Source organism: Dyella monticola, from assembly GCF_003363155.1.
Lineage (GTDB): Bacteria > Pseudomonadota > Gammaproteobacteria > Xanthomonadales > Rhodanobacteraceae > Dyella_B > Dyella_B monticola.
The window spans coordinates 57,672-115,342 of the sequence record NZ_QRBE01000012.1 but is presented as its reverse complement, the minus strand read 5'-3'; the positions used below and the strand labels follow the sequence as shown (position 1 = coordinate 115,342).

The window sequence follows — 57,671 nt, the reverse complement described above, 5'->3', positions numbered from 1 at the left end:
TTCCGAAGGCATGAAGACCGTGGCGCTGCTCGAGCTCGGCGAGGACTATATGCGCGCCGGTCTGCTCGACCGTGCCGAAGCCTTGTTCTCCGATCTGGTGGCGATGAATGCGCATGCTCCGTCCGCCTTGCGCCATCTCATTGCGATCTATCAGCACGAGCGCGACTGGCATAAAGCGATCGAACATGCCCGGCGCCTGGAAACGATGACGGGCGAAGAAGAAGCCACCACCATTGCTCAGTTCTATTGCGAGCTCGCTGAGCAGTCACGCCAACATGGTGCACGCGCCGACGCACGCGAGTACTTGCAACAGGCATTTACGTCCCAGCCTGATTGCGTGCGCGCTTTCATGCTCATCGGACGGTTGCATGCCGAAGAGGGGCAACATGCCGAAGCCGTCGATGCGTACGAGCGCGCGGTAGAAGCGGATATTGCGTTTGTGCCGGAAATTCTTCCACCCTTGCTCGACAGTTATGCGCGTTCCGGACAGATGGAGCGTGCTGAGCGCTTCCTGCGCGATATTCTCGCCCGCTATCACGGCGTTTCACCCGTGCTCGCGTTGACGCATCTGTACCAACAGCGCGACGGTGAAAAACCTGCCATCGACTTCCTCACTTCGCAATTGCGCCAGCGTCCCTCGGTACGTGGGCTGATGGCCTTGATCGATGCCACCATGGACAAGATCGAAGGTGAGGCGAGGGAAAATTTTCTGATTCTGCGCGATCTCACCCGCAAATTGCTGGAGGGCCAGGCGATGTATCGCTGCAGCCACTGCGGCTTCGGCACCAAGGCCCATCACTGGCAATGCCCGAGCTGTAAGGGTTGGAGCACGATCAGGCCGATTCATGGGGTGGCCAATGAGTGAGGTGGTCGTGGCTCATCTCGCCTTGATCACCTGTACCGTGCTCTGTGCTTTTGTGATTGCGCTGGGAGTTGTGCGCGCGGCCATCGCCTATGCACATCGCCGTGGCATGCTCGATCAACCAGGTCAGCGGCGCTCGCACACGATTGCGACCCCACGCGGTGGCGGAATCGGCATCGTTGTGGCCGTGTTGCTGACCATGCCCATATGTCTGCTTAAGGCACCGTCGATATGGCCGCTTCACACCGTGATCACGCTGCTTATCGCGGTGGCGATGATTGCTTTGATCGGCTGGTGGGACGATCACAATTCCTTGCCGGTGCTTCCACGCTTGGGAGTGCAAATACTGGCAGTCGCCTTATTTGCTCTGGCGTTGTTCTACGGCGGTATGAGTTGGCTTTGGCTGCCGCTGTGGATAGTGGGCGGAGCGTGGAGCGTCAACTTGCACAATTTCATGGATGGCATCGACGGCTTGCTCGCGCAGCAGGGTCTTTTCGTCGCCTGCGGCGTTGCCGTGCTTGGATGGGCAGCCGGCCAGCCGGCCTTCGCCGCTGCGTCCGCGTGCGTGGCGGCCGCATGCCTGGGCTTTTGGTGCTACAACCGCTCGCCGGCCCGCATTTTCATGGGCGATGTGGGCAGTGGCAGCATCGGTCTACTGCTTTTTGCGCTTACCGCGATGCTGTGGCGCCTGGACTGGCCGCTGGTATGGCCGGCCCTGATCCTCAGTTCAGCTTTCGTGACGGATGCCAGCCTTACCCTGCTGGTCCGTATCCTGGGAGGGCGGCGCTGGTACACTGCGCATCGCGAACATCTGTATCAATGGATCGTGCGCAGGGGCCATACGCATGCGGTGAGTGCAGCGTGTTATCTGGGGTGGAATCTGCTGATTGCGGCGCCACTGGCTGCGTGGGCATTCGAAAAACCAGGGATGGGGCTCCTGGCCTGCATCGTCACTTATGCCGTTGCGGCGGCCGTCTGGCTTGGGGCCAAGCGCCGCTTGATTGAGCGAGATCGATACAAGGTTCGCTATGACCATACGTAAATGGGTCGGCACAGTACATCCACGGGCGGCAGTGGTCGCACACGATCTGTTGATCACGGCGCTCGCCTGGTGGGTGGCCAAAGAATTGCGTTATGCCTTGGATCCGAAGCTGGTCATCAGCTTCGAGTCCTATGAGTTTCCGATTGTGCTGCTGGTACAAGGCCTGGTCTACGCATGGACCGGTTTGTACAAGGGCGTATGGCGTTTCGCCAGCTTGCCTGATCTGTGGAATATCCTGCGCGCCGCCATTGTCGGCACGGTGGCGATTGGCGTGGCTCTGTTCCTGTACGGGCGCCTCGATGGTGTACCGCGTTCGATCCTGCTGCTCTATCCCTTTGTGCTCGCCTTATTCCTGGGCGCGCCGCGGCTTGCTTACCGGTTCTGGAAGGACAGCCGCATCGATCTTTTCATGAACGCCAAGACGCAGCGCGTGCTGGTCGTAGGCGCCGATAGCGCGGGCGAGGCACTGGCGCGCGATCTGCATCGCGATAGTCGCTTCATGGTCGTTGGCTTTGTCGACGATCGACGCTCACTGCGTGGTGCGCGCATCAATGGCAAACCGGTGCTCGGTACGCTGGAGCAACTTCCGGATGTCGCCAAGGAAGCGGCCGTGCAGATGCTGCTGATCGCGCTGCCAGGAGCCACCGCACGGCAGATGCGGCAGGTCGTGGAATTATGCGATCGAACCGGACTGCCGTATCGCACTGTGCCCAAGCTTGAAGACGTGGTCGCAGGGCGCGCGCAGTTCAATCAGATCAAGGAAGTATCCATTGAGGATCTTCTCGGTCGCGATGCGATCGAACTGGACTGGACTAAGATCCGCGAAACACTCACTGGGCGCCGTGTACTGGTTACCGGCGGCGGCGGTTCGATCGGCTCTGAATTGTGCAGACAGGTAGCGCGACTGGGCGTGCATGCGCTCACGATCGTCGAGTCGTGCGAATACAATCTGTACCAAATCTCGCAGGAATTGCGCGCGACGTATCCGGAGCTGTTGCTCAACAGCGTGCTTGCCGACTGCGGTGATCGCGTCGCTATGCGCCGCGTGTTCACTGAAGTCAGGCCGCAAGTCGTATTCCACGCGGCGGCCTATAAGCACGTGCCCTTGTTGCAAGGACAGTTGCGCACCGCGGTGCGCAACAACGTGTTGGCTACGCGCACCGTGGCGGATATTTCCAACGAAGTCGGTGTGGAATGCTTCGTACTCATTTCCACTGACAAGGCCGTCAACCCCACCAGCGTGATGGGTGCATGCAAGCGCATTGCGGAAATCTGGTGCCAGAATCTCAACGCGCATTCGAGCACGCACTTCATCACGGTGCGATTTGGCAACGTGCTGGATTCGGCCGGTTCCGTGGTGCCGTTGTTCCGTCAGCAGATTCAGGCGGGAGGTCCGCTGACCGTGACGCATCCTGAAATCTCGCGTTACTTCATGACCATTCCAGAGGCCACCCAGCTCATCTTGCAGGCGGCCGCGCTTGGCCACGGTGGGGAAATTTTCGCCCTGGACATGGGTGAGCCCGTAAAAATTCGCGATCTGGCCGAACAAATGATCCGGCTTGCCGGCAAGAAGCCCGGCACCGAGATACCCATCGTGTATACCGGCCTGCGCTCAGGCGAGAAGTTGTTCGAGGAATTGTTCCATCCACTGGAAAACTACAGCGCCACGACACACAACAAGATATTTCTTGCACAGCATCGACCGATGCCGTGGGAATTGCTGCAGGCGCAGATGGCCAAGGTCGCCGAAGCGGCGGGCAATTTCGACGAGGATGGGCTGCGTCAATGTGTATCCAGTCTGCTCCCGTCCTTCAGCTGGAGCGACGTGACCCAGCCCAGCAACGTGATTCCGCTCCGCCGTAACGACATTGGAGAGAAGTGAGTGAGTAAGCCATTGCGCAAGGTAGTGTTCCCCGTAGCTGGTCTTGGTACCCGTTTTCTGCCGGCCACCAAGGTAGTTGCCAAGGAAATGCTGCCGGTTCTGGACAAGCCCTTGATTCAATATGCGGTCGACGAGGCCGTGGACGCAGGGGCCGATACGCTCGTATTCGTCACTAACCGCTACAAACACGCCATTGCCGATTACTTCGACAAGGCCTATGAGCTGGAAGCCAAGCTGGAGGAGAAAGGCAAGGACGATCTGCTCGCCCTGGTCCAAGGCACGCTGCCGCGCCATGTGCGGGCCATCTTCGTGACTCAGCCTGAGGCATTGGGCCTTGGCCATGCCGTCCTTTGCGCCAAGCCAGTGGTGGGCGATGAGCCTTTTGGCGTGGTGCTGCCCGATGACCTGATCTGGAATAACGGCAAAGGCGCCTTGCGCCAGATGGCCGAATTGGCCGAGGCCGAGCATGCTGGCGTGATCGCGGTGGAGGAAGTGCCGCACGATCAAACCGACAAATATGGCATCGTCGACGCTGAACCCGTCGATGAGCGGAGTGCGCGCATCCGCTTCATGGTGGAAAAACCCAAGCCGGCGGACGCTCCCTCCAATCTGGCTGTCGTCGGGCGCTATGTGCTGCCAGCGCGCGTCTTCGAACTGCTCGAACAAACCACGCCGGGTGCGGGGGGGGAAATTCAGCTTACCGACGCCATCGAGGCGTTGCTGATGGAGCAGGGCAAGGTGCTTGCCTATCGCTTTGAGGGCACCCGCTTCGATTGCGGCAATAAGGCCGGCCTGGTTCGCGCCACCATGCATATGGCAATGCAAGATCCCGCGCTGGCCAAAGTGGTTCGCGACGTCGCCAGCAAGCTATAGGCGTCTCTTGCCCGCACCCCTGAGTCGGGGTGCGGTCTGCTACATCCAAGCGTTCGTGCGTGGTACGCGCTATCCTCGGCCGTCCAACCGCCCTGGATCGTCCACGTATTAGGCATGAAGCAACCGCCGGTTCCTTCCTATTACCGCGCTACGGCCATACCCTATGAGCCGTGTATGCCGCTTGAGGGGCGTCACGACGCGCGCGTGGCGATCATCGGCGGGGGATTTGCCGGCCTCAATACGGCGTTAGGGCTTGCCGAGCGCGGCGTGCGCGATGTCGTGGTGTTGGAGCGCGAGCAGATCGGCTTCGGTGCCTCCGGCCGCAACGGTGGCTTTGTGTTCGGTGGGTACTCGCTCGGTGAGGAGGCGCTGCATCACCAGTTAGGCGCTGCACCTGCCAGGCACATCTTCGACCTCACCACTGCAGCCGTTCAGCGCATACGTGAGCGCGTGTCGCACTACGACATTGCTTGCGACATGGTCGACGAAGGCGTGATATGGGCCAACTGGTTCCGCGATCCCAACGTATTGCGCAAACGCCAGCAACTGCTCGCCAAGCATTATGGTGTGCAATGGGATTGGCTGACGCAGGCGCAATTGCGTGAGCGGGTTCGTAGCGAGCGGTACCATGATGGCCTTTACGAACGCAACGCGCTGCACTTGCATCCATTGAATTACGCCATTGGGCTTGCGGCAGCCGCGCAAGCGCAGGGCGTGCGCATCCATGAAGGCAGCGATGTGTGGCGTCTTCGTCGAGAAGGGCAGCAATGGTGCATCCACACGCCCCAGGGCGAGCTGCGTGCCGAACATGTGGTGCTTGCCTGCGGTGGTTATCTGGCTGGCTTGCGCAGGCAAATTGATCGCGCGGTCATGCCGATTGCCACGTATGTGATGGTAACGGAGCCGCTTGGCGAGCGACTTGATCAATGCCTCCAAACACGCGCCGCTATTTACGATACGCGTTTTGCGTTCGATTACTACCGGCCATTGCCCGACAATCGGCTGTTGTGGGGTGGACGTATATCCGTTCGAAATCGTTCCGCCTCGGCTGTTCGGCGCGTTTTGATGCGCGATTTGCTGCGTGTTTTTCCTTCTCTGCGCGAGATCCGCATCGATTACGCCTGGTCTGGATTGATGAGTTACGCACGCCATCAGATGCCGCAGATCGGAACCAGCAGCGATGGGCTTTGGTGGGCGCAGGCATTCGGCGGTCATGGCATGGCACCTACGTGTGTCGCCGGCGAGCTGTTGGCCGCGGCCATCGCCGAAGGCGACGATGGCTGGAAGCAATTTGCTGGCTACGGCCTTGCCGGTGCTTACAAACCCGTGGGCTTGCTCGCAGCGCAAGCCAGCTATTGGTGGCAAGAATTCAACGACTGGTTCAAGACGAGTCTGGAAGGATGAACACACAACCAGCAACGATTGAAACAATTACCTGGGCGGATTTCGAGAAAGTATTGCTCGTCGCAGGTACGATCACGCGTGTGGAAGCGTTTCCAGAAGCACGCAAGCCGGCATGGAAGGTGTGGGCAGACTTCGGCCCTTATGGCGAGCGCAAAACAAGCGCGCAAATTGCAGCGCTATACAGTCCAAAGTCGCTAGTCGGCAAGCAGATCGTGGGCGTCATTAATTTTCCTGAAAAGCAGATCGGGCCGTTCCGATCACAATTCCTGCTCACCGGATTTCATACCGACGAAGGTGTCGTGATCACCACCATAGAGCGTCCCGTACCTAACGGCGCGAGGCTTGCGTGAGATGGCAGGCGCAGTGACTGTGCGCGTGGCGCGCCTCGATGACGCTGCCGAGATCGCGCGGCTCGCAGGGCAGTTGGGTTATGCCACGAACACTGAGGAAATGCACCGACGATTGGGCGTGCTGATCTCTCATTCGGACCATCGCATCAGCGTGGCTGAAGACGCCGCGGCATTGCTAGGCTGGGTTGCCGTAGAACGTCGCCGTACCCTTGAATCGGGCGAGCGAATCGAAATCGTAGGCCTCGTCGTCGATGAACGCGCTCGCGGTACCGGCGTGGGACGCATGCTGGTGGTAGATGCTGAACAGTGGGCTCGGGAGTGCGGTTTCGATACGTTATGTGTGCGGTCCAATATTGCTCGCGAGGATTCCCATCCGTTCTACCAGCACTTGGGTTACGTGCGCCGGAAAACGCAGCACTACTACATCAAACGGCTCTAGCGGTTGTCACGATCGAGCCAAACGCCAAGGCCCTGCGCGTTGAGCTCGATATCCATGCTGAGCCAGTGCCATAGCGCATCACGGTCGCCTTGCCATCCATGTTCCGCCAGATGCCTGGCATAGAGCTCGGTCAATGCACGTACGAGTTGTTCGTGCCGATCGGCCACATCGCTCAGGCTGCGGGCAAGGGCGACCATGGCATCGATCAATGTGTGAAGCATGCCGGCGAGCCGTTGAGGTCGATCAATGCGGCCGAAGTGGGTGAGGTACATCGCCTCGGGCTTGAGTTCAAGCAGCCGCTCGATCGACGCATGCAGCGCTATGGGATCGAATTGCACCGGGGTGGTAGTCGGCAGAATGAAAGGGCCTTGCTCGGTATCGAATGAGCGATAGGACAGGCCGAAGGTATCGCCCGTGAAGCACACATTGGCCTGCTCATCGTAGATGGCGATGTGGTGCTTGGCGTGACCCGGCGTGTCCAGGCAGCGCAGGCGACGGCCACGGAGGTCGACGGTATGACCGTCCGGTGCCTCCACGATCCGCTCGGCTGGCACGGGCCGAAGGCGACCATACGCTTTTTCCATGACGTCTTCGCCATACACCGCCAACGCGCCGGCCCACAGTTGCGAGGGGTCGGCCATGTGCCGCGCGCCACGTGGGTGTACGACCAGCCGCGCATTAGGCAAGTGCGCCAGGAGCTCGCCCGCACCACCTGCATGGTCGAGATGAACATGGGTCAGGATCAGCCAGTCCACCTGGGAGGTGGCCATCCTGGCGTTCGCCAGGGCTTCCAGCAGGCGTGGCACCGAGTGGTTGGTGCCGCAGTCGATAAAAGCGCCGTGCCCTTCATGGGTCAGCAAATAGGCGGCGTCGAATTGGGGTCGCACAAAGCCAGTGTCGATGGTGTGGATGCCATGAGAAGTCATTGATTTACCTGTAATCAGCATTAATGCTCGGCCACAGATGCAGTTGCCGGCGGCAGCTCGTGTTCCTATCAATCGGCATTTTTAAGATAAGTCCGATATTCGTCAGGTGAGTTAGTCCCTACGATTCTCACGCCCATGTGATCCCCCTTTCGCGGTTTACTCAACCTGCATCCACCGGGGGCTTTTCTGACACTAAAAAGGGGATTCCCTACAGCCAATCCCCGTGCTCTTCGCCTTGTGTCATGAAAGGGAGTCATGTGCTTAGAATGTACCGGAGTCGATTTTTCCGCCTCCTTCATCGGATTTTTCTGTCGCGCGTCAAGCTTGTCGGCTCTCCAAATTTACCGGATGAGATGACGATGCCGGAGCCTGTACATCACGACGCTCTTACAGGCCAGCAAGACATTGCCTCGTTAGAGCGGCATCAGCAGCGGCTGCTTTATGGCGGCGGCGTCGTGCTGTCGTTGATCATTCTGCTGATTCTTGGCGTGGCCATCATTCTGAATGTCAACAATTACCGGTCAGACCAGGTCGACGATTTCCGCAACGCCAAGCTGGCACTGGATGCTGTCTTCATTCAAAGGGATGCCGGCTACATCCGTACCTTGAACATGATCGAATACGCATGGCGCAACAAGCCCGAGGAGCTCGTTGCGCAAGGCGCCGATGCGTTTGCCGAATTTACGGCGCATGATGATCAGGCCATCATTCAGGCCAGCGCGCAGGCTACGCCATTCCTGGTCCTCGGCAGCGGTGTCCAGGCGTGGCCCAAGGACAAGGTCGAACGGTACCTCGGGCTCGCGCGTGAGTTATCCATCATCACGGGCACCACCCTTTCCGGACGCGGCAAGCAAGTCGGGACGATGGGGTATTTCTACGAGCCAAGCGAGACGCTGTTTGCATTCGGTAGCCGGCTTGGGAGCAATGATCTGAAGCTCGCCGAAGAAACGCCAGACCGAGCGGCGCTGTTTTCCAAGTTGACCGCTCCCAACATCCGTTTTGACGACATCGAAGCTTTGCGCGAGTTGCATAAGGGCAACAAGACGCTTCCCTTCTACGGCTCGGCGTTGCCGAAGGTACTGTCCTCGATCGGGAAAGATCCTTCCACGGGTGCGCCGGCGGTTATCGGAGCCTTCGTGCCGATGGATGGCGACACACCTATCGGCGCCTTCGTCATCTATGAGCCGGTGTCGCGCTTCGTCAATCAATTGCGCAATGTCACTCCCAATGAGCTGACGGTCCTGACCGAACAGGGACAGGTGGTCTTCGGAACGGCTACCGACGTAGACAGTAACCGGGTCGCCCAGGCATTCCGGCCTTTGATGGCTCTTCAAACCGATCGAGGCTTGGCGCGCTACAAAAAGGGTAGGCATTTTTTTGTGGCCGAACGCATAGCCGGCACGAATTGGACGTTGGTGCGTGCCTATACGTGGTTAGACATACTGCGGCATCAAAGCTTGCCGATGCTCATAGAAATGCTGCTTACCGCCGTACTGCTGGCGGTCCTCTGGGCGTTGCTCATCCGTCAGGACAAGGTCGTTTTCTCTCCGATGCTGGCACGCGCAAAGCGCGTTTATCATAGCGAAGTGCTCAATCGCACCATGATTGAAACCTCGCCGGTCGGGCTTTGCGTCATCGAACGAAGCAATGCGATGCCGTTGCTGCAGAACGATTTGGTGCGCCGCTACGCGGACAGTGACTCGGATGTGGGCGCGTTCTATCGTCGGTTGTTGGAGAGCTACACCCAAGCAGGCTCCACCATGCAGGGCTTGCCGGATGCGCGAGAGTTTGCAATCACCGCAGCCGATGCGAATGAAGGTGCGGTAACGCATCTGCTGGTAGCAGCAAAGCCGATCATTTACCTGGACCGCGATGCGCTTTTCTGCGTGCTGCGCGATCTGACCGCACGCGTAGAAATCGAGGAAAACCTGCGTCGCGCCCGTTACGATTCAGAACAAGCCAAGCTTGCTGCTGAATCAGCCAGCCGGGCCAAATCCACGTTCGTGGCGACCATGAGCCACGAAATTCGCACGCCGCTCAATGGCATCCTGGGCCATCTGGAATTGCTGGGTCATTCGAAACTGGAACCTTCGCAACGGGAACGCCTGGACCGCATCCGACTGTCTGCCGATACGTTGTTGGCGATCATTAGCGATGTGCTCGACTTTTCGCGAATCGAATCCGGTCAACTCGATATCGACCCGATCAGTTTCGATTTAAGGTCCCTCATCGAGCAGACGGTGCTGCTTTATGCACCTACAGCGCAACGCAAGGGATTGAAGCTGTATTTCAGTATCGAGCAAGCTTTGGCACGCGAGTACGTGGCCGATGCACACCGTATTCGACAGGTGCTCAACAATCTGGTCAGCAATGCGGTGAAGTTCACCGAATCGGGCCGCATCGTGTTGCGCGTAAGTAGCGCACCCGCATCGGAAGCCGAGGCGGCGTGGCTTCGCTTCGAAGTGATCGATTCGGGTATAGGGATGTCGGAATCGCAATTGCGGCAAGTGTTTCAGCCGTTTTCACAGGCCGATGCAAGCATCGCCCGACGCTTTGGTGGCAGTGGTCTAGGCTTGACGCTCTGTCATCAACTCGCTGAGTTGATGGGAGGGAGGATGGAAGCGCGCAGCACACCCGGCGTAGGCAGTGTCTTCGCCTTCGACCTGCCGGTGGCGCTGAGTACGAAGACGCCAGGGAATGAGCCGCTGCCATTCGTCGCACAGAAGTTCGTGCTCCTTTCGGCCGTGGCCGAATGGCGCATGGAGATCGCGGCGCTGCTCTGCGCGTGGGGCGCGGACGTAACCGTCGCATCGCAACCATCCGAGCTGGACATCGATACCATCGAACGGGCTGACGCGTTGGTGATATTTGGGGCAGAGCGCGCGTGGGAAAGTGCTGCCGAGTCGACGTTGCGCGCGGATGCGGGATATGTCATACGCGCAACGACCGATGGTCCACTGCTGCCCGAGCAGCGCGATGGCACAACGGCCATTTCGTGTTATTCCAGCGCTGCCTTGCAATCGGCACTTCGTCACCGTTTCCGAGGCGAGGGCGCTCGTGCGGAGGGTGTCGGGCAGACACTTCCAGATCCTGGCCATAAAGACTCCCGTGGCAGGGTTTTGCTTGTAGACGACAACCCCGTCAACCGCGAGCTGATTCAACAGCAACTCGAGATATTGGGCTATGGCGCTGATACCGCCGAGGACGGAGAGGCGGCGTTGCGCCTGTGGCAAGAGGAGCAATACATCGCCGTGCTTACTGATATCAATATGCCCACCATGAGTGGCTACGAGTTGGCGGAGGCATTACGCGCGCGTGGTGTAACGAAACCCATCCTCGCTGTAACCGCCTCGGCACTCGCCAGCGAGAAGGTGCGCTGCAAGCAGGCGGGCATTACTGATCTATTACTCAAGCCACTGTCGCTGGAGAAACTCAAAGCAGCGCTCTTACAGCACCTTGGGCCGATAGAGCGAACGCGTGCGGCCGGACCCGCCTGGGTCAATAAATATCCCGAAAAGGTGCGGCGTGTATTCGTCGAATCCGGCACGCGAGATCTGGATGTGGTTCTGCAGGCGCGGCGCGCTATGGATACGGAAGGTTTGCTTTCCCGCCTGCATTCCATGAAAGGGGCGCTGATGATGATGGGCGAAAAGGTGTTGGCCGAACTTTGCTCCGCTCTGGAAAAGCAGGTCGAGGAGGATGGTATCGAGGCTGCGTCGGATCGTCTGGATCAGCTCGAATCATCCATGCGCGCATTGCTGGAGCGTTTCTCATCCAGTTGCTGAGACAAAGCGCCGCCGCCTACCGAATGCAGTTTGCGTTGTTGCCGGCTACCCCGATTTCAACTCATGTGAACATTGGCCTGCGCATAATGTTGATGCAATCGTTATGAGGAGGCGGCCATGCGCGAAAGCTTGGTGGGTCGTTTTTTATGCGTGCTGGGCACGTTAAGCCTTGGGGCCACGTTTGTGGCTTTGGCGCAGGATCAGACGCCTCCTGGGTCCCTTCCGAGTGCAGGTCAGGCGGCAGACGTGCACATGCCTCATGCACCACGAACGCAGGCAATGGTCAACATGCATGGCATGCATGCACTGCCCGCAACGGTAACCGATGCCGACCCCAGGACGGGCGTCGTGGATGTCGTTGCCCAAGGCATGGCGTTGCGGGTGCATTTTCCTCCGGCCTCGATGCTCAACTTGAAGCCGGGCGACAAAATCGGCTTGTATATGGGCTATAGCCAGGCCAACGTCGTGCAGTAGCGGTCTCTGCATGCCGCTCAATGTGCTTCGTGGTTGCGCCGCCGTTTTCTGCGCCGCCAAAAGCACCAGATCGCTGCGACGATCGCGGCCAATACCAATACAACAATGCCAAGCTCGGCACCCAGCACGCGAAATTGATTGAACATCACGAACATACCGTCTTGCGTGTAAAAGCCATTGAACTTGGCCACGCGCGCCGGGAACGCCAGCAAATCGTCCTTACTCAACGGCAATACGTGCTCGTTGGGGTGATACGTTGAGCCGAAATCGAAAGTGTTACCCTGTGCGTCCAGTTCGATGTGACCGCCCAGCACAGCGCTAACCGGGCGATTCTTTACAAAATCTGCGACGCGTTGTGCGCTGGCCAGATCAGCGGCTGTATTGTCGATGATGAGTCGCCCCGGCATCAGGAAATCGCCGGAAAAGAACAAGCCCGTGTTGCGATCGTAGAAGGAAATATGCGACGGATAGTGGCCCGGGGTGGGGAGTACATCCACGGTTCTGTCGCCAAGTTCGATATGCGCGATTCCGTTGGGCCAGTCGGCGAAACCGAAGAATGCTTTGACGTGCGCGAGATCCGTCGGTACCACCTGCACGTTGGGCAATGACTTAAATTGCCCGTCGCCGCGGCGGTGATCCAGATGGCCGTGGGTATGCAGCACCAGCAGCGGCAAGGTCGAGCTGCCGTTGGTCGGCAAAAGATGTATCACGGTTTGCGCAAGCGGCACTTTTTTCGGGTCCGCGACATCGCCCGTGTCGATCAGCAACGCGCGCTTGGACCCTATCAGCAGGTACATGAAGGGCGCTTCGAATGTTGCGCAGGGATTTTCGCGCAAGATATAGGTGCGCGCGTCGTAGCGGTGTACCTCCAGCGGCGGTTGCGTCGATGTTGCGCAATCGGCTGCCCCTTCATTCCAGGACATATCCGCCCATCCCATCGCCGGAACGGCGTTTGCCTGCATGCAGGCCAGCATGGTGATCAGCAGAAAAAAGCGCGTGGACAGCGATTTCATCGGTTCCGCCTCAGCGTTATGGTCCGAGATAGGATGCGATGCCAGGGATTAGGGTTTAATGGGCGCGATCCGAAGGCTTTGCGAGGTGCTCGTTTGTTTTCCTTGCACGATGTAGTGACTGTGCTGTGCGGTTCACTCGTTGGATTTTCGCTTGCGCTGACTGGCGGTGGCGGTTCGATTCTTGCCGTGCCCTTGCTGCTGTATGTCGTTGGTCTGCACGATCCGCACCAAGCCATTGGCACCAGTGCCCTGGCGGTGGCAGTCAATGCCGTCGCCAATCTGATCCCCCATGCCAGGGCAGGGCATGTGCGTTGGTCGGTCGCTGTTACCTTTGCTGCGGCTGGCGTGGTCGGTGCGTACCTTGGGTCGAGTTTGGGCAAGATGATCGATGGCCGCCACTTGCTGGTGCTGTTTGCATTGCTGATGCTGCTGATCGCTGCATGGATGGTGCGCGGAAGGCATCGCCATGACGGTACGGGTTACCCGCGCAAGGGCACCTTTCCTCGCCTGAGCGTGGTAGGGCTGGGTGCGGGCGGCCTTGCGGGATTCTTCGGTATTGGGGGCGGTTTTTTGATCGTGCCCGGCCTGGTCTTTGCGAGCGGCATGGCCATCGTCGAGGCGGTTGGCACATCTTTGTTCTGCGTGGGGGCCTTCGGTTTTACCGCGGCTCTCAACTATGCCGTGTCGGGATGGGTGGTGTGGCCGATCGCGTGGGAGTTCGTTGCAGGTGGGATCGCAGGAGGCTGGCTGGGAGCATGGGGTGCTCGCAAGCTATCTGGCGTGCGTGGTGCGCTCAGTGTGCTGTTTGCCACCGTGATCGCGCTGACAGCCCTTTTCATGTTGGCAAAAAGCTTGCTTCCATAGCCCTTTTTAGGTTGAAGGCAGGCCTGAATGCAACTTTACGGGCTTTTTTTGCGTTTGCTAGTTGGCGAACGCGCAAATTTCCCCTACATTTCGCTCGCCGAAAGGCGTATTTCAACAATCCATAGAACGATGGGGTAGTCCATGGCAAAGACGAAGGCAGCAAAAGGCAAGACGGCTTCCAAAGCCGCCGCAGCTCCGAAGCCGATCAAGGAAGCACTGAGCAAGTCCGGTCTGGTTGCGCACCTGGCGGAAACCACGGGTCTTGCATCCAAGGATGTGCGTGGTGTTTTGTCCGCACTGGAAGGCGTGGTGCATGCCTCGGTACATAAGAAGGGCGCCGGCACGTTCACCCTGCCTGGTCTGCTGAAGATCACCGCTGTCAATGTGCCGGCCAAGCCGAAGCGCAAGGGCATCAACCCCTTCACGAAGGAAGAGCAGTGGTTCGCTGCTAAGCCCGCCACCGTGAAGGTCAAGATCCGTCCGCTGAAGAAGCTCAAGGACGCGGCGGTTTGATCCTCGCCTAAGGCCGATACGTACGTATCGGCCTTGCAAACCATACGGGATGCGTCACCGCGAGGCGGCGCATCCCGTTTTTATGTCTGCCTGTACTGACGCGTTCCATTTGGCAACGCAAGCCGAGCCATGGCTCGTGCGTGTATCGATGACACTCAGGCCATCGATCCGCTGACAGCTTTCGATAAGGCCCCTGGCTAATCTGCCGCGCAAGGCGCTGGTTACGGCTTTCTCATGCTGCACCGCTTTTCCGTTCCCTCCCTGCGTTGCTTGGCCGGTGGTAAAGCGCACGGATAAAAGCCGCACCGCAGTACTGCGAGCAAACACTTTCTTCAGGGCAAAAGGCGTGGTATTACCCGCTTAGCCATGGCTCGCAGGCACGTGCTCCATGGCGCAAGGGGACGTAAGGCGTCGCAAGAAAGAAAGACGTAGCGGTTTCGCTAATCATTTCATTGATTGGAGACGATTATGTTCAAACGACTTTGTGCAGAATTTTTCGGAACGTTCTGGCTGGTACTCGGTGGATGCGGCAGTGCCGTGTTGGCGGCGGCGTTTCCGGGACTTGGCATCGGCTTTGTAGGCGTGGCGCTGGCATTCGGGCTTACCGTTGTCACCATGGCATACGCATGTGCAGGGATTTCCGGCGCGCATTTCAATCCGGCGGTCACCGTGGGGCTCTTTGCGGGTGGGCGCTTCAGCGGCAAGGACGTCATCCCATACATCGTTGCGCAAGTGATCGGGGCGATTGTGGCAGCCGCGGTTATCTACGTGATCGCCAGCGGCAAACCGGGCTTTGATGCGACCACCAGCGGCTTTGCCTCCAACGGCTACGGCGAGCATTCGCCGGGCGGCTATTCGCTGCGGGCCTGTATCGTGAGCGAGTTCGTGCTTTCCGCGATGTTCGTCATGGTGATTCATGGCGCCACCGATCGGCGTGCACCTGCCGGGTTTGGCCCGCTGGCCATTGGTTTGGCGCTCACGCTGATCCACCTCATCAGCATTCCGGTCGATAACACCTCGGTCAATCCGGCGCGCAGCACCGGTGTGGCGTTGTTCCAGGGTACCTGGGCATTGCAGCAATTGTGGATGTTCTGGGTGGTACCGCTGATCGGCGGTGCAGCGGGCGGCCTGATCTTTCGTCACCTGCTGGGCGAGGACGTGGCCAAGCCCAGTTTGACCACGGATGTGCAGCCGGGCGTCAGCAGCGCCTGATCGTTCTGCGCATACGGTTTTGCACGGGGCGAGGCGGCTTTTTGGCCGCAACGCCCCCTGTGCAAGCTTGCAATCGGAGCCGTTAGCCCCAAGGATGCAGCCGTCCCGATCGAGGTTTGTCCGTGACGCATGCGATCGTCGCGCTGATTGCCGAATACGGCCTGCTGCTCGTCTTCATCAACGTCCTGGTGGAGCAGGCGGGTGTGCCTTTGCCGGCCGTGCCGACCCTAGTTGTTGCAGGGGCACTCGCTTCCGTCGGCAAACTGCCGCTGGCTGCAGTGATCGCGGTGGCGTTGGCCGCTTGTCTCATCAGCGATTTCGCCTGGTACTGGGCAGGTCGCCAGTACGGTGCCGTGGTAATGCGTACGCTTTGCCGCATTTCGCTTTCACCCGACTCCTGTGTCAAGCAATCGGAACTGCGTTTCCAGCGCTGGCGTGGGCAGATTCTGCTCATTGCCAAATTCGTGCCCGGTCTTTCCACCATTGCGCCGCCGCTGATGGGTGCGATGAAGCTCAGGCCGCAGGTATTCGTGCTGCTCGATGGTCTCGGTTCGCTGATCTGGATCGGCTTGGTCGTGGGCCTGGGGTATGCCTTTTCCCAGCAAATCGATCGCGTGCTGTTCGTGCTGGCCAGCGCTGGCACGATTACCGTGGAATGCCTGGCGGCGTTGCTGATCGCCTACATCCTGGTGAAGTGGTGGCAGCGCAAGCGGCTGTTGTTGTCACTGCGGCTGGCGCGCATCACGGTGGACGAGCTGCATCAATTGATCGAGGAGGGCAGAGCGCCCATCCTCGTGGATGTGCGCTCGCAGGCGGCGCGTCTGGTCGATGGGCGCATCATTCCCGGCGCGCTCATGGCAGACCTGCGCGGCATCGACCAGGAACTCAACCATGTCCCCATCGATCAGGAAGTGGTGATTTACTGCAGTTGCCCGAACGAAGTCTCTGCGGCGAAGGCGGCGAAGGGACTGCTGATGCAGGGATACCGCAAGGTGCGTCCTCTGCTGGGTGGGCTGGATGCATGGGCCGATGCAGGCTACGCCATCGATCAGGTCGCATCATCCGAGCAGGTTGCGCTAGAGGTGGTCATCGTGCCAACCCAGGCACCTTGATTTGGGCTCTTCCGATGGCGGGAAGGTGCCATCAGAAAGCCGTGCCAACCGTCATGTTGTTATGGTGTAACAGGCCGCCCATACTCGGTTTATCCGGCGCGCTGCGCCCCCTTGGGGAATGACCATGAAGCGAATGTTCGTGATGGCATTGACCGGTTTGTTCTTCACCGCCGCAGGCGCGGCCATGGCAGACGAAGGCATGTGGACGTTGGACCACTTGCCGGTGAAGCAGATGCAACAGCGCTACGGCTTTACGCCTAGCCCGCAGTGGATCGACCTGGTGCAACACGCGGCGCTGCGCCTGGCCGAAGGATGTTCGGGCTCGTTCGTATCGGCCAACGGACTGGTGATGACCAATCACCATTGCGCCAATGCCTGCCTTTCGCAGCTTTCCAAGGGTCATGAAGATTACATGTCCAATGGTTATGTCGCGCTCAAGCAGGAAGACGAACCAAAGTGTCCCGATGTCGAACTCAATCAACTCCAGTCGATTACCGATGTCACTGCGCAAGTAAACGCAGCGACCGCAGGCAAGACCGGTGCGGACCGCGTGAAGGCCGAGCGCGCTATCGACAGCAAGCTGGAACAGACCTGCGTCAACGGCGATGCCAAAACCTGGCGCTGCGATGTGATTACGCTGTACAACGGCGGCCGCTATGCGCTGTACAAATACCGCCGCTATCAGGACGTGCGTCTGGTCTTTGCGCCTGAGCAAAGCATTGCGTTCTTCGGCGGCGATCCGGATAACTTCAATTTCCCGCGCTACGATCTGGATGTCGCGTTCTTCCGCGCGTATGTCGATGACAAGCCGGCAAGCACGCCGCAGTTCTTCAAATTCTCCATGCAAGGGCCCAAGGCGGGCGAGCTCACGTTCGTGGTTGGCAATCCCGGCCAGACTCAGCGAGGCGTTCCATGGATTCAGTTGGCTGCCATGCGTGACTATCGTCTGGTGCCGTTCTTCGGTTTTCTGACGGAACTGCGCGGCGTGCTATGGCAATACGGCCGCGCCGGCGCCCAACAGACGAAAGAAGCACAGGATCTACGCTTCGGCTTGGAAAATACCATCAAGGTGTTCAACGGTTGGCTGCAGACGTTGGCCGATGAGAATGTCGTAGAACAAAAGCAAAAGCAGGATGCCGCGCTGCGTGAGTGGATGGCGGCCACGCCCGAGCGGCGTGCAAAATATGGCGATCCCTGGGCGGATCTGGCGCGTGCACAGGAGCGCAGCAAGGATCTGCGAGCACGCTATGACATGCTCGAAGGTGGCGATGGCTTCGCCGATCGCTTCGGTCAGCTCTTCGGCTACGCGCGCACGCTGGTGCGTGCGGCGGCCGAGCGTAACAAGCCCGATGGCGAACGCCTGCCGGATTACCGCCAGGCCAATCTTCCTGCCGTGCAGCAAGCGGTGGAGTCGGATGTACCGGTCTATCCACAATACGAACAGACGTTGCTCTCCTGGTCGTTGGAGAAGCTTCGTCAAGTGCTCGGCGCGGATGATCCCACCGTGCACGAAGTACTCGGCAAGCAATCGCCGGATGAACTGGCCCAACATTTGGTCAGCGGTACCCATCTGAGCGAAACCGCCGTGCGCAAGCAGCTTTGGGACGGGGGCGAGAAAGCCATCGAGGCATCGAACGATCCGCTGATCCAATTGGCGCGCCAAATCGATCCGGAATCGCGCACGATCCGCAAGCAATACGAAGACGAGGTCACCGCGCCTACCGATAAGGCGGATGAAACCATCGCCAAGGCACGCTTCGATCGCGATGGCATGTCGAGCTATCCGGATGCCACCTTCACGCTGCGCCTGTCCTACGGCAAAGTGGTGGGCTGGAACGAGAATGGCGCGCCGGTACCGCCGTTCACGTATTTCGGCGGGCTTTACAAACGCGCGACCGGTGCGGATCCCTTCAAGTTGCCTGACAGTTGGATCAAGGCGCAGGGTAGTCTCGATCCTGCCACGCCCATGGACTTCGTTACCGACAACGACATCATCGGCGGCAATTCCGGTAGTCCGGTCATTGATCGTGAAGGTCACGCCGTGGGTCTTATCTTCGACGGCAACATTCATTCGCTCGGTGGAGATTTCATTTACGACGGCAGCAACAACCGTGCCGTGGCGGTGGATACTGCCGCATTGGTCGAAGCCGTGCGCAAGGTCTACAACCTGCCGCGGCTCGCAGACGAATTAACGCAAGGCCATCTCTGACAAACCGGTCGCAGTCGCCATCCAGGTGACTGCGACCTCGCGCTTCCCGCCGTACCGGCGTGTTGCCAACGCGCGCGCCCATCCGCGTACCTCAATTTCACGCTTCGCCAGCTATTTTCTTTACTTTCCAGCGCCGCGACACATGCCTGCCGGCGCGCGGACCACGCCAGGACATCGCCTCGTTCTGGTCGAAAGCCATGTGTGAGCCGGACCGGGAGCGATGTTCAGGACCGACAAGTCAGTGCTTTTGCAAGCGGCGCTGCATCCCCAGGCGGCGCGTTATGGCGATGCGGCGACGGGCCAGACGTCCATGGAGCCGACGCTGCGTGCCGAACTGTTCAGCGCCGAGCAGATGGAACAGCATGGCGTCGCCTTGGCCAAGCAGCACAAGCTCAGCCCTCGTTCGGCGTCAGATGGGCTATTGAAGCGGCTGGACGAAAACGCAACGCTGCTATTGCAGGCCTGTGAGGCGCTTACCGCTGCGGCCAAGAGCAACCGGCGCATTTCACCCGCCGGCGAATGGCTGCTGGACAACTACTACCTCATCGAAGACCAGATCCGAATCGCCCGGCGTCATTTGCCGCGGCGCTACAACCGCGAACTGCCGCGGCTCGTGGGTGACGGTACCGATGGCGATGCGCTCCCGCGTGTCTACGTGCTGGCGTTGGAAACCATTTCGCACGGCGATGGCCGTGTGGATGACGAGAGCCTGGGGCGCTTCATCTCCGCCTATCAGAGCGTGCAGCCGTTGGCGTTGGGCGAGTTGTGGGCCATTCCGATCATGCTGCGCCTGGCTCTGATCGAGAATCTGCGTCGTGCGGCGGTGCGCGTGATGTCGGACTGGCGTTATCGCGACCAGGCCAGCCAGTGGGCGGACGTGCTCACTGAAATCGCCGAACACGATCCGAAGAGCGTCGTCATCGGCGTCGCCGACATGGCACGCTCCGACCCACCGATGACCAGTGCATTCGTAGCCGAACTCGCGCGACGCCTGCAGGGGCAGAGCCCCGTGCTTGCCATGCCGTTGACGTGGGTGGAGCAACGCCTCGCCGAAGCGGGCTCGAGCATCGAACATCAGTTGCAACTCGAAGCGCAGGAGCAGGCAGCCAATCAGGTATCAGTCGGCAACAGCATCGGCAGCCTGCGTCATCTGTCGGCGATCGATTGGCACGCGTTCGTGGAGCGCTTGAGCATCGTCGAACAGACGCTGCGCAAGGATCCGGCCGGCACGTATCCGCAGATGGATTTCGCCACGCGCGACCACTATCGGCACGTGGTGGAAAGGCTCGCACGCTCAAGCCCGCATGCAGAAGGCGAGGTGGCTCAGGCGGCGATTGAATTGGCGCAAACCCACGCTGAAGAGCGCGCGGTGGCTGGCCTCGGCTCCCACGTGGGCTGGTACCTGGTCGATGAAGGATTGGCCGCACTGGAACAGAAGGCCGGCTACCGTTACCACCGCTTGATGAACCTGCGGCGCGCATTGCTGCGCAGGTCGCTCGTGCTGTACATCAGCATCCTCACGCTGCTGACGCTCGCCTTCACGGCGCCGATCGTCCACGCGGCAAGCATCAGCCGTTATCCAGGCTGGGCGTTGGCGCTGATTGCCATCCCAGCACTGCTCGCAACCAGCCAGTTCGCCCTGGGGCTGATGAACTGGATCGTCACCGTGACGATATCGCCAAGTCTGTTGCCGCGTCTGGATTTCACGCGTGGCGTACCGCCGACCGCGCGCACCTTGGTAGTGGTGCCGGCATTGCTCGGCAATGTGCAGGACGTCGAGGACATGGTCGAGGCGCTGGAAGTGCACTTCCTGGCCAATCGCGACCAGAACATTCACTTCGCCCTGTTGAGCGATTTCAAGGATGCAAGCGAAGAATGGCTGGAAAACGATCCGACGATTCTCAGGCTTGCGCGACAGCATATCGACGCGCTTAACGCGAAATATGCGCCAGGCTCAGGCGATCGCTTCTATTTGCTGCACCGGCCGCGACGCTTCAATCGTGCCGACAACATGTGGATGGGTTACGAGCGAAAGCGTGGCAAGCTCGCCGACCTCAACCATTTGCTGTGTGCCGGCAAAACCAATGCGTTCTCGCTGATCGTGGGGCCCGTGGAAGCGCTGCGCGGCATCCATTATGTCGTTACGCTCGACTCCGATACCCAGCTTCCACGCGACGCAGCGCAGGCTTTCGCAAGCGTCATGGCGCATCCGCTCAATCGCCCGGTCTACGATGAGTCCCGGGGGCGCCTGCTGCGTGGTCACGGCATTCTGCAACCGCGGTTGGGTATCAGTCTGCCCAGCACGGCGCGTTCGCGCTACGCCACCCTGTTTGGCAGTGAAGTAGGTATTGATCCGTACACACGCATGGTGTCGGATGTCTATCAAGATCTATTTGGTGAGGGTTCGTTTATCGGCAAGGGCATCTATGACGTGGATGCCATCGCGCGATCGTTGAATGGACGCTTCCCCGAAAACACCGTTCTCAGCCACGACCTCATCGAAGGTTGCTATGCGCGCTCGGGCCTGCTGAGCGATGTGCCGCTGTACGAGGAGTATCCGTCCAGCTATGTCGGCGATTGTCAGCGTCGCCATCGTTGGATACGTGGCGACTGGCAGTTGCTGCCATGGATATTTCCACGTGTGCGCGACGCGGAGGGAAAGCGGGTCACGAATACGCTGGATGCCCTGTCGCGATGGAAGCTTTGGGACAACCTTCGGCGCAGTCTGGCCGCGCCATCGTTCGTGGCGCTATTCCTGATCAGTTGGCTGTGCTTTGCGGAGCCGATCACCTGGACCGTGGCAGTGCTGGCGCTGCTGTTCGCACTGCCGTTGCTCTCGTCGTTGTTGGCGTTCGCCCAGAAGCAGGTGGACATTTCCCTGAAATCCCACATGAAATCCGCGGCGGCACCGGCTGGTCAGCATATTGCGCGCGCGCTTTTCAGTCTGTCGACATTGCCGCACGAAGCGTGGTACAGCCTGGACGCCATTGGGCGCACACTCTGGCGCATGGCGGTCAGCCGGCGCAATCTTTTGCAGTGGCGGACATCGCGAGATGTTGAGCAGGAAGGTATGCAGTCGGTCGCGCGTACCTATCGCATGATGTGGATCAATCCGATTTTCGCCGTGTTGGCGGGTATTGCGATCTGGTCGCGGCGGCCGGAAACACTGGCGGTGGCGTTGCCGATTCTGCTGTTATGGCTGGTGGGTCCTGCGGTGATTCGCTGGTCGAGCGAGCAGCGCAAGGAGGACACGTTTGTACCTACGCGACGTCAGCGGCGTTTCCTGCGCGCGCTGTCCCGTCGCATCTGGGCTTTTTTTGAAACGTATGTCGGGCCGGAAGACAACTGGTTGCCACCCGACAACATGCAGGAAGTGCCTGCCAAGGTGGTCGCCCATCGTACTTCGCCCACCAATATTGGCCTGGCACTGCTTTCCTGTCTGGCAGCGTATGACTTTGGTTTCATCACCGCCGGGCGCCTGCTGGATCGTATTGCAAAGACGCTGCACACACTCGAAGGCATGGCGCGGTATCGCGGGCATCTGTACAACTGGTACGACACCGTCACCTTGCAGCCGCTTACACCGCACTATGTATCATCGGTGGATAGCGGCAATCTCGCGGCCCACCTGCTGACCTTGCGACCGGGATTATTGTCGTTGCTCGATGAGCCGCTGTTTCACGTGCGTGTGCTGGATGGCTTGCGCGACACGCTGACGTTACTGCGCGACACGTTGCCCGAAGGCAGCCACACCGCGGCTATCACAAGCCTGCGCCAGCTTCTGCAAGACATTGTGCAAGCACCGCCGCCGCCGCTGGATCGCATCGCGCTCATCGTGGCCGATCTGCAGGCGAAGATCGATGATTTGCGCACCATCGTTCCGGACGATGCTTCGTCGGAAGCGTTTTTCTGGTATCAGCGCCTGCGTGATCAGATCGGCGATCTCCGGCAGGAGATGGAATTGATATCGTCATGGGCGTCCGATTGGCCGGAGCAGGAAGATATCCCCACGCTGCGGCACGTTGTGCACGCTGTGGGTGCTGGCGGGGAACACGATGCATCAGGCCCGAAAGGGCGCCGTGACGAAATCTTGCGTCTGACCGTCGTGGTATCCGAACTGGCGACGATGGATTTTCGCTTTCTGTTCGATCCGCGCAAGAAGCTGCTCTCCATCGGCTACAACGTCGACGAGCGTCGCTTGGACGCGAGTTGCTACGACCTGCTCGCATCCGAGGCGCGCCTGGCCAGCTACCTCGCCATTGCGCAAGGGCAACTGCCGCAGGAAAGCTGGTTTGCATTGGGGCGTTTACTGACCACCGCCGACGGCAAGCCGGTATTGCTGTCCTGGTCCGGCTCGATGTTCGAATACCTGATGCCGATGCTGGTCATGCCCAGCTATGCCGGCACGCTGCTGGCGCAGACATGCCATGCCGCGGTCGAGCGACAGATCGAGTACGGTCAGCAAATGCGCGTGCCGTGGGGTGTTTCCGAATCGGGCTACAACACCGTCGACGTGCATTTGAACTATCAATACCGCGCGTTTGGCGTGCCTGGCCTGGGCCTGAAACGTGGCCTGGGCGATGACGTGGTTATCGCACCCTATGCCAGTGTAATGGCCTTGATGGTGGCGCCTGGGGATGCCTACGCAAACCTTGAGCGCCTTGCCGCCGAGGGCAGGCGAGGGCGCTTGGGCTTCTACGAAGCGATCGACTACACGCCGGCACGCGTGCCGCACGGGCAGACGTCCGTGCTGGTGGCGTCGTATATGGCGCACCACCAAGGCATGAGCCTGCTTTCGCTGGCGTACCTGCTGCTGGATCAACCCATGCAGAAACGCTTCGACAACGATCCTCAGTTCCGTGCCATTGCGTTATTGTTGCAGGAACGCGTACCTAAAAACGCGACGGAATATCTGCATGCGATCGGGCTGGAGACACTGCAAAGCGGCATCGCCATTGCCGATAACCCGTTGCGCGTGTTCAGCGATCCGAATATGCCGCGGCCGGCCGTGCAATTGCTGTCCAATGGGCGTTACCACGTGATGGTGAGCAGTGCCGGCGGCGGTTACAGCCGTTGCCGCGATCTGGCCGTGCACCGTTGGCATGAAGACATCACCAGCGACAATTGGGGGCAGTTCTGTTACCTGCGCGATGTGGAGAGCGGCGATTTCTGGTCGACCACGTATCAGCCAACGTTGACCAAGCCTGATCATTACGAAGCCATCTTTTCGGATGCGCGTGCGGAATTTCGCCTGCGCAAACACCATCTCGATGCGCATACCGAGATCGTGGTTTCCCCCGAGGACGATATCGAATTGCGACGTGTACGTTTGACGCATCGTGGTCGACGTCCGCGCACCGTCGAAATCACCACCTTTGCAGAGCTCGTGATCGCGCCGGCGGCCGCCGATGCCGCGCATCCGGCCTTCAGCAATCTGTTTGTGGAAACCGAGTGGGTGGAGTCTGCCCAGGCGCTGATCGGCACGCGTCGCCCGCGCGCCAACGATGAACGGGTGCCATGGATGTGTCACGTGATGGCTGTTCACGACGCCACCATTGACGATATTTCCTATGAGACGGATCGCGCGAAATTCATCGGGCGCGGACGCAGTAGCGTTCGGCCACTCGCGCTGAGCCGGTTACAGTCGCACGCACAGCTTTCCAATACGGTGGGGGCGGTGCTTGATCCGGTCGTTGCGATTCGTGTGCGCATTACCTTGCAGCCGGAACAATCGGCGACCATCGATATCGTCACGGGGGTGACGGACAGTCGCGACACGTGTCTGCATCTGGCGGAGAAATATCGCGACCGCCATCTCGCCGACCGCGTTTTCGATCTTGCCTGGACACACAGCCAGGTGTCGCTGACGCAGCTCAATGCCACGCACCTGGACGCCCGTTTGTACGAACGCATGGCTGCGTCCATTCTTTATGCCAACACCTTGCTGCGTGCCGAAGCGAGTGTGCTGCAAGCCAATCGACGTGGCCAATCGGGCTTGTGGGGGCAGGCCATCTCGGGCGATCTGCCGATCGTGCTGCTGCGCATCGGCGACATTGCCAACATTGAACTCGTGCGGCAGCTGGTACAGGCGCACGCGTATTGGCGCATGAAAGGTCTTGCTGTGGACCTGGTGATCTGGAATGAGGACCAGGCCGGTTATCGACAGGAATTGCAGGACCTCATCCTGGGCTTGATTGCTTCCGGCACAGAGGCGAATCTGATCGACCGCCCCGGTGGCATTTTCGTGCGGCCGTCGCAGCAGTTGTCGGCCGAAGACCGTGTGCTGGTGCAGTCGGTGGCGCGTATTGTGCTGTACGACAGCCGCGGCACGCTGGCCGAACAGATCGAGCGCCGGCGCGTGGAATCGCAACTGCCGGCGTTGGCGATCAACCAGTTGGCAGCACTTGAGCAAACAACGGCCGTGGATACGACCCAAGCGTTGCTCGATACGCTGCAGCTGACCAATCGCTATGGTGGTTTCTCGCGTGATCTGAGCGAATACGTCATCCTCCTGCGCGCTGGGCGGCCGACACCGGCACCATGGGCCAACGTACTGGCAAACCCTGATTTCGGTTGTGTGGTTTCCGAGTCCGGCAGCGCCTATACGTGGAGCGAAAACTCGCACGAATTCCGCTTGACGCCGTGGCACAACGACCCGATCAGCGACAGTTGCGGCGAAGCGATCTATCTGCGTGACGAGGAAAGCGGGCGCTATTGGTCGCCCACACCGCTGCCGCATCGTGGCAAGGGTGCCTATGTCACACGCCATGGCTTTGGCTATTCGGTGTTCGAACATGTCGAAGACGGCATCCGCACAGAACTGTGGATGTATGTGGCTTTGCATGTGCCGATCAAATTCTGGGTGTTGCGCGTGCATAACCGTTCAGGCCGGGCGCGTCGTCTATCTGCCACCGGTTATGTGGAATGGGTGCTTGGTGATATGCGTAACAAGTACGCGATGCATATCGTGTCCGAGTCGGACCCTGTGACCGGCGCCTTGCTGGCGCGCAATGCCTACAACACGGAATTTCCAGGCCGCGTGGCTTTCTTCGATACCGATGCCACTACCCGCAGCGTGACGTGTGACCGCATGGAGTTCCTTGGGCGCAACGGCAGTCCACGCACGCCCGCCGCGATGGGGCGCACGGGTCTTTCCGGACGCATCGGGGCGGGGCTCGATCCATGCGCCGCCATCCAGGTGCCGTTCGAGCTTGGCAGGGATGAAACGCGCGAAGTGGTGTTCCGTCTGGGTGCGGCGCGTGATGCCAAGGGTGCCAGCGATCTGGCGCAACGCATGCGCGGATCGAACGCCGCCACGGCGGCGCTGGAAGAAGTGCGCATGCACTGGCGCTGGACGCTTGGCAAAGTGCAGGTGACTACGCCGGACCCTCAAGTGAACGCGCTGGCGAATGGCTGGCTGATGTATCAGGTGATTGCGGCACGCTTCTGGGGGCGCAGCGGTTATTACCAATCCGGCGGCGCTTTTGGTTTTCGTGATCAACTGCAGGATTCAATGGCGATGGTGCACGCCAGCCCCTACAGCGCGCGCCAGCATTTGCTGTTGTCCGCTGCGCACCAGTTCGTGGAGGGCGATGTGCAGCACTGGTGGCATCCACCATCCGACCGCGGTGTGCGTACGCATTGTTCCGATGATTACCTGTGGCTACCGCTGGCACTGAGCCGCTATGTGCATACCACGCACGACACGGGCGTGATGGACGAACGCATGGGCTTTATCGAGGGCCGTCCGCTTCGATCCGATGAGGAGTCTTATTACGATTTACCCGTGCGTTCACAACAGAGCGCCACGCTCTACGAACATTGCGTGCGTGCGATCGAACGCGGCATTGCTGCGCGCGGTCCGCACGGATTGCCCTTGATCGGCACCGGCGACTGGAACGACGGCATGAACAAGGTTGGCGAAAAGGGTACCGGAGAAAGTGTCTGGCTGGGCTTCTTCCTGTACGAAGTGCTGACCTCGTTTGCGCTGACCGCGCGTCGCCATCAGGACGAAGCCTTCGCCGCACGTTGCGAAGACGAAGCGGGCAAGCTGGCCGCTAACCTTCAGGAGCATGCGTGGGACGGTGCATGGTACCGGCGCGCGTATTTCGACGATGGTACGCCCCTGGGCTCCACGCAGAACGAAGAATGCCGCATCGATTCCATCGCGCAGAGCTGGTCGGTGTTGTCAGGAGGGGCCCCGCAAGAGCGTTACCACCAGGCCATGGAATCGCTGGACAAGCACTTGGTGAAGCGCGACGCGGGCATCATCCAATTGCTCGATCCACCGTTTGATCATGCGTCAATGGATCCTGGCTATATCAAAGGCTATGTTCCGGGTGTGCGTGAAAACGGCGGCCAATACACCCACGCTGCGATATGGGCAACGATGGCCTTTGCCGCCATGGGCGATGCGCGACGGGCATGGGAACTGCTGCACATGATCAGCCCGATCAACCACGGTGCTGGCGAGCGCATCGACACGTACAAAGTTGAGCCCTACGTGGTTGCCGCCGACATTTACTACGGCGGCGCGCATCAGGGGCGCGGCGGATGGACGTGGTACACCGGCTCGGCGGGCTGGATGTATCGGCTCATCCTGGAATCGCTGCTCGGGCTGCGCGTGGAAGGCGAAAGCCTGTACATCCAGCCTGTGCTTCCGCCAGACTGGACGGACTACCGCCTCAGCTACCGGCATCGCGAGACCGATTACCAGATCGTGGTGCATGCGCCGGCCGCTCAAGCAGGATCGCGTCGCATCCTGTTGAACGGCAAGCCGGTGGACGGCGACCGATTGCCGCTGATCGACGATGGCGGCGAGCACCACGTGGATGTTTATCTGTGAGCCAGAACAAAACAAACGCTTCTTACATTTTTTTGCTGGATGTCGACAACACCTTGCTCGACAACGACCGTTTCGGCGACGACCTGCGCGCGCACCTGGTGCGTGAGTTTGGGCAGCAGGAGTGCGACCGCTACTGGGCTATCTATGAGGAACTCAGGACCTCCGAAGGCTACGCCGATTACCTCGGTGCGCTGCAGCGCTTTCGTCAGGAGAACGACACGCGTCCCGGTGTTTTCACGATGGCGTACTGGCTGCTCGATTATCCCTTCGAGCATTGGCTGTACCCCGGGGCGCTGCAGGCGATCGAGCAGCTCAATGAACTTGGGCGCGCCGTGATCCTTTCCGATGGTGACAGCGTGTTTCAGCCGCACAAAATCGAACGTGCCGGTATCCGTGCCGCCGTGCGCGGCGAAGTGCTGATCTTCGTTCACAAAGAACTCGCGCTGGAAGCGATGCAGGCCCGGTACCCGGCTTCGCACTATGTGATGGTCGATGACAAGCCCAACCTGCTGGCCAAGGCCAAACTCAAGCTTGGCGACCGGCTGACCACCGTGTTCGTGCGCCAGGGGCACTATGCCGCGCGGGCCGATATGAGCCAGATCCAGCCCGCGCCGGACTGCACCATTGAAACCATTGGCGAGCTGCCGGCCCTGGCGGCTGGCCTGGTGCAGGCCGCGGCCTGAATCCCCGGCGACCGGCACGGCGCGTGCCCACAAAGGGTTGATATGCCATCGCCGATAATTCGTTGCTGCCAGCAGGCAGGGTGGAGTGTTGCCGTGCCACCTCCTGCGCTCACTACAAGGACCTTTGCACGTGAACCCGAACGTTGATCCGCGCGCTGGAAAGCCTGCTCCTGAAACCATGCTGGTGGATGTGCCCAAGCTGCTGGACGCCTACACCGCGCTCCGCCCGGACCCGGCCGAATCCACGCAACGCGTAGGCTTTGGTACGTCCGGACATCGTGGCTCTTCGTTCGATCGCAGCTTCAACGAATGGCATGTACTGGCCATCACGCAGGCCATCTGCGACTACCGTCGCCAGAAGGGTATCAGCGGTCCGCTGTTTATCGGCATCGACACGCATGCATTGTCCAAGCCCGCCTTCGAAAGCGCACTGGAGGTGCTGGTCGCCAATGAGGTCACCGTGGCGATTTCCGCCGGTGACGAATACACGCCCACACCGGCCGTTTCGCACGCCATCCTGGTCTACAACCGTCGCCGGCTGGATGGACGCGCCGATGGCATCGTGGTCACGCCCTCGCACAATCCGCCGAGCGACGGCGGTTTCAAATACAACCCGCCGAACGGCGGCCCCGCCGAAACCGATGTGACGAGCTGGATCCAGCAGCGCGCCAATGCCTTGCTCGAAAGCAAGCTCGATGGCGTCAAGCGCCTGAGCTACCGGCAAGCCAGGCGCTCCAGCCTGGTGCAGGAGCATGATTACCTTACGCGCTACGTCGATGATCTGAAAAACATCATCGATTTCGACGTGATTCGCAACGCTGGCGTACGCATGGCGGTCGATCCGCTCGGCGGCGCGGGTGTGCACTACTGGAAGCCGATTGCTCAGCGCTACGGCATAGACCTTGCGGTCGTCAGCGATACGGTCGACCCCACCTTCCGTTTCATGACGGTGGATTGGGACGGCAAGATCCGCATGGATCCATCCTCGCCGTACGCCATGCAGCGGCTGATCGGCCTGAAGGATCGCTACGACGTCGCGTTCGCCTGCGATACCGATCACGATCGTCATGGCGTGGTCTCACGCAGTGCGGGTCTGATGCCAGCCAATCATTATCTGTCGGTGATGGTGGATTACCTGTTCCGTCATCGTCCGCAATGGGGCGACAAGGCCAGCGTCGGCAAGACCGTGGTAAGCAGTTCGATGATCGATCGCGTAACCGAGCGCCTTGGCCGCCGGCTTTACGAAGTGCCGGTCGGTTTCAAATGGTTTGCCGATGGCTTGTTCGATGGCTCGCTGGGTTTCGGCTGCGAGGAAAGCGCGGGCGCGTCCATGCTTCGCCACGATGGGCAGGTGTGGACCACCGACAAGGACGGTATTGTGCCCTCGCTGCTTGCCGCGGAGATGACCGCTCGCATGGGCAAAGATCCAGGCGAGCTCTACGTTGAGCTGACCGAGGCACTCGGCAAGCCGTATACCAGCCGTGTGGACGCGGTGGCGAACGCGCAACAGAAAGCCAAACTGGCCAAGCTTTCGCCGCAGCAATTGCAGAGCAGCGAGCTTGCCGGCGAGAAAATCGAACAGGTGCTGGACCGCGCGCCCGGTAACAACGCGCCGATCGGAGGCATCAAGGTGATGGCGCAAAGCGGTTGGTTTGCCGCGCGTCCGTCGGGCACCGAGGAGATCTACAAGATTTACGGTGAAAGCTTCCGTAGCGATGCGCATTTGAAAGAAATCCTGCGCGAAGCGCAAAGCATCGTGGATGCGGCGTTGGCGGAGTGATACCTGACGGGCGCATGGGCGTGCTCATGCTGGATGACCGTCGCCCCGGTGAACGCCCGGGCCCAGTGCCTTCTGCGGCGGAGGGCATGATGGTTTTCCCCTGGACGTAAACGATGCTGGAAAACCACTTTTTTACGGGTGGGGTCGATGACCTGTCAACGGGGTGACAGGTGCAGTACAGATGCCTGGAAAACCGCAGTTGCCAACGTTGTCATTTCGGCGACACAATCGGCGTTATCGCCCAGGCGGCTGCGCTAGGCTCGCTGCCGATACCGCTGCCGGGCAACGCGCGAGGGGATGTCATGGCGAACGTCGAGTTACGGCCGGTGGTCCATGTCGACAACGAGTGGCGCCGCTGGATTGCAGAAAACCTTTTATTGGAAGCTGCACCGCAAAGCATCTACATGCAGATGCTGCAGGCGGGCATTCCGCACGAGGAATCCGTGGCGGAGCTGCAGCAGGCCATGACCAGCCCTTATCTTCTGGGCGCGCAGCGTCTGCGCAATCGAATCGCCAAGCACGATTGGGTGCTGGAAACGCAGCGACACATGAACCGGCTGCGCGACGCGAACGTTCCGCGTCGGCACATGTTGTCACGCGAAGAATTTCTCGATGCGTATTACACCGCGGGCCGGCCGGTGATCATCACCGGCATGATGGACGATTGGCCCGCCATGAACAAATGGGGCTTCGATTACTTCAAGCAGCGCTGCGGCGATCGCGAAGTGGAAATTCAATTCGGACGCGACACCGATGCGCAGTATGAATTGCGTAAGACCGCGCATCGTAAAACGATGCTATTCGGTGATTACGTGGACATGGTGCGCAGCGCCGGTTGTAGCAACGATTTCTACATGACGGCGTACAACGAGGGAAAGAACTGCACGGCCTTGGCCGAACTGTGGCAGGACATCGTGCAGCTTCCCGCGTATTTGAATGGCAACGGGCCCACACAAGGTTTTCTGTGGTTTGGCCCGGCCGGCACCATTACGCCGTTCCACCACGATCTCACCAACAATTTCATGGCGCAGGTGATGGGTCGCAAGCGCATCCTGCTGATGCAGGCCTGCGAAATCGCGCATGTCTACAACCATGAGCATTGCTTTACGCACGTGGATGGGCGGCAGATCGACCTGCAGCGCTACCCTCACATGACCGATGTGCAGGTGCTTTCCTGTACGTTGAATCCAGGCGAAGTGCTGTTTTTGCCAGTCGGTTGCTGGCACTTCGTGGAAGGCCTGGAGGTGTCGGCCACGGTGTCGTTCACCAACTTCCTGTGGGATAACGATTTCACCGCAGAGTATCCGCAGCAGCAGGCTTTCTGAGTATCGCGCGGCGCTCTGGCTTTACGCTCAACGACCCCCACATTTAGGGCTTCGTTATCGAGGTCCTCCCATGATTCCGTTTTCCGTACTTGATCTGGCGCCCGTCACCGAAGGCAGCACCCCTGTACAGGCTTTCGCCAACACGCTGGATCTGGCGCGCTGGGCCGAGCAGCTAGGCTACACGCGCTACTGGCTGGCCGAGCACCACAACATGCCAGGGATCGCCAGCGCTGCGACGGCCGTGCTGATCGGGCATGTGGCCGGTGGCACGTCGCGCATCAGGGTAGGGGCAGGCGGCATCATGTTACCCAACCATGCGCCGCTGCAGGTGGCCGAGCAGTTCGGCACGCTCGCATCGCTGTATCCAGGGCGTATCGACTTGGGACTGGGCCGCGCGCCGGGCACCGATCAAGCCACTGCACGTGCGTTGCGCCGCTACTACGAGGCGGCCGAGACGTTCCCGAATGATGTGCAGGAGCTGCTTGCCTTCTTCGAGCCTGCCGTGCCGGGACAGGTGGTCCGTGCAGTGCCGGGCGCGGGTGTGGATGTGCCGGTGTGGTTGCTGGGCTCGAGCCTTTTCAGTGCCCAGCTTGCCGCTGCGTTCGGCCTTCCGTTCGCCTTTGCCTCGCACTTCGCGCCGGATGCGATGGATGAAGCCCTTGCTCTTTATCGGCGCGATTTCAGGCCGTCCGCGCGCCTGGACAAGCCGCATGCCATGCTCGGCGTCAACGTGGTTGCCGGTCAGACCGATGACGACGCGCGGCGGCTGTTCACCACGCAGCAGCAGAGCTTCGTCAATCTGCGACGCGGGCGCCCGGGCCTGATCCCGCCGCCGATCGAGGACATCGAAAGCTGGTGGACGCCCGCCGAAAAGGCCATGGTGGATCGCGCCTTGGCCTGCGCCGTCGTGGGTGCGCCCGACACCGTGCGCCATGGCCTGGCCGCCTTCATCGATCGTCATCATCCGGATGAGCTGATGATTACCTCGAACGTTTTTGATCACGCGGCCCGCAAACGTGCGTTCGAGGTAGCTATGCAGGCGCGGGAGCCGTCCACCGCGTAAGCCCGAACGGGTTGGCGACTCCAAATCTGGCTAGAGTGCTTGCAGAGCTGGCGGGCCGTGGCTTTGCGGCTGCTGCGCGTTTGCAAAAATAGTACATTTATATAATATATATAAATGTATGATACGCGCGGGCCCCACCGATGAGCGATTTCGCCTCGACCGAGCAACGTCTGGCGGTCACATGCCGCCGTTATCCTGATTTTCCTCGCCGTCCAGCCACCCTCGTGCGGCTGATCAAGCACATCCACAAGCTGCTACACGACGATGCAAACCTTACGCTCAAGCCTTACGGCCTCAATCATCCGCAATACAACCTGCTGATGATGCTCTACGGCTCAGCGAGCGGTACGATGTCGCCGTCGGAGCTGGCCGATGCGGCGGGCGAGAAATCGGCCAACATCACCAGACTGACCAACGAGCTGTGCGAAAAAGGTCTGATCGCCCGCAGCGGTAGCGCGGACGATCGTCGCAAGATCGAATTGAGCTTGACGTCGCAAGGACAAGCGTTGCTCGAAAGTCTTCTTCCGGATATCTGTACGTTGCTGGCCAAGCAGGGGCGTCACCTGACGGTTTCCGAGCAAAGCCAGCTCGAAAAGCTGTTGAAGAAGTTCTTGAGCGGATTGGCAGACTAAGCTGGGGTCGTCATGTCCGTAACTGAAGTGCAGGCAGCGACACCCGCAACGCGCGATGTCATCGCGGCAAGCCTGCGTGAGGAAACCGCCACCTGGCTATTCGTAGTCAAGTCGTTGCTCGCCTTCTACATCACCGGCTGGCTGGCCATGCGCTTGGAGCTACCTCAGCCTTCGACGGCGATGCTCACCACGGTCATCGTTGCCAACCGCCAAACCGGCATGGTGCTGGCCAAGAGTTTTTATCGCGCTATCGGCACGATCATCGGTGCGGTGGCGGGGTTCATGATCGTCGCCCTGTTTCCGCAGCAGCGCGTGTTGTTCTTGTCTGCGCTTTCGCTGTGGATCGGTGCGTGCGCTGGCGGCGCCACGCTGTATCGCAACTTCAAGTCCTATGCGTTCGTGCTGTCCGGTTATACAGCGGCGATCGTGGCGTTGCCGGCGATCAATAGTCCGGTGGACGTATTCAATACCGCGGTATGGCGCCTGAGCGAGGTATTGCTGGGCCTGGCCGTTTCGGCCGCAGTGAGCGACGTGGTGTTTCCCAGCCGCATTCGCGACGATCTGCGCCGCCTCTGCCGCGCGCAGTTCACCAATTTCATCCAGTTCGTACAACGTGCGATGTGCGGCAAGGTGGCTCGTGCCGATATCGAAAATGCGCACCTGCGTTTCGTCCGCGATGCGGTGGCCGTAGAGGATCTGCGTAGCTCGGTGGTGTTTGAAGACCCGGAGGCGCGTGCGCGCAGCGGCCACATGCTGCTGCTCAACCAGCGTTTCATGTCGACCTCGACGACGCTGCAGACCTTGCACCATCTGATCAACCGCCTCAAGCGCCTGGGGCATGAGATGGCGGCTAACGCGCTGATCGAACTGTACCGTCCGCTCGCCGGCGCCCTCGATGCGCCCTTTGAAGCAGGCGCCCCCGCGCGCGCGCTGTTGCCGCGGATAGACAACGCACGGCAGGCGATCAAACAATGCAGGGCGGTGCTGCGCGCGAAAATGATCTCCGCCTACGACATGCTTGATTTCGATACCGGTGCCACGCTAATCGATCGCTTCGTCGATGAACTTTATGCATACGTGGAAACGGCATCCGCGCTGCAGGCACCCAGGCTTTTCGGTGCGGTAACCGAGCGCGTGCACTTCGAGCGCGGCAATGATTTCCTCGGTGCAGGGCTGGCGATGCTGCGCACCTCGCTCGTGATGGGCGCATTGAGCCTGTTCTGGATCCTTTCGGCGTGGCCGTCGGGCGCATCGGCGATGCTGCTGGCAACGGTATTTGCAGGGTTGTTTGCCGCCACGCCCAATCCCTCGCAGTGGGTACAGCACACCTCGTTCGGTTTTCTGCTTGGCATGTGCGCAAGCTTCCTCTGCCAGTTCTTCGTATTGCCGCTGATGGACGGTTTCGGGTTGCTGGTGGCGGGTTCCGTGCCGTTCCTGATGATCGGCATGGCGATGATGGCGTGGCCTATCACCGCGCGTATCGGCGTGGGTTATGGCCTTGGCTTTACGTTGACTATCGCGTTGCGCAACCTGATGAGCTATGACGTCTTGTTTTTCTGGAACGAGGCGCTGGCCGAGCTCGTTGGACTGGCAACGGCGGGCGTAGCCTTTGTGCTCGTGCCGCCGGCCATCGGCAGTTTGTGGCTGCGCCGCCGTCAATTGGATCGTTTGCGCCGTCAGGTGCGTCTTGCCGCTGACGCGCCATTGCCTGGATTGCGTGCGCGCTTCGAAAGCGTCAACCATGATCTATTCGGCCAGATCATTGCGTATACCGAACGCGGCAGTCAGGCGTCGCGCAACCTGGTGGGCTGGACGCTGTCCGTGCATGAAGTAGGACGCACTTTGATCGAGCTGCGTGATGAGATGGCTGGCCATCCGCTACCCGAAGACGTGCGCGAAGCGATCGAACGAACCATCGATGCGATCGCTCAGCTTTACGAGCATCCCGATACCGCTACCTACGCCTATGCGCGCGATGCTCTCGCCGCCACCATCGCCCTGATCGACGGCGATGAGGCCATGTGGTCGTTGCTCAATCATCTGCACGTCCTGCGCCTGGCGCTGCTGGACGATCAATCCGTGCTTGCCGCGTACATGCAAGTACCTGCCCGTGCACAAGGAGTTGCCCATGCCACGTGAAATCGCCATCGGTGGCGCGCTGGTTCCTGGACTGTTGGTCTGGTTCGTGCTGGCCATTGCGCTGTTGCTGCTCTTCGACCGCGTAGTAGGCCGCTATGGCCTGTACCGCTATGTGTGGCATCCGGCGCTGGTACGCCTGGCCTTCCTTGTATGCGTATTCGGCGGCTTGGCGCTGCTGACCTTTTAACGGCGAATGACTCGTACCTGATTCCATGAAAAATACTCTCTACATCCGCGTCGCCATCACCGTCATCCTCGTGGTGCTTGCTGTCCTTATCGGCTATGGATTGTGGCGGCATTACATGTATTCGCCCTGGACCCGCGACGGACGCATCCGCGCCAATGTAGTGCGCATCGCGCCGGACGTTTCCGGCCTGGTCACTGCCGTGAACGTGGTCGATAACCAGCAAGTGAAGAAGGGCGACGTGCTGTTTGTCATCGACCGCCCGCGCTATGAGGATGCCGCCGAGCAGGCCAAGGCCAACCTTGCTGCCGCGCAGGCCTTAGTGGCTGCGGCGCAGGCAAATCTCGATGCCGCCAAAGCCAGTACCACGCAGAGCAAGGCGAATTTCGTCATGTACGAGGCGCAGTCCAGGCGCCGGCAGAATCTCAAGGATGTGGTATCCAGCGAAGACATTGCCAACGCCAGCGCGACCGCAGATGCCGCGCGTGCGACCTGGGACAAGGCACGGGCCGGCATCGAACAGGCGGCGGCTGCGCAACAGCAGGCGCAGGCTTCGGTCAAGCAGGCGCAGGCGGCGTTGGCCACCGCGCAACTCAACTTGGAACGCACCCAGGTGCGTGCGCCAGCGGATGGTTACGTCACGAACCTCCTGGTACGTGTGGGCGATTACGCCAGCGCCGGCGCACCACGGCTTGCGGTGATCGATAGCCACTCGTTCTGGGTGGATGGCTATTTCGAAGAAACCAAGCTTCCGCACCTGCATGTGGGTGATCCGGTCGATATTCGCCTGATGAGCGGCGGTGTGCATTTGCGCGGTACCGTGGAAGGCGTGGCACGCGGTATTGCGGGTGCGGTCGATCCTACGGGCGCCGATCTGCTTGCCAACATCAATCCCACCTTCAACTGGGTGCGTCTGGCGCAGCGCGTGCCGGTGCGCGTGCGCATCGATACCGACCATATGCCGGCGGGAACCGTGCTGGTGGCGGGGCAGACGGCGACGTTGATCGTTCATCCCAGCGAAAACACCCACGCGCCCGCGGTATCGCAGTGAGGCAATCATGTCCAGAATGATGAACATGTCTTTGCCCCAAGCTGCGATCGTGCTGCTTGCTGCGTGCATCGCACTTGCCGGTTGCGCTGCGACAGGTGGCTTGCATACCAACGGCAAGACGATCGATGCAAGCAGCCTCAGGAGCGATCAGAGCTTCGCCAACGTGCCGCTCAGCCCCACTGCGTGGCCCGCGCAGGATTGGTGGGTGGGCTTCGGCGATCCCCAACTCACCGCGCTGATCGAGGAGGCGCTGCAGCACAATCCCACCTTGGATGAAGCACAGGCGCGTGCGCGACAGGCGCAGGCCGTGGCGGATGTCGCCAACGCAGCGCGGCTCCCGCAAGCTGATCTCGAAGCAGGCGCCAGCGGCGTGCGGCTATCCAACAAGGATCCGGTCTATCCCGAATATGTGCTGGGCCATTTCGCCTGGGGCAAGGCGGTCACGGCCAATTTCTCGTGGGATATGGATGTGTGGGGCGGTAAGCGCGCCGCGTGGGAAGCAGCGCTTGGGCGCAGTCGTGCAGCAGAAATCGACGCCCGTGCCGCGCGTATCCAGCTTTCCGTCAACGTTGCGCGCGCGTACGTGGCGCTGGGCTATGCCTTTGCAGAACGGGATGTGGCCGAGGATGAAGTCAAACGCACCACGCAGACGCTCACGCTCACACGTCGCCTGCTTGAGGGCGGTCTGAGCACGCCGCAGCAGGAAGCCTTTGCCGATTCGCAGGCAGCGAGCGCGGAGCAGGAAAAAACGCAGGCAGAGCGCGCCATCGACGCTGCACGCAGCAGCCTTTCCGTGCTGTTGGGGCAGGGGCCGGATCGTGGCTTGAGCATCGTCCGTCCGCATCTGCTCGATCCCGGCCTGATCGCCGTGCCTGACCAATTGCAGGTGAATCTGATCGGCCGGCGCGCCGACCTGGTGGCCGCGCGTTGGCAGGTCGAGGCGGCATCGCATGACATCAAGGCCGCCAAGACCCAGTTTTTGCCCAACATCAGTTTGAGCGCCATGGCTGGCGTCGTCGCCGTGGGCGGTAGCGTGAATGTGTTCCAGCTTCCCGCGCGCACGTATTCGGTGGGGCCGGCACTGACGCTGCCTATTTTCGAAGGCGGTCGATTGCGCGCCAATCTCGCCGGTGCCGACGCGCAGTACGACGAGGCCGTGGCACACTACAACAGCCTGCTGATCAGTGCGGTGAACGAGGTGGCGGACCTGGTGTCCGCGCTGTCCTCAGTGCGCACGCAAATCGCACTGGAACAACGCGCCAAGCAGGATGCCGAAAAGAGTTGGCGCGATGCATTCTCCGCCTACAAGGGCGGCGTAAGCGGTCCGCTCACACCACTGGCCAGTCGCCAGCAACTGCTGCTTGCCGATCAGCAGCTGGCTGCGCTGCAAAGCCGGCAGGCCGACCTTTCCATCCGGCTGATCGATGCGCTGGGCGGTGGCTATATGTCGGAGCCTTCTTCGGCCGAGGCTCGTTAAATCGCCCTCGTGCCTCACCGTCATTCCGGCCTTTCGCCGGAATGACGGTGAGGCGATGAGATGGCTATAGCGAGAAACGTTACCCGCTTCGATGCTCTGGAAATAGTGGCTGACAGCCGCGTAGCGTTGACCTTTCCCCTGTGTACAGAGGAAAGGCCATGAAGCCATCAGAACTTATACATCGCACTCACATTGAGCTGATTGCCACTGGTCATGGTGCGCGTAGCGCCGGTCTTGGTGGAATCGATAATCGCGTGGATCCATTCCAGGGCAAAGGAATAGTCACCGACGCTGTATTGAAGATTGGCAGCGGCCTGGCGACTTTTGAGCAGACCGGTCGAGCCGCTGTTCAACCATAAGACAACATCGTTCGCGTTGGGCTTGCTGATCGCATAGAACAGATTGGCGCTCCAGTTCGGTGTGAACTTGTAGCCGCCCATGACATAGCCACCGGTGTCCTTGATGTCCCCGAATTGCGAAAGGTCGCCGAAGATCTCACCGATACCCCTGCCGGTGTACACCACACTCTTGAGTACCCATGGACCCGGCGTCCACAGACCGCCCAGTTCGACGGCTTCGCTGGAGAACTGGCGCTTGATCGGCGTAGGCTCCGTGTTGCCCACGCCGGCCAGGTCGATCTGGCTCCAATGGGCGGCAAGGAACAACATCCATTCCTTTTCCTCTTCCACATGCAGCTTGGCTTCGATCTGCGGACGGAAACCCGCGTTGCCTGCACTGGTGTAATTGGTCGGGGTACCCGGACTGGCCCAGGTGCCCTCGAACGCCCCGACATCCAGCCGCCATTGCGGTCCGCTCGAACCGTGATTGAGATCCTGCGAATAAATAGCACCCGGGAAACGCCAGCCGATCACACCGGCACCATAACCGAGCGGGAAGGCGATATGGCTGAGCGAATCGGGCAGGTCGTCCAGGGGGAACATGAGGTCCCACATCTGCCCGATCTTGATCGTGCTGCCGGTGACGGGATTGGTGAGCAGCAAATAAGCCTGGCGCAACCGAGGCAGCGGTTGCTGCTGCGAGTACGCCGTAGTGCCGTTGAAACCGCCGAAGAAATCCATCTCCAGATGCGCGCCGCCGGTCCAGTCGCCTGCAACCTTCGCGCCGGTCAGATCGAACCAGAAACGCGTATTGCGAACGTCCACGCCGCTCAGAGTACCGGTCGATCCCGGAATGGGGTATTCGGCGTTCTGCCCATTGCCGTACGTATAGCTCTTGCTCTGCGAGAACGCGGTCGCATCGATGAAACCATGAAACGCCACCGACACACCGGGTGCGCTGGTGAAGGTCGGCGCGGACGCTGCTGGCGCAGGTGCGGCGGCCACTGTTTGCGCCTGCTGTGCCTGCGCTTGCTGGGTTTGTTGGATCTGCGTCTGCTGTTGCGTTTGCTGGGTCTGCAATTGCGTCAATGCATTGTGCAATTGCTGCAGATCCTGCTGCTGTTGATTGAGTTGCTGTTGTTGTTTTTCCACCAACGCCTTGAGCGCCTTGATCTCGTCATCACGATTGTCCGATTGCGCATAGGCGGGAGCGGTTGCGGCCAGGCCCAGTGCGGCCATGGCCAGATACAGGGCATGTCGTTTCATGGAGTGCTCCTTGTCGTTATCGCGGTGCGCTGAGTGGCGCGGTCGATACCTCGTGCAATGTCGGCGTGCCAATGGGCAGCACCGCCCGCTGGTGTGCACCATTGATGATTTCGGCGGCCGACAGGTAAAACGCAAACAGTGCCGTGAGGAGACCCACGTATCCTCCGGCCACATGCAAGCTGCTCATGCCGGTCCATTCACCCGCAGCCAGCAGGAAGAACGTTATCCACAAGGCGAGAAAGATAAGTTGCAACGCAAACGCCGCGCGCAGCGTGCCGATCCACATGTAAAACGTGAATACGCCCCACATGAAGAGATACCAGCCCACAAATGCACCGGGCACCTTTTCGTGCGGCAACAACAAAAACAGCACGAACGACCACCAGAATGCGTCGTAACTTATGAAGGCGGTGGCGCCGAACGTATTGTTTCGCGGCAATTCCATCACGCCGGCGATCATCTGCGCGGTGCCGCCATAGGCCATCGCCACCGCAAGTACCATGTTCATCGCATCGCCGGTAAACCAGCCGGCATTGATCATGCTCAGCAACCACGTCGTCAAAGCGAAACCCGCCAGACCGAGTGGTGCAGGGTTCGAGAATCGCGCAACAGCCTGTTCGTTGCTCATTGCAGGAACCTCCCCAGGATGGAAGAGATGGAGTGCGTACTCCGCGCTACCCGCAGCGTGTAGCTCCCAGATTCGTTGGACAGTGCATGCGTGCATCCCGCCGGACGGGGCGAGTGTTTAGACGGAAAGACGGATAGGCGTGGTCACGGCGACCGTCGCCGGCAAGGGTGCTGTACGTAAGGGCGTGTGCCCGTTTCGACATAAGCCCCTCCCTTCAGAACAGCTTGGCTGTATTCCAAGCGACTGATCCGCGCGGGCGGCGGGCCTGCTGCACGGCAGCAATGCAGGCTGCGACGTCAGGCGGATAGCGAGACTTTACAGAATTGCGACAGAAAAAATAGATGGCTGAACGTCAAAACCGTGTATCGCACGGACGCTACGGAGCGGGGGCGACAGCTATTCGCAAGAATCCGCGCTTCGCTTAATGGTCATCGGAGCGAGCATGCGCAGTTGCCAGCCATGCCTGCACGTACTGAAGGTCGCCGGGTGTATCGACGTCAGCACACGCCTCCCAGGCAAAGGGCTCTACACGCGCAACCTCTTGCTTCAGTATGTCGTGTGCACCTCGCGGGCCGGAAAGTGACACCAGTGCACCGAAGCAATCGCGGGGAAACAATGCGGGTGGTCCGAGAATGCCTCGCTGCGCAGTCGCGAGAATGCGGTCGGGCGCCTTCGCGTGACGTTCGAGCATGTTGCGCAGAAGATCATCATGGATGAGCGGTTGATCGGCAAGGCACACAAGTGCAGCGGACGCCTGAGAAAAATTACGCATCAGTTCGAGCATGCCAGTGGCCAACGACTGGCCCATGCCAAGCTGCCATTGCTCGCAGCGGACTATATTGAGCGGTAAATCGCCGATCACCGTTTCGACGGCATCGGCGTAGGCACCAGTCACGACGATGACAGGCACATCGATACGCAGCAGCATACGCGCCACCCGTCTTAGCATCGGCTCGCCGGCAATCGTTGCGAGTTGCTTGGCGCTTCCAAAGCGGCTGCCTTCGCCGGCGGCAAGCAACACGATCACCGGAAGATTGTGATCGTATGCGGCCATCAGTGGATGGCGCCGTCGTTGTCGCGCAGCGGAGTGCCACTGCGATGGTTGATGACTGCCATGATCTCTGCCGCGATCGCCAGAGCGATTTCTTCCGGCGTTTCCGAGCCGATATCCAGCCCTGCCGGCGCGTGTACGTTCAAGCCGTTCAAGGTAGGCGTGGCGCGCATCCGCGCCACGCGTTCGCGCGATCCCAATGCGCCGAGGTAGGCGACTGGTGCATGGCGCAATGCATGGAGATAGGCCATGTCGTACTCGAGGTTGTGCGTCATGACCACAACCGAACTGTGTGCATCCAGCGGCACGGCGCGCAGGAGTTGCTGCGGCGAAGCGCATATCGTGTTCAACCCGTTGGGCAGATCGGCGATGCGCAGGCGGGCAGGGTCGCTGTCCACCAGTGTGGTTGGCCAGCCTAATGCGTTGGCCAAGGGCAGCAGGGCGCGCGCGGCGGCGCTGCTGCCGATCACGACGAGCGCGTGGGGTGGCGCGATGATTTCAAGTAACACATCAGTGGTGCCTTGCGCGAAGGGGAGGCGCAACGAGCTGGCGCGCCGTGAAGTCAATGAGGACGCGTGCACCCGAATGTTCTGCACGAGCGATGCGTCATCGATCGTATCGTGCAGCACATCGGCTCCGTTCCATACGAGACGCCGGGGCGTGGTCACCGTGTCGTCGATCGCGAACAGCGTCGCCATGTGGATGGTGCGTCGTTCGTGCAGGCAGCGCGACAGCGTATCGATGAAATCCGTATCGCAGATGGCGAGCAGGGGCTCTATCAGCACTTCCAGCTCGCCACCGCAACCCATTTCAATCAACACGTCCAGGCCGGATTCGGCGTTGTAGCGAACCAGGCTTGGTTTGCCATCGGCCATGACGTTCAGCGCGCGCGCCACGATGTCGCGTTGCGGGCAACCACCGGATAACTCGCACACCACCTGGCCATCGCCAAGCACCAGCATGCGTGTGCCGGGGCGACGGAAGGTGGAACCTCGCGTGCGGGTAAGCGTCGCCAGCGCCGCCTTGGACGAAGCGTCACGGTGCAATTGCCGCAACGCACCGATCAAAATGCCTAGCTCGTGGGCTGAATTCATCTTTGCCGTTGTCGAATAAAAGGCGCAAAATTCATGGGCGTCATGGTGTTATGTATATAGCGTCCGATGCCATCATGCGATGCGTTTCACGTTGAAACAATCGGCCAGCGGCTTTCCTGGGAACTGGTCGTTATGCCGGGTCCAATGTGATGATTTCGTTGCATGCGTGAAAGCGCCGGGCGTTTCGGCCAAGTGGCTGCAGTATTGGGCAATGGGCGTCGATCTCAGGTCGTACGGAGGCTTACATGTTGTCGTTGTCCGTCAACGGTCAGTCCTACCCGGTCGATGTACCCGATGACATGCCACTGCTATGGGTATTGCGCGATGTCATCGGTCTGACCGGCACCAAGTTCGGCTGCGGCATTGCCCAGTGCGGCGCGTGCACCGTGCATCTGGATGGCCAGGCGGTGCGTTCATGCGTGCTGCCGGTAGGCGCCATCGGTCAACGTGCCATCACCACCATCGAAGTGATTGGCAACACGCCCGCCGGGCAGAAAATCCAGCAAGCATGGCTGGATGTCGATGTGGTGCAATGCGGTTATTGCCAGTCTGGCCAGATCATGTCGGCGGCGGCATTACTGGCGCGCACGCCCAATCCCACGGATGCCGATATCGACACGGCGATGTCCGGCAACATCTGTCGCTGCGCCACCTATGTGCGCATTCGCGCCGCGATCAAGCAGGCGGCCACCGGCAAGGCACAGGTTCCGCAAACCATGGTCAGCGCGCCGGAAGGGGCTGCATCATGAACGCGGAGCTTCAAATGCAAGCGGCAGCGAACGAACAGGACGCTGTCGATCTGCGCCGTCGCCATGCGCTTCAGGCAGGCGGCCTGGCGATTGCTTTTTTATGGCTGGGTGGCACGGGCGCCGCATCGGCCATGATGAGCGCAAGACGGCAGCCTGCGGATACGGCCGCCGCGCTTGCCGACGGTAATCCGCCGTTTGCGCCCAACGCCTTTATTCGCATCGATAGTAGTGGCCCGGTGCGACTGGTGATGCCCAGCGTGGAAATGGGCCAGGGCATCTATACGGGCTGCTGCATGCTGTTGGCTGAGGAACTGGGTGTGGGGTTGGACCAAATCACGGTCGAGCATTCGCCGCCTAGCGATGATCTTTACGGCATTCCCCTCCTCGGTGGGCAGATAACAGGTGGCTCGACCAGTACGCGCGGCACCTGGCCGGTCTTGCGCGAGGCCGGCGCCGTCGCGCGCAGCATGCTGGTGAGTGCGGCGGCAGTGAAATGGCATGTCGATCCATCCACCTGCACGGTGGAGCGTGGCGTTGTGCATCATCAGGCATCAGGTCGCAGTGCAACGTTCAATCAATTGGCCGATGTTGCGGGCAGGCTGCCGATGCCCGACAAGGTATCGCTTACCGATCCCAAGGATTTCAAGCTGATCGGCAAGCCAATGCGGCGCGTGGATTCGCCGGACAAAGTGAAGGGCGCGACACAGTTCGGCATCGATGTGCGCGTACCCGGCATGAAGATCGCCACCGTTATGGCATGCCCCACGTTCAACGGCACGCTTGCTTCGGTGGACGACAAAGCCGCGCGCAAGATGCCTGGCGTGGTAGATGTGCTACGCCTGGATAACGCCGTGGCCGTGGTAGGGGAACATTTTTGGGCGGCGCTGCAGGGTTTGAATGCGCTGGTCATCGAGTGGAATCGCGGTGTAAACGCGCATCTCACCACCCAGCAGTTGCGCGATGCGCTTGCCGATAGCGCGCGCCATGGCCAAGGCATCATGGCGCGCAACGGCGGCGAGCGGCCGCAGGGCACGGTCATCCAATCGGAATATCAGTCGCCGATGCTCGCGCACGCGACCATGGAGCCGATGAATTGCACCGTGCACGTCACCGCCGATCAGTGCGAAGTCTGGAGCGGCACGCAGGTGCCGATGCGGGCGGCGGAAGTCGCTGCAAAAATCACCGGTTTGCCAGAAACAAAAATCGTATTTCACAACCAGTATTTGGGCGGTGGTTTCGGACGCCGCCTGGAAACGGATTGGGTTGAACAGGCGGTGGCATTGGGCAAGCAGGTTTCCTATCCGCTGAAAGTGGTGTGGACGCGCGAAGAAGACATCCGTCACGACCGTATGCGGCCGATGTATCACGATGTCGTCAGCGCCGTGCTCGATGCTGATGGCCGTCCTCTCTGGTATGGCTATCGCACCAGCGGCGGCTCGGTGCTGGCACGCTTTGCACCCGGCGCCATGGGCAAGGACGGCATGGACAGCGATGCGGTGGAGTGCGTGGCCGAACTGCCGTACGACATTCCCAGGGGCAGCGTGGAGTGGATCCGGCACGATATGCCGCCCGGCATCGTGGTCGGGTGGTGGCGCGGCGTAGGCCCTACGCACAATTTGTTCGTGGTCGAAAGCTTTATCGACGAACTGGCGCATCACGCCGGCAAAGACCCGTTCGAATACCGCCGCGCATTGCTGCAGAAAAATCCACGCGCGCTCGGCGTGCTAAATCTCGCGGCCGAGAAGATCGGCTGGGGCGGCCAGTCGTTGCCGCCGCGCGTGGGGCGCGGCGTTGCGCTGGGCGAGCCGTTCGGCAGTCACGTGTGCGCCATCGTCGAAGCCGAAGTCACGCCGCAGGGCGAGGTGCGTCTGCGCAAGGCGGTGGTGGCGATCGACTGCGGCATTACGGTCAATCCGGGGTCGGTCGAAGCGCAATTGCAGGGCGGCCTGTTGTTTGGACTCAGCGCGGCGCTGTACAACGGCCTCACCATCAAGGATGGCGCGGTCGAGCAGAGCAACTTCAACAACTATCGCAGCCTGCGTATCAATGAGGCACCGAATGTCCAGGTGTACCGCGTCATCAACGCGGAGGCACCTGGTGGTATCGGCGAAGTGGGCACGGCGATCGCTGCCCCCGCGCTTGCGAATGCGATTTTCGCTGCGACGGGCGTGCGGTTGTACCAATTGCCGGTGGATCGCGATCGGTTGGTGCAGAACCCCGATGCGCTCAAATCGGTGGTATCGACCGCGAGGCATGAAGGGAGGGACATCGCATGATCCGCTTCCTGATTGTCGTTGTAGTGATCGTGTTGCTTGGCGTGGGCGCTTACCTGTATCTCAATCGCGCTGATCATTCCGACGGTACGTCGCCAGCGCTTGCTGGCGCGCCCGCGTCGGCCGCGGTGCTGGCGCGTGGCGAATACCTCACCCGAGCGGCCGATTGCGCGGCGTGTCATACCGTACCCGGATCAGGCAAGAACTACGCAGGCGGCGTGGCGTTTCGCCTGCCATTCGGCACCATTTATTCTTCCAACATTACGGCGGACGAAACAAACGGTATCGGAAGCTGGACGGATGACGAGTTCGTGCATGCCTTGCACGATGGCATCGGTAAGCATGGCGAGCATCTGTATCCCGCATTCCCCTATACCTCCTACACCGCGCTTAGCCGCGCTGATGTGCTGGCGATCAAGGCGTATCTTTTCAGCCTGCCGAAGATCTCGCAGCCCAATCGCAGGAATGATCTTTCGTTCCCCTACAACCAGAGGTGGACCCTCGGTTTCTGGAATGCCGCCTTCTTCAAAAACCGGCGTTTTCAGCCCGATGCGTCGCAATCATCGCAATGGAACAGCGGCAAGTATCTCGCCACCGCGCTAGGGCATTGCGACGAATGCCACACACCAAGGAACGTCGCATTTGCCATGGATCACGCGCAAGAGCTCAGCGGCGAAATGCTGCAAGGCTGGCACGCATACAACATCACGTCAGACCCTGTGCACGGCATCGGCGCGTGGAGCGACAGCGACATTGCAAGCTACCTCACGACCGGACATGCCAACGGTCGCGGTTCCGCATCAGGGCCGATGGCCGAAGCCGTGGAAAACAGCCTGCGCTTTCTCCAGCCAGCCGATACCGGTGCACTCATTACCTACTTGCGCAGTGTACCGGCGCGCGCGGGTAAAGATCCCATCACGGTCGACACCAAGCCCGCGCCGACGTTGGCATCAAGCGCTACCGCGCCTGCCGGCGATGCGCACGCAGATACAGCAGGCTTCAAGTTGTTCGAAGGCGCTTGCGCAAGCTGCCATCAGTGGAACGGCAAAGGCCAGCAAACGCCGTACGCATCGTTGCTGGGTACGCGTGGCGTGAACGATGTGCACGGCATCAATGTGACGCAAATTCTGCTGCAAGGCTCAAGCTTGCGCGGTGAGAATGCCGACGTCTTCATGCCGCGTTTCGGCGACGCCTATTCCAACACGGAAATTGCAGCGCTCGCCAATTATGTGATTGCGCATTTTGGTAACAAGCAAGGTACCGTTACGCCGGATGACGTCGCGGAGCGACGCAAGCAGCTGTAGTGCGGCGCTCCAGCGAGAGGCATGGGTTACCCCTTGGCGACCGCTTTCTGCCCCGGCTTATTCGCATCCGCCGCCATTTCAGGCTGCGCCGGCACCTTCTTGCCCGTACCGGGTTTGGTCCACACGGCGACGTAGTCGACGATCATCGGATGACCCGGTTCCGTGTCGGGCGTCGGTGTGGGTTTCCAGCCGGACATCACGAACGAGAAGCCGCCACCCATCGCCACGTCCAGCAGCAGGAAGTAGCCGCGCTGTTGGGTCAGCTCGCGCCATGTTTCGGCGGAAAGCTGGTTTTCGGCAACCTGGTTGACGAGCTGCCCATCCACGAACCAGCGCATCTGCTCGGGCGTGACGCTGCGGTTCCATTCGAACGTGAAGGTGTGCGGGCCAGCCGTGCATGCTTCGTGCGGGCAGGGTAGGCGGCTGCCGATGCCGATGGGTTCGCCGCACGGGCCACCTGGATTCACGCCGCAGTGGAGAATGCCCCACACGGCATCCAGGCCGTTGACGCTTTCCATAATGTCGAATTCGCCCGAGCCAGGCCAAACCATGCTGGTGCGATAGTTGCTGCCGAGTGCCCAGAACGCGGGCCAGTAACCGAGTGCGCGCGGGCCGGTCACGTCCGGCATCTGGATGCGGGCTTCCATGCGCAGCATGCCGCCATCGGGCGGGCTGAAATCGTCACGCACGGTTTCCACGCGTCCGGATGTCCACTGGCCGTTCGCATCACGCTGCGGCGTGATCAGCAAATGGCCCTGGCCATCCAGGCGGATGTTGGCCGGATCGGTGGTGTAGTTCTCGATTTCCGAGGTGCCCCAGTTGACCGGGCCGTTGGGGTAGGAGTGTCCCGTATCGATGTGCCAGTTGGTGCTGGAGGGCAGCGAGCCGGCGGGACCTGCGAACGTGTCGCCCCATTGCAGCTGCCAGCCCGGAGGGGAGGGAAGCTCAATGGCTCGTGCAGGAGGGGCAAAGCCGGAAAGGCCTGCGCCCAGGGCACATGTGACGGTGATGATGGCAGCGCGGAAGGAGAAGGAATTTTTGATCTGCATAGACGACCGATGTGGGGTCGCGCACCGACCGCGGCACGCTCCCTGGCACGTCGACCCCGTATAGGCAGGGTCAACGGATGAAAACACGGGGAGAATACGTCCCCTCCATCTGTTTTTAATGTGTTCGGCTTCAATAATCAAATCTGTAGCGCTGTTTTCACTGCAAAATCTCAGCCAAAGGCGCCTGTGTGGCTGCGGGCAGGGAAACGCCCAGGATCGTCGCAATCGTGGGCGCAATTTGGCGATTGGTGATGGCACCCAGGTGCACACCGTGCCGTATATGCGCACCTGCGGCGACGAAAAGTGCCTGCATATCCGGATCGGTATTGAGATAGCCATGAGCCCCGCGTGCGGGCTGAACGTCAGTCACCCATGGGCCGTCGGTGCCGTCCGTGAAGGAATAGCCGGGCTTGGCGATCAGATACAGATCCAGCGCCTGACCCGTTGTACCGGGTGCGGGCAGGCCCAGTTGCCGTGCCTCGTCGCCCGTATAGACATGCCCAACGCCTGGCTGCGTGGCGAAATAAGCCTTCAGCTGCGAAGTAAGCGCTGCGCGCTTGGCGTCGTTGCGAATGTAGAGTGAGGCTTCGCCACCCTCGGGCTGGATCCACACATCGCCGACATAAGCGCCTTTTTCCCGATGCAGCAAACCTTGTTGCACGAGCGCGACATTCGGATGGATGGCGTGCGTGTAATCGGTGAAGCCATGATCGGATGCGATGACAAAGGTGATGCGATCGAGCAAGCCTGCTTTGCGCGCAGCATCGATCAAGCGAGCGATAGACGCGTCCGCATACGCGTACGCTGCATACGCGGCAGGCGAAAGCGCACCGTATTCGTGCTGCAACGTATCGGTTTGCAGCAGATGAAACAGCAGCAGGTTGGGCGTGTGTCGCGTGAGAATGTCGATGGCCGCGTCCGTCCAGATCTGGTCGCGCCAGGCCGGGCTGCTGTCGTCGAAGGTTTGCAGCGCATCGGAAGAGACCAGGCCCTGCGCAATCAGATCCTGCGCGATGGTGCCTTTCACATCGGGCTGTTCGGCGAAGGCCCAGCGCACATTTTTGGCATCGTAAATGGCCACCCAATCCACCTGGCCAGTGCTCAGGCCTTTTTCCGCGAGTGCGTCATAAAGCGTGGTGGCGTGGACGAGTTCGTCCTTGGGTGTCCAGGGCTTTACGCGCACCATGCTGCCGTCGGGCGGAAACGTGATAAGGCCGTTGGCCATCACGTGATGCACGCTGGCATTCACGCCGGTGATGAGCGTGGTGTGGTTGGGCCAGGTAACGGACGGATTGATGGGTTGCATCGCGTCCGCGTAAGCACCGTCTTCCTGCAGCTTGCGCAACGTTGGCATGGGCAGGCGGGGATCTTTCAAGGCGCGCGCGGGAAAGCCGTCAATGGTGATGAGCACGACGATGGGCCCGTGCGTCGCGGCCGTGCCATCGTCGGTCGCCGGTGATGTCTGGCCGTGCGCAATGCCGGCCAGCATGGCCGCCAGAACAAAGCAGGAAACTCGACGTTTTCGCATGAATCACCGATGACAAGGCAAACGATGGATTCTAGCGGACGTCGGCGGCGGTATTGCCAGCGCAGACGCGTGACGAAGGTCACGGCGTTGGCACGACGAGGGTTTCCCTGTGAAGTACCTTGTCCGGGCCGACCGAGAAACTCAACTGATAACGGCCCGGGCGCAAATACAAATCGCTGGAAGGCACGCCTTGCGCACTGGTGTACAACGTGACGTGTGCGCCGGAGATCGGCATCGGCGGGAGGTCAAGCAACATGCGATCGGCTGGAATCGCGTCCGGACTTTCGTTGCTATAGCGTGCCTCGACCAGGCACGGATAATTACCGCGGCAATCCTCCGCGCTCACCAGGTGCGCCTGGCGCAAACCCCATAAGCTCAGCCATGTGGGGCGGCCACGTTCCAGCTTCTCTCGCGGGAAAAACACCGTCACGTCGTAGGCGGGACGAAGCGACCACGGCTTGCCGTCAGCGGCGACGAAAACAATGGGTACGTCCGGATGCAGGTGCTGCATCACCGCTGCGTAATACGGATGATCGTCGTTGCCGTCAGGGTGTGGGTACATCATTGTCTGTTCGACGGCGAGCATGGGCAAGCCGGTGAGTGCGTGAAGATGCTCGGCCATCGATCTGCCGCCCAGATAGGGGCCGGATTTCACGATGTGATCGTAGCCGGCATTGATCACCAGGCGTGCGCGCGGATCCTTCGCGAACACGTTCTCGTAAAGATGGCGCGCTTGTTCGGCTTCACGTGCATCCGCGCTGGGGGTGTCCGATGTCGCTTCGTAGGCGATGACCTTGAAGCCGAGTTTCAAAGCGGTGCGCACCATTTCCCCATAGACGGGCTCCTCGGTGTAGAAGCCGCTGTCATGCGTGGGATAACCGCGCGCCTGCAGGCCGGTATCGGTTTGCACCAGCGTTTCTGCTGCGAAATAGCGAAAGCCTTCGGCATACAGGCGGCTGAGCAGCGGCACGGTGAGGCTGCGTGTGAGTGCGACGTTGTGCGCTTCGTTGAGCAGCACGATGGGATAGTGCTTGGCAAGCTCGGGAATGGCATCCAGCGCAGGGCGCGCCACATAGTCGCCTGCAGTCAGTGGCGAGGCGTTATCGTCTGCCTGAGGCGGCTGCGCGATCGAAAAACACTTTACCGCGAGCGGGTAGTCACCGAGAAAGCTCAGGTACCAGGCGACGTATTGCCCAAATAGCATGCGGAACGCCGGCGAGCCGTCGCTCACGTAAGCCTGGCGCATGACCTCGTATCGCTCCAGCAAGCCCTTTCGACGAGTTGCTTCGGCCATGATCCGATCGACCTTGGCCCCCGCGGCGGCCTGTTGCGCCTGCCATGCTGACGCCGATTGCGCACGCACTACCGGTGCTGTGCAGGCCAGACACAACACATATCCAGCTGCAGTGGCGATGCGGCGTATCGTCATCACTTTTTTTAGGGCATCACCATGGCGTGTACATGGATGATGCGCTTATCCAGGCGCGGCCCCAATAGCCATTTTGGTGCAATGCGATATAGCCATTTTGTGGTCACGCCATGTCGACGATCTTTGCACGTTCCCGGCGGCTCGGCCGACGCATGCTCTGGGTCGGAGTGTCTGAGCGATGCCAGATGAACCACGATCCGACCGTCCTGGTGCTGATGTACGTTGTCCTGCCGCTGTGGCTTGCCGCGGGATTTCTCGACTGGCTTTGCCACCGCGCGACCCACATCGAAGCGACCAGTGGCGCCAAGGAATCGCTGATCCATTTTCTGATGTTTGCCGAGGTGGGCATTCCGCTCTTGGCCGCGCTCTTTCTGCAAGTGAATGCCGGGATCATTTCCCTGATGATCATCGCGTTCTTCATCCACGATCTGACCGCCTTATGGGATGTAAGCTATGCCGTCAGCGCGCGCTGGGTAAGCCCGATCGAGCAGCACATTCACAGCTTTCTGGAAATGGTTCCGTTGATAACCGTGCTATTAGTGATTTCACGGCACTGGGGGCAATTTCTGGCGCTGTTCGGGTTTGGCGAAGAAGTGCCCTCGTTCAATGTGACGTGGAAGCGTGAACCGTTGCCGGTTGCGTACATCATCATTCTGGCCTTGATTTTCGTGTTTGGGCTTGTGCCCTACGCGGAGGAGTTGTGGCGTTGCATAAAGAGGCCGTCAGACGAACACACCAACTTCTATTGAGCGCGTTCGGGTACCGCTGTACCGCGCATGGAGTTTTATGTATTCCGATCACCGCCACGCATGATCGATAATCCCGGACCTTCGTCGTGCAGGAGCAAACATCATGAAATCTCGCGCCGCTGTAGCCTTCGCTCCAGGGAAGCCGTTGGAAATCGTCGAGATCGACGTGGCACCGCCAAAAGCCGGCGAAGTGCTGGTGAAGATCACGCATAGCGGCGTCTGCCATACGGATGCCTTCACGTTATCGGGGGATGATCCCGAAGGCCTGTTTCCCGCGGTGCTGGGTCACGAAGGCGGCGGTATCGTGATGGAAGTAGGTGAGGGCGTGACCACCTTGAAGCCCGGCGATCACGTGATTCCGCTCTACACGGCCGAGTGTGGCAAGTGCAAGTTCTGCCTGTCCGGCAAAACCAACCTGTGCCAGGCCGTGCGCGCCACGCAAGGCAAAGGCGTCATGCCCGATGGCACCACACGCTTCTCCTATCAGGGCAAGCCGATCTATCACTACATGGGCACCAGCACCTTCAGCGAATACACGGTGGTACCGGACATTTCACTGGCCAAGATCGACACCCATGCACCGTTGGACAAAGTGTGTCTGCTTGGTTGCGGTGTGACCACAGGCATCGGTGCCGTGCACAACACCGCGAAGGTGGAGCCAGGGGCTACCGTGGCGGTATTCGGGCTCGGCGGCATTGGCCTGGCAGTGATCCAGGGCGCGGTGCAGGCCAAGGCTGCACGCATCATCGGCGTGGACGTCAATCCTGACAAATTCGCGCTCGCGCGCGAGATGGGCGCAACCGATTGCGTCAATCCCAAGGAGCATGAAAACCCGATCCAGGAGGTGATTGTGGCAATGACCGATGGTGGCGTGGACTACAGTTTCGAATGCATCGGCAACGTGGACGTCATGCGCGCTGCGCTGGAGTGCTGCCACAAAGGCTGGGGCGAAAGCATCATCATCGGCGTGGCGGGTGCCGGCAAGGAAATTCATACACGTCCATTCCAGCTCGTCACCGGCCGTGTGTGGCGCGGTAGCGCGTTTGGTGGGGTAAAAGGCCGAACCCAATTGCCGGGCATGGTGCAACAGGCCATGCGCGGGGAAATCAAGCTCGATCCATTCATTACCCATCGACTGCCGTTGGAGCGCATCAACGAGGCCTTTGACCTGATGCATGAAGGCAAGTCCATCCGCACGGTGATTCACTTCCAGGAGGCATGACACATGGACCTGGAGCGCATCGAACATCGGGTCTGTTTTGGCGGTTGGCAGAATGTGTACAGCCATCGATCGCATGCGGTCGATGGTGCGATGCGGTTGGCCGTCTATTTGCCACCACAAGCTGATACGCAGAAGGTTCCGGTGTTGTATTGGCTATCGGGCCTTACGTGTACCGAACAGAATTTCATCACAAAAGCAGGTGCGCAGCGCTACGCCGCCGAGCATGGCATGGCCATCGTGGCGTGCGATACCAGTCCGCGCGGCGGAAATGTCGCGGATGATTCGACGTATGACTTAGGGCAGGGCGCCGGGTTTTACGTCGATGCCACGGTGGCGCCATGGTCACGGCATTACCGCATGTACGATTACGTCGCACATGAATTGCCTGCGCTGATCGAGAAGAATTTTCCCGTCACGAACCGCCGCGCCATCAGCGGTCATTCCATGGGCGGCCACGGTGCGTTGACCATTGCGCTGAAGAATCCGGGCCGTTATTGCAGCGTTTCCGCCTTTGCACCCATTGTCGCGCCTTCACGCGTACCATGGGGCGAGAGGGCGTTATCCGCGTATCTGGGGCGGGATCGCGAGCTATGGCGTGCCTACGACGCCACCGAACTGGTGCAGACGGCCAACGAAAAAATTCCGCTGCTGATCGATCAGGGCGATGCGGACGAATTCCTGCAGACGCAGCTACGGCCAGAGCTGCTTGTCACTGCCGCTGAAGCGGTCGGGCACCCGGTGCGCCTGCGCATGCGGCATGGGTACGACCACAGCTATTATTTCATCGCAAGCTTCATCGGCGAGCACATCGCCTATCACGCGAAGGAGCTGCGGAACGCACGCTAGCGATAAGCGTGCTCGCGGACGACCTGGCATCTCGCGGGCTGTGTATACGCGGTCTTCACATCGTGTGCGCGGGTGTCTTCGCATGTGACAGACCTAATATTTTAGGTGGCAAGCGTAGTTGTATGCTGGCGCCCACCCCTTCTGCGGGGGTGCACACGTGTGATGGATCGCAGTTTTTGAGCGTTCGGATGGACATACCGCCCCACCACCTGTCCCGCTCCTATGAAAACAAACAACCCGATCGTTTTGCCGACGAGTCAGTCTGATGCCGTGCTCTTGCAGCGATTTTCGCTGTTGCAAACCCTCTGCGTGGCGGTGTCGGCGCTGATCGCCGTGGCGATACTCTTCGCATGGTTTATCAAGGGTGCGCGCGTGTGGTATCCCCAGGGGTGGTATCTGATGAAATTCGATACTGCATCGGGCATGTTCCTGAGTGCCCTGAGCCTGGCATGGCTATCGGCGCGACCCACACCGCTGCGCGTCTGGGCGGGACGTGCAACGGCGCTGCTTGTACTGCTGCTTGCTACCGTAGCGCTCTATGAGCACATCAGCGGCAGACCTACCGGGCTGGATACGCTGATCGTAGGCGATACCACCAGCGATCAGCCGGGCTTGATGTCGGTGCAGACGGCGGTTTTTCTTCTGCTGATGGGGCTTAGCCTTTTGCTTTCTACGACGTCGCAAAAGGTGTCAGGTATCGCCGTTTTGACATTGACCGCGTTGCTTGCCTTGCACACGCTGATTATCGTTTCCGGTTATTGCTTCAATGCGGCAAAGCTTTTTGGTCAAAGCATGTCCACGCGCACGTCGCCGCACACCCTGACGTGCATGGTTTTGCTGGCCATTGGCCTGATAGGTTGGCGCACGCAACATGGTTATTTCTCTTTGCTGGTCGGGCGAGGGCTTGGCAGCCAGCTTGCGCGCAAGGTACTTCCCGTCGCTTTGCTGCTGCCATTTCTGCTGATGCTGTGCGGTACCGCGATGACGAGTCTCGGCTGGCTGTCGGCGCCCGTAGCAGTGGGTTTGACCATCGCCATCATGGCGGCCGCCCTGGCAGCGCTTGTTTCGCTGCTCGGAAGACGCATCGACGCATTGGAACGGGCGCTACGCGAGCTATCGCTCACGGATGAACTCACCGGCGTGCTCAATTACCGCGGGTTTGTGCTGCTTGGAGAGCAGTCGTTCCTGGAGGCGCGGCGCAGTGGTGCTTCGCTGACATTGCTCGTCTTCAGCGTTGAAGGTGTCCGGGCGATCAGCGATGAATTCGGGCACGAAGCGAGCGCGCATCTGATGAAGGATATGGCGCGGGTTCTTCGCACCAGTTTCGAGCCCGCGGATGTGGTTGCGCGTACCGAGAGCGACGAATTCGTCGTCATCACCCAAGATGAGCACACCGGCGGTGTTATCGCACTGATGCGCATCGGCGAAGCGGTGGAGGCATTGAACGGCGCGGGGCGACCTTATCCCTTGCGGTTCAGCGTCGGCGAGGCAACCAGTGATCCTTCCTCCGACGAGTCGTTTCACGATGTGATCGAGCGCGCCGGGCTCGTGCGACGCGAGCGCAGGCGTGTGGAACGCGTGTTTGGTGCCGAAGGCGTCACCGGGGCGCAGCACGCTTCAGCCCTATGACGCTGCGGCTTTGCGGCTCAGGTGAATCCGGGTAGCCGCGCGTAAGGCCTCGCACGCGGCCATGGGCCAAAGGTCAGCTTACGGGTGCGCGGCCCATTCGCTACCATGATCGGGTTATGGGGCGAGCGGGGAATGCAGCGATGCGAGAGAGTGGCGCCAGGGGCTTCGGACGGGGATTTCTCCACGCAAAACACCTACCTCTATCGCGTTCCGCCGTCGTGGCGGCGATAGGGTTTGCACTTGGCGTCGCCAGCGCCGCGCAGGCGACTACGCCGGAACAAGCGCGTTGGCGCAGCGAAGCGCAGGCCGTGACGATCACGCGCGATGACTGGGGCATTGCCCACGTGCATGGCAAGACCGATGCTGATGCCGTATTCGGTATGGCCTACGCGCAGGCCGAAGACGACTTCAACCGTGTCGAGACCAATTATCTCAACTCGCTAGGGTGGCTCGCCAAGGCGGACGGCGATTCAGCCATCTGGAGCGATCTGCGCCAGAGGCTGTTTATTGATCCAGCCGAACTGCGGCGGCAATACACGCGAAGCCCCGCCTGGCTGCAAGCGCTGATGAATGCGTGGGCCGATGGTTTGAACGACTATCTGGCTACGCACCCCGACGCGCATCCGCGCGCGATCACGCATTTCGAGCCCTGGATGGCGCTAAGTTTTAGCGAAGGCAGTATCGGCGGGGACATCGAGCGCGTATCGCTGTCTAAATTGGAGGCGTTCTACGGACATCCTGGGGAGTCTGTCGCGAGTATCGAAACACCTTCGAGCTGGGCGGAGCCGTCGGGTTCGAACGGCATTGCCATCGCGCCGAAACTTACTGTCGATGGGCATGCGCTGCTGTGGATCAATCCGCACACCTCGTTCTATTTCCGCTCGGAACTGCAGATGAGCAGCGACGCGGGGCTCGATGCCTATGGCGCCGTGACGTGGGGGCAGTTCTTCATCTATCAGGGTTTCAACAAGCACATCGGGTGGATGCACACGTCCACCACGGCCGACGCGGTGGATGAGTTCGCCGAAACGATCGTGCACAAGGACGGAAAGCTTTTCTATCGCTATGGTAGCGAGCTTCGTCCCGTGACGGTAAGGCAGATCAGTGTGCCTTATCGCAACAGCGACGGCAGCATGGCCGAGCGCAGCTTTACCGTGTACGCCACACATCACGGCCCGATCGTGCGCGTGCAGGATGGCAAGTGGATCGCCATCGCTCTGATGAATAAACCGATGGAAGCATTGGAGCAAAGCTGGCTACGCACTAAAGCGAGCGATTACGCCAGCTATATGAAGGTTGCGGAGCTGAAGGCCAATTCATCCAATAACACCATCTTTGCCGACGACAAGGGCGAGATCGCCTATCTGCATCCGCAGTTCATTCCAAAGCGCGACGATCGTTTCGATTACACCAAGCCCGTGGATGGCAGCAATCCGGCTACCGATTGGAAGGGCCTGACTGACCTCAACGATCTGCCGCACGTGCTCGATCCGCCCAATGGCTGGGTAATGAACACCAACGACTGGCCTTATTCGGCCGCGGGCTCCTACAGCCCCAAGCGCGAGGATTATCCGCGCTATATGGATACCGTCGGCGAAAACCCGCGCGGCGTTCACGCGACCATGCTGCTGACCGGCCAGAAAAATTTCACCATGGCGTCGCTGATCACGCTCGCGTTTGATTCCTACCTGCCGGAATTCGCGCGCCAGATTCCCATTCTCGTGCACGACTACGACACGTTGCCGGCCAGCGACCCGCTCAAGAAAAAACTGGCGGGGCAGATCGCCATGCTGCGCAACTGGGACTATCGCTGGGGGATCGCTTCCATGCCGACTACGCTCGCCGTGTTCTGGGGCGACACGCTATGGGACAGCTTGGACAAAGCCGACAACGCCGAGGGCTTGTCGATGTATGACCGGATGGCCGAAAAAGCGGGTGCGAAAGCGCGACTGCAAGCGCTGGCAACGGCCTCCGATCGCCTGGAGAAGGATTTCGGAAGCTGGGGCGTGCCGTGGGGCGAGGTCAATCGCTTCCAACGACTCACCAGCGACATCGTGCAGCCCTTCAATGATGCCAAGCCGAGCATCCCAGTACCGTTCACCTCATCGCGCTGGGGCTCGCTCGCGTCGTTCGGTGCGCACCGTTGGCCTGGCACCAAACGCTATTACGGCACCAGCGGCAACAGCTTCGTGGCGGTGGTGGACTTTGGTGACAAGGTGCATGCGCGCGCGATCACCGCAGGTGGCGAAAGTGGCCACGTCGATTCACCGCACTTCGAGGACGAAGCCGAGCGCTATACCACTGGGAATCTGCGGCAGGTGTATTTCTGGCCGGAGGAACTGAAAGGGCATGTGGAGAAGGTGTATCACCCGGATAT

Annotated in this window: 41 protein-coding genes (2 of these 41 cut by a window edge); 32 read left to right on the top strand and 9 right to left on the bottom strand. The window is 60.3% G+C overall.

All coding sequences use genetic code 11. The features are described from left to right. The 7 genes from lapB to DWU98_RS17355 all read left to right on the top strand — a co-directional run. Positions 1 to 865, top strand: partial view of a lipopolysaccharide assembly protein LapB gene (gene lapB, locus DWU98_RS17385; RefSeq protein WP_115496833.1) — the 3' portion only. It extends 311 nt beyond the left edge of the window; only the last 865 of its 1,176 coding nucleotides appear in the window; its start codon lies off the left edge, out of view; the stop codon is at positions 863 to 865. Further along, on the top strand, positions 858 to 1,904 hold the full coding sequence (locus tag DWU98_RS17380) for an MraY family glycosyltransferase (RefSeq protein ID WP_115496832.1): 1,047 nt from the start codon (positions 858 to 860) through the stop codon (positions 1,902 to 1,904). The genes lapB and DWU98_RS17380 overlap by 8 nt, the downstream gene beginning before the upstream one ends. After that, positions 1,891 to 3,786 carry a polysaccharide biosynthesis protein gene (locus DWU98_RS17375; protein ID WP_115496831.1) on the top strand — a complete coding sequence of 632 codons (1,896 nt, stop codon included), beginning with the start codon at positions 1,891 to 1,893 and terminating at the stop codon, positions 3,784 to 3,786. The genes DWU98_RS17380 and DWU98_RS17375 overlap by 14 nt, the downstream gene beginning before the upstream one ends. After that, positions 3,787 to 4,659 carry a UTP--glucose-1-phosphate uridylyltransferase GalU gene (galU, locus tag DWU98_RS17370; protein WP_115496830.1) on the top strand — a complete coding sequence of 291 codons (873 nt, stop codon included), beginning with the start codon at positions 3,787 to 3,789 and terminating at the stop codon, positions 4,657 to 4,659. A 114-nt stretch (positions 4,660 to 4,773) separates the two neighbouring features. Next, the gene (locus DWU98_RS17365) at positions 4,774 to 6,063 is read left to right on the top strand and encodes an NAD(P)/FAD-dependent oxidoreductase (RefSeq protein WP_115496829.1); all 1,290 of its coding nucleotides are present in this window, start codon (positions 4,774 to 4,776) and stop codon (positions 6,061 to 6,063) included. Continuing rightward, entirely contained in the window at positions 6,060 to 6,413 is a 354-nt protein-coding gene (locus tag DWU98_RS17360; protein WP_115496828.1) for a tRNA-binding protein, read from the top strand. The genes DWU98_RS17365 and DWU98_RS17360 overlap by 4 nt, the downstream gene beginning before the upstream one ends. Before the next feature lies 1 nt (position 6,414). After that, on the top strand, positions 6,415 to 6,852 hold the full coding sequence (locus DWU98_RS17355) for a GNAT family N-acetyltransferase (RefSeq protein ID WP_115496827.1): 438 nt from the start codon (positions 6,415 to 6,417) through the stop codon (positions 6,850 to 6,852). Here DWU98_RS17355 and DWU98_RS17350 read toward each other — a convergent pair. Then, positions 6,849 to 7,778 (bottom strand): MBL fold metallo-hydrolase, encoded by a 930-nt coding sequence (locus tag DWU98_RS17350; protein WP_115496826.1) that lies wholly within the window; start codon positions 7,776 to 7,778, stop codon positions 6,849 to 6,851. The two genes, DWU98_RS17355 and DWU98_RS17350, sit on opposite strands and share 4 nt — an antisense overlap. Positions 7,779 to 8,137: 359 nt before the next feature. Here DWU98_RS17350 and DWU98_RS17345 point away from each other — a divergent pair, with 359 nt between their 5' ends. Next, the gene (locus DWU98_RS17345; protein WP_158545105.1) at positions 8,138 to 11,563 is read left to right on the top strand and encodes a hybrid sensor histidine kinase/response regulator; all 3,426 of its coding nucleotides are present in this window, start codon (positions 8,138 to 8,140) and stop codon (positions 11,561 to 11,563) included. A 117-nt stretch (positions 11,564 to 11,680) separates the two neighbouring features. Beyond that, complete coding sequence (locus DWU98_RS22310) at positions 11,681 to 12,037, top strand: hypothetical protein (RefSeq protein ID WP_230474905.1); 357 nt, start codon at positions 11,681 to 11,683, stop codon at positions 12,035 to 12,037. Positions 12,038 to 12,054: 17 nt separating this feature from the next. Here the strand turns inward: DWU98_RS22310 and DWU98_RS17335 are convergent, their stop codons facing one another. Beyond that, complete coding sequence (locus tag DWU98_RS17335) at positions 12,055 to 13,050, bottom strand: MBL fold metallo-hydrolase (protein ID WP_115496824.1); 996 nt, start codon at positions 13,048 to 13,050, stop codon at positions 12,055 to 12,057. Positions 13,051 to 13,152: 102 nt separating this feature from the next. Here DWU98_RS17335 and DWU98_RS17330 point away from each other — a divergent pair, with 102 nt between their 5' ends. The 15 genes from DWU98_RS17330 to DWU98_RS17260 all read left to right on the top strand — a co-directional run bounded on the left by DWU98_RS17330 (position 13,153) and on the right by DWU98_RS17260 (position 38,139). Next, a complete protein-coding gene (locus DWU98_RS17330) occupies positions 13,153 to 13,914 on the top strand; it encodes a sulfite exporter TauE/SafE family protein (RefSeq protein WP_230474909.1) in 762 nt (253 codons plus the stop codon). Positions 13,915 to 14,055: 141 nt separating this feature from the next. Further along, positions 14,056 to 14,427, top strand: coding sequence for an HU family DNA-binding protein (locus DWU98_RS17325; protein WP_115496822.1), 372 nt, complete (start codon positions 14,056 to 14,058; stop codon positions 14,425 to 14,427). A gap of 468 nt (positions 14,428 to 14,895) precedes the next feature. After that, the gene (gene aqpZ / locus DWU98_RS17320) at positions 14,896 to 15,639 is read left to right on the top strand and encodes an aquaporin Z (RefSeq protein WP_115496821.1); all 744 of its coding nucleotides are present in this window, start codon (positions 14,896 to 14,898) and stop codon (positions 15,637 to 15,639) included. A 122-nt stretch (positions 15,640 to 15,761) separates the two neighbouring features. Then, positions 15,762 to 16,751 carry a DedA family protein/thiosulfate sulfurtransferase GlpE gene (locus tag DWU98_RS17315; RefSeq protein WP_115496820.1) on the top strand — a complete coding sequence of 330 codons (990 nt, stop codon included), beginning with the start codon at positions 15,762 to 15,764 and terminating at the stop codon, positions 16,749 to 16,751. 124 nt (positions 16,752 to 16,875) lie between these two features. After that, the gene (locus DWU98_RS17310) at positions 16,876 to 18,960 is read left to right on the top strand and encodes a S46 family peptidase (RefSeq protein WP_115496879.1); all 2,085 of its coding nucleotides are present in this window, start codon (positions 16,876 to 16,878) and stop codon (positions 18,958 to 18,960) included. Positions 18,961 to 19,180: 220 nt separating this feature from the next. Continuing rightward, complete coding sequence (locus DWU98_RS17305) at positions 19,181 to 27,805, top strand: glycoside hydrolase family 94 protein (protein ID WP_115496819.1); 8,625 nt, start codon at positions 19,181 to 19,183, stop codon at positions 27,803 to 27,805. Further along, a complete protein-coding gene (locus DWU98_RS17300) occupies positions 27,802 to 28,488 on the top strand; it encodes an HAD family hydrolase (RefSeq protein WP_115496818.1) in 687 nt (228 codons plus the stop codon). The genes DWU98_RS17305 and DWU98_RS17300 overlap by 4 nt, the downstream gene beginning before the upstream one ends. A gap of 130 nt (positions 28,489 to 28,618) precedes the next feature. Next, positions 28,619 to 30,268, top strand: a complete 1,650-nt coding sequence (gene pgm / locus DWU98_RS17295; RefSeq protein ID WP_115496817.1) for a phosphoglucomutase (alpha-D-glucose-1,6-bisphosphate-dependent) — start codon at positions 28,619 to 28,621, stop codon at positions 30,266 to 30,268. 170 nt (positions 30,269 to 30,438) lie between these two features. Further along, the gene (locus DWU98_RS17290; protein ID WP_230474903.1) at positions 30,439 to 31,593 is read left to right on the top strand and encodes a cupin-like domain-containing protein; all 1,155 of its coding nucleotides are present in this window, start codon (positions 30,439 to 30,441) and stop codon (positions 31,591 to 31,593) included. Positions 31,594 to 31,663: 70 nt separating this feature from the next. After that, entirely contained in the window at positions 31,664 to 32,656 is a 993-nt protein-coding gene (locus DWU98_RS17285) for an LLM class flavin-dependent oxidoreductase (protein WP_115496815.1), read from the top strand. A gap of 140 nt (positions 32,657 to 32,796) precedes the next feature. After that, a complete protein-coding gene (locus DWU98_RS17280) occupies positions 32,797 to 33,288 on the top strand; it encodes a MarR family transcriptional regulator (protein ID WP_115496814.1) in 492 nt (163 codons plus the stop codon). A 12-nt stretch (positions 33,289 to 33,300) separates the two neighbouring features. Beyond that, complete coding sequence (locus DWU98_RS17275) at positions 33,301 to 35,427, top strand: FUSC family protein (protein WP_115496813.1); 2,127 nt, start codon at positions 33,301 to 33,303, stop codon at positions 35,425 to 35,427. Beyond that, the gene (locus DWU98_RS17270; RefSeq protein ID WP_115496812.1) at positions 35,417 to 35,614 is read left to right on the top strand and encodes a DUF1656 domain-containing protein; all 198 of its coding nucleotides are present in this window, start codon (positions 35,417 to 35,419) and stop codon (positions 35,612 to 35,614) included. Before DWU98_RS17275 ends, DWU98_RS17270 begins: the two co-directional genes overlap by 11 nt. A gap of 25 nt (positions 35,615 to 35,639) precedes the next feature. Continuing rightward, positions 35,640 to 36,662: an HlyD family secretion protein gene (locus DWU98_RS17265; RefSeq protein ID WP_115496811.1), complete on the top strand. Its 1,023-nt coding sequence runs from the start codon at positions 35,640 to 35,642 to the stop codon at positions 36,660 to 36,662. 25 nt (positions 36,663 to 36,687) lie between these two features. Continuing rightward, a complete protein-coding gene (locus DWU98_RS17260) occupies positions 36,688 to 38,139 on the top strand; it encodes an efflux transporter outer membrane subunit (protein WP_115496878.1) in 1,452 nt (483 codons plus the stop codon). A 167-nt stretch (positions 38,140 to 38,306) separates the two neighbouring features. Here the strand turns inward: DWU98_RS17260 and DWU98_RS17255 are convergent, their stop codons facing one another. The 4 genes from DWU98_RS17255 to DWU98_RS17240 all read right to left on the bottom strand — a co-directional run bounded on the left by DWU98_RS17255 (position 38,307) and on the right by DWU98_RS17240 (position 42,516). Beyond that, positions 38,307 to 39,743, bottom strand: coding sequence for a porin family protein (locus DWU98_RS17255; protein ID WP_230474902.1), 1,437 nt, complete (start codon positions 39,741 to 39,743; stop codon positions 38,307 to 38,309). Positions 39,744 to 39,759: 16 nt separating this feature from the next. Next, positions 39,760 to 40,371, bottom strand: coding sequence for an acetate uptake transporter (locus DWU98_RS17250; RefSeq protein WP_115496809.1), 612 nt, complete (start codon positions 40,369 to 40,371; stop codon positions 39,760 to 39,762). Between the two features lie 421 nt (positions 40,372 to 40,792). Continuing rightward, positions 40,793 to 41,425 (bottom strand): nucleotidyltransferase family protein, encoded by a 633-nt coding sequence (locus DWU98_RS17245; protein WP_115496808.1) that lies wholly within the window; start codon positions 41,423 to 41,425, stop codon positions 40,793 to 40,795. Continuing rightward, positions 41,425 to 42,516: an XdhC family protein gene (locus DWU98_RS17240; RefSeq protein WP_115496807.1), complete on the bottom strand. Its 1,092-nt coding sequence runs from the start codon at positions 42,514 to 42,516 to the stop codon at positions 41,425 to 41,427. Before DWU98_RS17240 ends, DWU98_RS17245 begins: the two co-directional genes overlap by 1 nt. Positions 42,517 to 42,761: 245 nt before the next feature. Here DWU98_RS17240 and DWU98_RS17235 point away from each other — a divergent pair, with 245 nt between their 5' ends. Genes DWU98_RS17235 through DWU98_RS17225 form a run of 3 tightly spaced genes read left to right on the top strand, consistent with a single transcriptional unit; the run spans position 42,762 to position 46,842 of the window. Beyond that, entirely contained in the window at positions 42,762 to 43,265 is a 504-nt protein-coding gene (locus DWU98_RS17235; protein WP_115496806.1) for a (2Fe-2S)-binding protein, read from the top strand. Continuing rightward, entirely contained in the window at positions 43,262 to 45,541 is a 2,280-nt protein-coding gene (locus DWU98_RS17230; RefSeq protein ID WP_230474901.1) for a xanthine dehydrogenase family protein molybdopterin-binding subunit, read from the top strand. The genes DWU98_RS17235 and DWU98_RS17230 overlap by 4 nt, the downstream gene beginning before the upstream one ends. After that, on the top strand, positions 45,538 to 46,842 hold the full coding sequence (locus tag DWU98_RS17225) for a cytochrome c (protein ID WP_115496805.1): 1,305 nt from the start codon (positions 45,538 to 45,540) through the stop codon (positions 46,840 to 46,842). The genes DWU98_RS17230 and DWU98_RS17225 overlap by 4 nt, the downstream gene beginning before the upstream one ends. A gap of 26 nt (positions 46,843 to 46,868) precedes the next feature. Here DWU98_RS17225 and DWU98_RS17220 read toward each other — a convergent pair whose 3' ends face one another. The 3 genes from DWU98_RS17220 to DWU98_RS17210 all read right to left on the bottom strand — a co-directional run bounded on the left by DWU98_RS17220 (position 46,869) and on the right by DWU98_RS17210 (position 50,848). Further along, a complete protein-coding gene (locus DWU98_RS17220) occupies positions 46,869 to 47,891 on the bottom strand; it encodes a glycoside hydrolase family 16 protein (protein ID WP_115496804.1) in 1,023 nt (340 codons plus the stop codon). 157 nt (positions 47,892 to 48,048) lie between these two features. Then, complete coding sequence (locus DWU98_RS17215; protein WP_230474900.1) at positions 48,049 to 49,419, bottom strand: alkaline phosphatase family protein; 1,371 nt, start codon at positions 49,417 to 49,419, stop codon at positions 48,049 to 48,051. Positions 49,420 to 49,498: 79 nt separating this feature from the next. Continuing rightward, a complete protein-coding gene (locus DWU98_RS17210) occupies positions 49,499 to 50,848 on the bottom strand; it encodes a hypothetical protein (RefSeq protein WP_115496802.1) in 1,350 nt (449 codons plus the stop codon). Positions 50,849 to 51,033: 185 nt separating this feature from the next. Between DWU98_RS17210 and DWU98_RS17205 the strand changes: the two genes are divergently transcribed. From DWU98_RS17205 to DWU98_RS17185, 5 genes are all read left to right on the top strand, one after another. Further along, entirely contained in the window at positions 51,034 to 51,597 is a 564-nt protein-coding gene (locus tag DWU98_RS17205; RefSeq protein ID WP_115496801.1) for a diguanylate cyclase, read from the top strand. 103 nt (positions 51,598 to 51,700) lie between these two features. Then, a complete protein-coding gene (locus DWU98_RS17200; RefSeq protein WP_115496800.1) occupies positions 51,701 to 52,819 on the top strand; it encodes an S-(hydroxymethyl)glutathione dehydrogenase/class III alcohol dehydrogenase in 1,119 nt (372 codons plus the stop codon). Positions 52,820 to 52,828: 9 nt separating this feature from the next. After that, positions 52,829 to 53,665, top strand: a complete 837-nt coding sequence (gene fghA, locus DWU98_RS17195; protein ID WP_115496876.1) for an S-formylglutathione hydrolase — start codon at positions 52,829 to 52,831, stop codon at positions 53,663 to 53,665. A 222-nt stretch (positions 53,666 to 53,887) separates the two neighbouring features. Further along, a complete protein-coding gene (locus DWU98_RS17190; RefSeq protein WP_115496799.1) occupies positions 53,888 to 55,294 on the top strand; it encodes a GGDEF domain-containing protein in 1,407 nt (468 codons plus the stop codon). A 140-nt stretch (positions 55,295 to 55,434) separates the two neighbouring features. Then, positions 55,435 to 57,671: the 5' portion of a penicillin acylase family protein gene (locus tag DWU98_RS17185; RefSeq protein WP_115496798.1), read on the top strand. 4 nt of this gene lie beyond the right edge of the window; the window shows 2,237 of its 2,241 coding nt (coding positions 1-2,237); the start codon lies at positions 55,435 to 55,437; its stop codon lies off the right edge, out of view.

Coding starts and splice junctions, on each gene's coding strand:
- DWU98_RS17380 (WP_115496832.1), top strand. CDS start 858: ATGAGTGAGGTGGTCGTGGCTCATCTCGCCTTGATCACCTGTACCGTG.
- DWU98_RS17375 (WP_115496831.1), top strand. CDS start 1,891: ATGACCATACGTAAATGGGTCGGCACAGTACATCCACGGGCGGCAGTG.
- DWU98_RS17365 (WP_115496829.1), top strand. CDS start 4,774: ATGAAGCAACCGCCGGTTCCTTCCTATTACCGCGCTACGGCCATACCC.
- DWU98_RS17360 (WP_115496828.1), top strand. CDS start 6,060: ATGAACACACAACCAGCAACGATTGAAACAATTACCTGGGCGGATTTC.
- DWU98_RS17355 (WP_115496827.1), top strand. CDS start 6,415: ATGGCAGGCGCAGTGACTGTGCGCGTGGCGCGCCTCGATGACGCTGCC.
- DWU98_RS17350 (WP_115496826.1), bottom strand. CDS start 7,778: ATGACTTCTCATGGCATCCACACCATCGACACTGGCTTTGTGCGACCC.
- DWU98_RS17345 (WP_158545105.1), top strand. CDS start 8,138: ATGCCGGAGCCTGTACATCACGACGCTCTTACAGGCCAGCAAGACATT.
- DWU98_RS22310 (WP_230474905.1), top strand. CDS start 11,681: ATGCGCGAAAGCTTGGTGGGTCGTTTTTTATGCGTGCTGGGCACGTTA.
- DWU98_RS17335 (WP_115496824.1), bottom strand. CDS start 13,050: ATGAAATCGCTGTCCACGCGCTTTTTTCTGCTGATCACCATGCTGGCC.
- DWU98_RS17325 (WP_115496822.1), top strand. CDS start 14,056: ATGGCAAAGACGAAGGCAGCAAAAGGCAAGACGGCTTCCAAAGCCGCC.
- aqpZ (WP_115496821.1), top strand. CDS start 14,896: ATGTTCAAACGACTTTGTGCAGAATTTTTCGGAACGTTCTGGCTGGTA.
- DWU98_RS17310 (WP_115496879.1), top strand. CDS start 16,876: ATGAAGCGAATGTTCGTGATGGCATTGACCGGTTTGTTCTTCACCGCC.
- DWU98_RS17305 (WP_115496819.1), top strand. CDS start 19,181: ATGTTCAGGACCGACAAGTCAGTGCTTTTGCAAGCGGCGCTGCATCCC.
- DWU98_RS17285 (WP_115496815.1), top strand. CDS start 31,664: ATGATTCCGTTTTCCGTACTTGATCTGGCGCCCGTCACCGAAGGCAGC.
- DWU98_RS17280 (WP_115496814.1), top strand. CDS start 32,797: ATGAGCGATTTCGCCTCGACCGAGCAACGTCTGGCGGTCACATGCCGC.
- DWU98_RS17275 (WP_115496813.1), top strand. CDS start 33,301: ATGTCCGTAACTGAAGTGCAGGCAGCGACACCCGCAACGCGCGATGTC.
- DWU98_RS17270 (WP_115496812.1), top strand. CDS start 35,417: ATGCCACGTGAAATCGCCATCGGTGGCGCGCTGGTTCCTGGACTGTTG.
- DWU98_RS17265 (WP_115496811.1), top strand. CDS start 35,640: ATGAAAAATACTCTCTACATCCGCGTCGCCATCACCGTCATCCTCGTG.
- DWU98_RS17260 (WP_115496878.1), top strand. CDS start 36,688: ATGTCTTTGCCCCAAGCTGCGATCGTGCTGCTTGCTGCGTGCATCGCA.
- DWU98_RS17255 (WP_230474902.1), bottom strand. CDS start 39,743: ATGAAACGACATGCCCTGTATCTGGCCATGGCCGCACTGGGCCTGGCC.
- DWU98_RS17250 (WP_115496809.1), bottom strand. CDS start 40,371: ATGAGCAACGAACAGGCTGTTGCGCGATTCTCGAACCCTGCACCACTC.
- DWU98_RS17245 (WP_115496808.1), bottom strand. CDS start 41,425: ATGGCCGCATACGATCACAATCTTCCGGTGATCGTGTTGCTTGCCGCC.
- DWU98_RS17240 (WP_115496807.1), bottom strand. CDS start 42,516: ATGAATTCAGCCCACGAGCTAGGCATTTTGATCGGTGCGTTGCGGCAA.
- DWU98_RS17235 (WP_115496806.1), top strand. CDS start 42,762: ATGTTGTCGTTGTCCGTCAACGGTCAGTCCTACCCGGTCGATGTACCC.
- DWU98_RS17230 (WP_230474901.1), top strand. CDS start 43,262: ATGAACGCGGAGCTTCAAATGCAAGCGGCAGCGAACGAACAGGACGCT.
- DWU98_RS17225 (WP_115496805.1), top strand. CDS start 45,538: ATGATCCGCTTCCTGATTGTCGTTGTAGTGATCGTGTTGCTTGGCGTG.
- DWU98_RS17220 (WP_115496804.1), bottom strand. CDS start 47,891: ATGCAGATCAAAAATTCCTTCTCCTTCCGCGCTGCCATCATCACCGTC.
- DWU98_RS17215 (WP_230474900.1), bottom strand. CDS start 49,419: ATGCGAAAACGTCGAGTTTCCTGCTTTGTTCTGGCGGCCATGCTGGCC.
- DWU98_RS17210 (WP_115496802.1), bottom strand. CDS start 50,848: ATGACGATACGCCGCATCGCCACTGCAGCTGGATATGTGTTGTGTCTG.
- DWU98_RS17205 (WP_115496801.1), top strand. CDS start 51,034: ATGAACCACGATCCGACCGTCCTGGTGCTGATGTACGTTGTCCTGCCG.
- DWU98_RS17200 (WP_115496800.1), top strand. CDS start 51,701: ATGAAATCTCGCGCCGCTGTAGCCTTCGCTCCAGGGAAGCCGTTGGAA.
- DWU98_RS17190 (WP_115496799.1), top strand. CDS start 53,888: ATGAAAACAAACAACCCGATCGTTTTGCCGACGAGTCAGTCTGATGCC.